At 66.7% G+C, this 55,651-nt stretch carries 55 protein-coding genes and 7 tRNA genes (2 of these 62 running past the window's edge); 23 read left to right on the top strand and 39 right to left on the bottom strand.

The window, feature by feature from the left end; translation table 11 throughout:
- The 10 genes from GN331_RS08240 to GN331_RS08195 all read right to left on the bottom strand — a co-directional run.
- Nucleotides 1–510, bottom strand: the beginning of a protein-coding gene (locus tag GN331_RS08240) for a SurA N-terminal domain-containing protein (protein WP_156641507.1). The gene continues 1,458 nt to the left of window position 1, outside the view; the window shows 510 of its 1,968 coding nt (coding positions 1–510); its start codon is at nt 508–510; its stop codon lies beyond the left edge, outside the window.
- A 129-nt stretch (nt 511–639) separates the two neighbouring features.
- Nucleotides 640–716, bottom strand: a tRNA-Asp gene (locus GN331_RS08235).
- Between the two features lie 79 nt (nt 717–795).
- Nucleotides 796–870: transfer RNA gene (locus tag GN331_RS08230), tRNA-Val, on the bottom strand.
- Between the two features lie 32 nt (nt 871–902).
- Nucleotides 903–1,298 carry an HU family DNA-binding protein gene (locus GN331_RS08225; protein WP_197427054.1) on the bottom strand — a complete coding sequence of 132 codons (396 nt, stop codon included), beginning with the start codon at nt 1,296–1,298 and terminating at the stop codon, nt 903–905.
- 144 nt (nt 1,299–1,442) lie between these two features.
- The gene (lon, locus tag GN331_RS08220) at nt 1,443–3,869 is read right to left on the bottom strand and encodes an endopeptidase La (RefSeq protein WP_156641505.1); all 2,427 of its coding nucleotides are present in this window, start codon (nt 3,867–3,869) and stop codon (nt 1,443–1,445) included.
- Between the two features lie 288 nt (nt 3,870–4,157).
- Nucleotides 4,158–5,444, bottom strand: a complete 1,287-nt coding sequence (gene clpX / locus GN331_RS08215; RefSeq protein WP_156641504.1) for an ATP-dependent Clp protease ATP-binding subunit ClpX — start codon at nt 5,442–5,444, stop codon at nt 4,158–4,160.
- Nucleotides 5,445–5,559: 115 nt separating this feature from the next.
- Nucleotides 5,560–6,186, bottom strand: a complete 627-nt coding sequence (gene clpP / locus GN331_RS08210) for an ATP-dependent Clp endopeptidase proteolytic subunit ClpP (RefSeq protein WP_156641503.1) — start codon at nt 6,184–6,186, stop codon at nt 5,560–5,562.
- Nucleotides 6,187–6,218: 32 nt separating this feature from the next.
- Complete coding sequence (gene tig / locus GN331_RS08205) at nt 6,219–7,514, bottom strand: trigger factor (protein ID WP_156641502.1); 1,296 nt, start codon at nt 7,512–7,514, stop codon at nt 6,219–6,221.
- 113 nt (nt 7,515–7,627) lie between these two features.
- Nucleotides 7,628–7,709: transfer RNA gene (locus tag GN331_RS08200), tRNA-Leu, on the bottom strand.
- A gap of 52 nt (nt 7,710–7,761) precedes the next feature.
- Complete coding sequence (locus GN331_RS08195; RefSeq protein ID WP_156641501.1) at nt 7,762–8,088, bottom strand: hypothetical protein; 327 nt, start codon at nt 8,086–8,088, stop codon at nt 7,762–7,764.
- 177 nt (nt 8,089–8,265) lie between these two features.
- On the opposite strand from GN331_RS08195, the gene GN331_RS08190 reads away from it, so the two are divergent.
- A complete protein-coding gene (locus tag GN331_RS08190; protein WP_156641500.1) occupies nt 8,266–8,562 on the top strand; it encodes a carboxypeptidase-like regulatory domain-containing protein in 297 nt (98 codons plus the stop codon).
- Between the two features lie 51 nt (nt 8,563–8,613).
- On the opposite strand, the gene GN331_RS08185 is transcribed toward GN331_RS08190, so the two are convergent.
- The 5 genes from GN331_RS08185 to GN331_RS08165 all read right to left on the bottom strand — a co-directional run bounded on the left by GN331_RS08185 (nt 8,614) and on the right by GN331_RS08165 (nt 9,403).
- Complete coding sequence (locus tag GN331_RS08185) at nt 8,614–8,766, bottom strand: hypothetical protein (RefSeq protein WP_156641499.1); 153 nt, start codon at nt 8,764–8,766, stop codon at nt 8,614–8,616.
- Nucleotides 8,767–8,805: 39 nt separating this feature from the next.
- Nucleotides 8,806–8,881, bottom strand: a tRNA-Lys gene (locus GN331_RS08180).
- A gap of 40 nt (nt 8,882–8,921) precedes the next feature.
- Nucleotides 8,922–8,998 (bottom strand) — tRNA-His (locus GN331_RS08175).
- Between the two features lie 244 nt (nt 8,999–9,242).
- Nucleotides 9,243–9,319: transfer RNA gene (locus tag GN331_RS08170), tRNA-Arg, on the bottom strand.
- A 7-nt stretch (nt 9,320–9,326) separates the two neighbouring features.
- Nucleotides 9,327–9,403, bottom strand: a tRNA-Pro gene (locus tag GN331_RS08165).
- 118 nt (nt 9,404–9,521) lie between these two features.
- On the opposite strand from GN331_RS08165, the gene GN331_RS08160 reads away from it, so the two are divergent.
- Entirely contained in the window at nt 9,522–10,280 is a 759-nt protein-coding gene (locus GN331_RS08160; protein WP_156641498.1) for a Bax inhibitor-1/YccA family protein, read from the top strand.
- A gap of 90 nt (nt 10,281–10,370) precedes the next feature.
- On the opposite strand, the gene GN331_RS08155 is transcribed toward GN331_RS08160, so the two are convergent.
- From GN331_RS08155 to grxC, 3 genes are all read right to left on the bottom strand, one after another.
- Nucleotides 10,371–11,393 carry an isocitrate dehydrogenase gene (locus GN331_RS08155; RefSeq protein WP_156641497.1) on the bottom strand — a complete coding sequence of 341 codons (1,023 nt, stop codon included), beginning with the start codon at nt 11,391–11,393 and terminating at the stop codon, nt 10,371–10,373.
- 103 nt (nt 11,394–11,496) lie between these two features.
- Nucleotides 11,497–11,889, bottom strand: a complete 393-nt coding sequence (locus tag GN331_RS08150; protein WP_156641496.1) for a carboxymuconolactone decarboxylase family protein — start codon at nt 11,887–11,889, stop codon at nt 11,497–11,499.
- Nucleotides 11,886–12,149: a glutaredoxin 3 gene (gene grxC, locus GN331_RS08145; protein ID WP_197427053.1), complete on the bottom strand. Its 264-nt coding sequence runs from the start codon at nt 12,147–12,149 to the stop codon at nt 11,886–11,888. The genes GN331_RS08150 and grxC overlap by 4 nt, the downstream gene beginning before the upstream one ends.
- 192 nt (nt 12,150–12,341) lie before the next feature.
- Here grxC and GN331_RS08140 point away from each other — a divergent pair, with 192 nt between their 5' ends.
- The 5 genes from GN331_RS08140 (at nt 12,342) to GN331_RS08120 (ending at nt 19,786) form a co-directional block, all read left to right on the top strand.
- Nucleotides 12,342–13,922: a M48 family metalloprotease gene (locus GN331_RS08140; RefSeq protein WP_231734457.1), complete on the top strand. Its 1,581-nt coding sequence runs from the start codon at nt 12,342–12,344 to the stop codon at nt 13,920–13,922.
- A 168-nt stretch (nt 13,923–14,090) separates the two neighbouring features.
- Nucleotides 14,091–14,780, top strand: coding sequence for a phosphate regulon transcriptional regulator PhoB (gene phoB, locus GN331_RS08135; RefSeq protein ID WP_156641493.1), 690 nt, complete (start codon nt 14,091–14,093; stop codon nt 14,778–14,780).
- 10 nt (nt 14,781–14,790) lie between these two features.
- Entirely contained in the window at nt 14,791–16,170 is a 1,380-nt protein-coding gene (gene phoR / locus GN331_RS08130) for a phosphate regulon sensor histidine kinase PhoR (RefSeq protein ID WP_156641492.1), read from the top strand.
- Nucleotides 16,167–18,251: a polyphosphate kinase 1 gene (ppk1, locus tag GN331_RS08125; protein ID WP_156641491.1), complete on the top strand. Its 2,085-nt coding sequence runs from the start codon at nt 16,167–16,169 to the stop codon at nt 18,249–18,251. Before phoR ends, ppk1 begins: the two co-directional genes overlap by 4 nt.
- Nucleotides 18,252–18,343: 92 nt before the next feature.
- Complete coding sequence (locus GN331_RS08120; protein ID WP_156642017.1) at nt 18,344–19,786, top strand: Ppx/GppA phosphatase family protein; 1,443 nt, start codon at nt 18,344–18,346, stop codon at nt 19,784–19,786.
- Here the strand turns inward: GN331_RS08120 and GN331_RS16540 are convergent, their stop codons facing one another.
- The 4 genes from GN331_RS16540 to GN331_RS08105 are packed head-to-tail and all read right to left on the bottom strand — an operon-like array spanning nt 19,787 to nt 25,066.
- Nucleotides 19,787–21,856 (bottom strand): S9 family peptidase, encoded by a 2,070-nt coding sequence (locus GN331_RS16540; RefSeq protein WP_197427052.1) that lies wholly within the window; start codon nt 21,854–21,856, stop codon nt 19,787–19,789.
- A 14-nt stretch (nt 21,857–21,870) separates the two neighbouring features.
- Nucleotides 21,871–23,691 (bottom strand): hypothetical protein, encoded by a 1,821-nt coding sequence (locus tag GN331_RS16535; RefSeq protein WP_197427051.1) that lies wholly within the window; start codon nt 23,689–23,691, stop codon nt 21,871–21,873.
- Nucleotides 23,692–23,710: 19 nt separating this feature from the next.
- A complete protein-coding gene (locus tag GN331_RS08110; protein ID WP_156641490.1) occupies nt 23,711–24,628 on the bottom strand; it encodes an ABC transporter ATP-binding protein in 918 nt (305 codons plus the stop codon).
- Nucleotides 24,629–24,655: 27 nt separating this feature from the next.
- Nucleotides 24,656–25,066, bottom strand: coding sequence for a GntR family transcriptional regulator (locus GN331_RS08105; protein ID WP_197427050.1), 411 nt, complete (start codon nt 25,064–25,066; stop codon nt 24,656–24,658).
- 200 nt (nt 25,067–25,266) lie between these two features.
- Between GN331_RS08105 and GN331_RS08100 the strand changes: the two genes are divergently transcribed.
- Entirely contained in the window at nt 25,267–26,418 is a 1,152-nt protein-coding gene (locus GN331_RS08100) for a glycosyltransferase family 4 protein (RefSeq protein ID WP_156641489.1), read from the top strand.
- On the top strand, nt 26,396–26,926 hold the full coding sequence (locus tag GN331_RS08095) for a phosphatase PAP2 family protein (RefSeq protein WP_156641488.1): 531 nt from the start codon (nt 26,396–26,398) through the stop codon (nt 26,924–26,926). The genes GN331_RS08100 and GN331_RS08095 overlap by 23 nt, the downstream gene beginning before the upstream one ends.
- Before the next feature lie 66 nt (nt 26,927–26,992).
- Here GN331_RS08095 and creD read toward each other — a convergent pair whose 3' ends face one another.
- The 3 genes from creD to creB form a co-directional block, all read right to left on the bottom strand.
- Nucleotides 26,993–28,330, bottom strand: a complete 1,338-nt coding sequence (creD, locus tag GN331_RS08090) for a cell envelope integrity protein CreD (RefSeq protein ID WP_156641487.1) — start codon at nt 28,328–28,330, stop codon at nt 26,993–26,995.
- Nucleotides 28,331–28,417: 87 nt separating this feature from the next.
- Entirely contained in the window at nt 28,418–29,833 is a 1,416-nt protein-coding gene (creC, locus tag GN331_RS08085; RefSeq protein ID WP_156641486.1) for a two-component system sensor histidine kinase CreC, read from the bottom strand.
- Nucleotides 29,834–29,839: 6 nt separating this feature from the next.
- Nucleotides 29,840–30,505, bottom strand: coding sequence for a two-component system response regulator CreB (gene creB / locus GN331_RS08080; RefSeq protein WP_156641485.1), 666 nt, complete (start codon nt 30,503–30,505; stop codon nt 29,840–29,842).
- A gap of 38 nt (nt 30,506–30,543) precedes the next feature.
- Between creB and GN331_RS08075 the strand changes: the two genes are divergently transcribed.
- Nucleotides 30,544–31,401, top strand: a complete 858-nt coding sequence (locus tag GN331_RS08075; protein WP_156641484.1) for a 23S rRNA (adenine(2030)-N(6))-methyltransferase RlmJ — start codon at nt 30,544–30,546, stop codon at nt 31,399–31,401.
- 3 nt (nt 31,402–31,404) lie between these two features.
- On the opposite strand, the gene GN331_RS08070 is transcribed toward GN331_RS08075, so the two are convergent.
- Nucleotides 31,405–32,355, bottom strand: a complete 951-nt coding sequence (locus tag GN331_RS08070) for a cation diffusion facilitator family transporter (protein ID WP_156642014.1) — start codon at nt 32,353–32,355, stop codon at nt 31,405–31,407.
- A 126-nt stretch (nt 32,356–32,481) separates the two neighbouring features.
- Between GN331_RS08070 and GN331_RS08065 the strand changes: the two genes are divergently transcribed.
- The 6 genes from GN331_RS08065 to GN331_RS08040 all read left to right on the top strand — a co-directional run bounded on the left by GN331_RS08065 (nt 32,482) and on the right by GN331_RS08040 (nt 39,726).
- A complete protein-coding gene (locus tag GN331_RS08065) occupies nt 32,482–33,060 on the top strand; it encodes a GNAT family N-acetyltransferase (RefSeq protein ID WP_156641483.1) in 579 nt (192 codons plus the stop codon).
- A gap of 95 nt (nt 33,061–33,155) precedes the next feature.
- Nucleotides 33,156–34,205, top strand: coding sequence for a class I SAM-dependent methyltransferase (locus GN331_RS08060; protein ID WP_156641482.1), 1,050 nt, complete (start codon nt 33,156–33,158; stop codon nt 34,203–34,205).
- A 76-nt stretch (nt 34,206–34,281) separates the two neighbouring features.
- Complete coding sequence (gene mfd, locus GN331_RS08055) at nt 34,282–37,788, top strand: transcription-repair coupling factor (RefSeq protein ID WP_156641481.1); 3,507 nt, start codon at nt 34,282–34,284, stop codon at nt 37,786–37,788.
- A gap of 19 nt (nt 37,789–37,807) precedes the next feature.
- Nucleotides 37,808–38,251, top strand: a complete 444-nt coding sequence (locus tag GN331_RS08050) for a DUF3592 domain-containing protein (protein WP_156641480.1) — start codon at nt 37,808–37,810, stop codon at nt 38,249–38,251.
- Between the two features lie 46 nt (nt 38,252–38,297).
- Nucleotides 38,298–38,981 (top strand): deoxyribonuclease V, encoded by a 684-nt coding sequence (gene nfi, locus GN331_RS08045; RefSeq protein ID WP_156641479.1) that lies wholly within the window; start codon nt 38,298–38,300, stop codon nt 38,979–38,981.
- Between the two features lie 175 nt (nt 38,982–39,156).
- A complete protein-coding gene (locus GN331_RS08040) occupies nt 39,157–39,726 on the top strand; it encodes a hypothetical protein (protein WP_156641478.1) in 570 nt (189 codons plus the stop codon).
- A 744-nt stretch (nt 39,727–40,470) separates the two neighbouring features.
- Here GN331_RS08040 and GN331_RS08035 read toward each other — a convergent pair.
- The 3 genes from GN331_RS08035 to GN331_RS08025 all read right to left on the bottom strand — a co-directional run bounded on the left by GN331_RS08035 (nt 40,471) and on the right by GN331_RS08025 (nt 42,759).
- A complete protein-coding gene (locus tag GN331_RS08035; RefSeq protein ID WP_156641477.1) occupies nt 40,471–41,331 on the bottom strand; it encodes a pirin family protein in 861 nt (286 codons plus the stop codon).
- A 23-nt stretch (nt 41,332–41,354) separates the two neighbouring features.
- The gene (locus tag GN331_RS08030; RefSeq protein ID WP_156641476.1) at nt 41,355–41,768 is read right to left on the bottom strand and encodes a hypothetical protein; all 414 of its coding nucleotides are present in this window, start codon (nt 41,766–41,768) and stop codon (nt 41,355–41,357) included.
- 133 nt (nt 41,769–41,901) lie between these two features.
- Entirely contained in the window at nt 41,902–42,759 is an 858-nt protein-coding gene (locus tag GN331_RS08025) for a pirin family protein (RefSeq protein WP_156641475.1), read from the bottom strand.
- Between the two features lie 120 nt (nt 42,760–42,879).
- Between GN331_RS08025 and GN331_RS08020 the strand changes: the two genes are divergently transcribed.
- Nucleotides 42,880–43,233, top strand: a complete 354-nt coding sequence (locus tag GN331_RS08020) for a hypothetical protein (RefSeq protein ID WP_156641474.1) — start codon at nt 42,880–42,882, stop codon at nt 43,231–43,233.
- Nucleotides 43,234–43,246: 13 nt separating this feature from the next.
- Here the strand turns inward: GN331_RS08020 and GN331_RS08015 are convergent, their stop codons facing one another.
- From GN331_RS08015 to GN331_RS07980, 8 genes are read right to left on the bottom strand one after another with little or no spacing between them, the layout of a single operon-like run.
- Nucleotides 43,247–43,678 (bottom strand): hypothetical protein, encoded by a 432-nt coding sequence (locus GN331_RS08015; RefSeq protein WP_156641473.1) that lies wholly within the window; start codon nt 43,676–43,678, stop codon nt 43,247–43,249.
- Nucleotides 43,679–43,734: 56 nt separating this feature from the next.
- Nucleotides 43,735–44,067: a hypothetical protein gene (locus GN331_RS08010; protein WP_331713449.1), complete on the bottom strand. Its 333-nt coding sequence runs from the start codon at nt 44,065–44,067 to the stop codon at nt 43,735–43,737.
- Nucleotides 44,057–44,458 carry an SRPBCC family protein gene (locus GN331_RS08005; RefSeq protein WP_156641472.1) on the bottom strand — a complete coding sequence of 134 codons (402 nt, stop codon included), beginning with the start codon at nt 44,456–44,458 and terminating at the stop codon, nt 44,057–44,059. Before GN331_RS08005 ends, GN331_RS08010 begins: the two co-directional genes overlap by 11 nt.
- Before the next feature lie 33 nt (nt 44,459–44,491).
- Nucleotides 44,492–44,863, bottom strand: a complete 372-nt coding sequence (locus tag GN331_RS08000; RefSeq protein ID WP_156641471.1) for a hypothetical protein — start codon at nt 44,861–44,863, stop codon at nt 44,492–44,494.
- Nucleotides 44,864–44,902: 39 nt separating this feature from the next.
- Nucleotides 44,903–45,499, bottom strand: coding sequence for a class I SAM-dependent methyltransferase (locus tag GN331_RS07995; RefSeq protein ID WP_156641470.1), 597 nt, complete (start codon nt 45,497–45,499; stop codon nt 44,903–44,905).
- Nucleotides 45,499–47,655 (bottom strand): bifunctional 23S rRNA (guanine(2069)-N(7))-methyltransferase RlmK/23S rRNA (guanine(2445)-N(2))-methyltransferase RlmL, encoded by a 2,157-nt coding sequence (rlmKL, locus tag GN331_RS07990; protein ID WP_156641469.1) that lies wholly within the window; start codon nt 47,653–47,655, stop codon nt 45,499–45,501. The genes GN331_RS07995 and rlmKL overlap by 1 nt, the downstream gene beginning before the upstream one ends.
- A gap of 1 nt (nt 47,656) precedes the next feature.
- On the bottom strand, nt 47,657–48,184 hold the full coding sequence (locus tag GN331_RS07985; protein WP_156641468.1) for an alpha/beta hydrolase: 528 nt from the start codon (nt 48,182–48,184) through the stop codon (nt 47,657–47,659).
- Complete coding sequence (locus tag GN331_RS07980) at nt 48,181–48,693, bottom strand: MOSC domain-containing protein (protein ID WP_156641467.1); 513 nt, start codon at nt 48,691–48,693, stop codon at nt 48,181–48,183. The genes GN331_RS07985 and GN331_RS07980 overlap by 4 nt, the downstream gene beginning before the upstream one ends.
- A gap of 54 nt (nt 48,694–48,747) precedes the next feature.
- Between GN331_RS07980 and GN331_RS07975 the strand changes: the two genes are divergently transcribed.
- The 5 genes from GN331_RS07975 (at nt 48,748) to GN331_RS07955 (ending at nt 53,084) form a co-directional block, all read left to right on the top strand.
- On the top strand, nt 48,748–49,317 hold the full coding sequence (locus GN331_RS07975; RefSeq protein WP_156642012.1) for an N-acetylmuramoyl-L-alanine amidase: 570 nt from the start codon (nt 48,748–48,750) through the stop codon (nt 49,315–49,317).
- Between the two features lie 28 nt (nt 49,318–49,345).
- Nucleotides 49,346–50,230, top strand: a complete 885-nt coding sequence (locus GN331_RS07970; RefSeq protein ID WP_156641466.1) for an acyl-CoA thioesterase — start codon at nt 49,346–49,348, stop codon at nt 50,228–50,230.
- Between the two features lies 1 nt (nt 50,231).
- Nucleotides 50,232–51,086: a hypothetical protein gene (locus tag GN331_RS07965; RefSeq protein WP_156641465.1), complete on the top strand. Its 855-nt coding sequence runs from the start codon at nt 50,232–50,234 to the stop codon at nt 51,084–51,086.
- A gap of 34 nt (nt 51,087–51,120) precedes the next feature.
- A complete protein-coding gene (locus GN331_RS16985) occupies nt 51,121–52,269 on the top strand; it encodes an RNA polymerase sigma factor (RefSeq protein ID WP_156641464.1) in 1,149 nt (382 codons plus the stop codon).
- Nucleotides 52,270–52,340: 71 nt separating this feature from the next.
- Nucleotides 52,341–53,084: an arginyltransferase gene (locus tag GN331_RS07955; RefSeq protein ID WP_156641463.1), complete on the top strand. Its 744-nt coding sequence runs from the start codon at nt 52,341–52,343 to the stop codon at nt 53,082–53,084.
- Nucleotides 53,085–53,388: 304 nt separating this feature from the next.
- Here GN331_RS07955 and GN331_RS07950 read toward each other — a convergent pair whose 3' ends face one another.
- Both GN331_RS07950 and purT read right to left on the bottom strand, forming a co-directional pair.
- Nucleotides 53,389–53,793 carry a hypothetical protein gene (locus GN331_RS07950; RefSeq protein WP_156641462.1) on the bottom strand — a complete coding sequence of 135 codons (405 nt, stop codon included), beginning with the start codon at nt 53,791–53,793 and terminating at the stop codon, nt 53,389–53,391.
- Between the two features lie 4 nt (nt 53,794–53,797).
- Nucleotides 53,798–54,991: a formate-dependent phosphoribosylglycinamide formyltransferase gene (gene purT, locus GN331_RS07945; protein WP_156641461.1), complete on the bottom strand. Its 1,194-nt coding sequence runs from the start codon at nt 54,989–54,991 to the stop codon at nt 53,798–53,800.
- 66 nt (nt 54,992–55,057) lie between these two features.
- Here purT and GN331_RS07940 point away from each other — a divergent pair, with 66 nt between their 5' ends.
- On the top strand, nt 55,058–55,651 hold the 5' portion of the coding sequence (locus GN331_RS07940; protein ID WP_156641460.1) for a hypothetical protein. It continues 303 nt past the right edge of the window; the window shows 594 of its 897 coding nt (coding positions 1–594); the start codon lies at nt 55,058–55,060; its stop codon lies beyond the right edge, outside the window.

Genomic DNA, 55,651 nt, shown 5'->3' with positions numbered 1-55,651 from the left:
CTCGAAGCCCTTCGCCGTGAGGTTCTGCGAGGCGAGCGCCATCTGGTAGCGCTCCTTGTTGAACTTGCCGTCGACCTGGAACACCGGCATCTCGAAGATCGCCTTGGTGACCTGCGCATCGCTCACCGCGACGCCGGCGCGGCCGGAAGCCATCTTCAGCACGCGCTGGTCGATCAGTTCCTCGAGGATCGCGCGCTTGTTCTCGACCGTGTCGAACACCTGCGGGTCGTAGTTGTCGCCCAGCTGCTGACGCTGCTCGTTGCGCGCGCGCTCGAGCTGCTGGCGCCAGTCGCGCGAGCTGATTTCTTCCTTCGTCCACAGATAGGAGACGGGCCAGAATTTCGGCGCGCCTTCCCACCACGTCGGCGGGGCTTCCACCTTCGCGACCCAGTCTTCGTTCTGCTGCTGCATGTATTGCTCGACGCCGAAGAAGGCGAAGGGAATCGTGAGCAGGCCGAGGATGACCGAAGCGATCCAGCCGGAGGTTTTCTCGCGGAGTTTCTGCAGCATTTGGCGGTGGTGGCGGAGACGGAAGCCGGGCAGTTTAGCCGCTTCGGCGCGCGTTCGGCGGCCCGCCCCCGAAATGCGCGCAAGGCCCAAAACAAAAGCGCCCTTTCGGGCGCTTTGGTCTGGATCTAATGGCGGAGTGGACGGGACTCGAACCCGCGACCTCCGGCGTGACAGGCCAGCATTCTAACCGACTGAACTACCACTCCGCTGAGCCCGAAATCATACAAGAGCAGAGTTCGCGCTTGCAACACTTCGATGAAACTTCATTGCAAATTCGGAATCGGGTGGTGGGTGCTGAGGGGATCGAACCCCCGACCCTCTCCGTGTAAAGGAGACGCTCTACCGCTGAGCTAAGCACCCGTCCCGCAATATTCCCGCAACCGCGATCGAACTCAGTTGACCGCGTCCTTCAGCGCCTTGCCGGCCTTGAACGCGGGGTTCATCGACGCGGCGACCTTGATCGTTTCGCCCGTGCGCGGATTGCGGCCTTCGCGAGCGGCGCGCTTGCGCACCGCGAACGTGCCGAAGCCCACGACGGTGACGGTGTCGCCCTTCTTCAGGGCCTTGGTGATCGCAGCGATGACGGCATCGACCGCGCGGCCGGCATCGGCCTTCGTCAGTTCTGCGCCTTCGGCGACGGCATCGATCAATTCGGCTTTGTTCATGCTTGGGAACTCCCGGATGGAAACCGCGGATGGGGACCGGGGCAGGCCGATGCGCGCGCGGGTTGCGCGGGCGCATCCTGGCTGGCGTTCCCCGGTCGACGAGCCGCAATGCGCTTCACGCATTGGCGGCGTACGCAGTCGTTATACCAGCGGGCGATGGTCCCCATCAACCGGAAAACCGCGCAACTGCGCGGTTTCCGGGATGGGGCGATTGTCAATGGCCGATTGGTGAGCCCGTGTTCAGGACCCGGGGCCAGTGGTCGCCTTTCAGTGCGTGATGTCGTGCTGCGCCGCCGGCGGCGCCGCGGGCGGCACCACCTCACCCTTCGCGCCGGCCGTGGTGCCCGGGACATTGGGCGACAGCGGCCGTTCCAGGGCGAGGTCGAGCACTTCGTCGATCCACTTCACCGGCACGATCTTCATGCCCGAGGTCACCGCCTTCGGGATGTCCGTGAGGTCCTTGCGGTTCTCCTCGGGGATGATCACGGTGCGGATGCCGCCGCGCATCGCGGCAAGCAGCTTTTCCTTCAGGCCGCCGATGCCCAGCACCTTGCCGCGCAGGGTGATTTCGCCGGTCATCGCGACATCCGCCTTGACCGGGATCTTCGTCAGCGTCGACACCAGCGCGGTCGCCATGGCGATGCCGGCGCTCGGCCCGTCCTTCGGCGTCGCGCCTTCGGGCACGTGCAGATGGACGTCGTACCTGGTGAGGAAGTCGAGGTCGATGCCGAACTTGTCGGTGCGCGCACGCACGACCGACAACGCGGCCGACGCCGATTCCTTCATCACGTCGCCGAGCTGGCCGGTGAGGATCAGCTGGCCCTTGCCCGGCACGAGCGTGGATTCGATCTGCAGCAAATCGCCGCCGACTTCCGTCCACGCCAGGCCCGTGACCAGGCCGATCTCGTTTTCCTGCTCCGCGCGGCCGTAATCGAAGCGGCGCACGCCGAGGTACTTGTCGAGGTTCTTCGACGTGACCGTGACCGTGCTCGCCTTCTTCTTCGGGCCGGCGAGCGCGATTTCCTTGACCACCTTGCGCGCGATCTTCGCCACTTCGCGTTCGAGGTTGCGCACGCCCGACTCGCGCGTGTAGTAGCGCACGATGTCGCGGATCGCGTTCTCGGAAATCTTCAGCTCATCGTCCTTCAGGCCGTTGGCCTTGAGCTGCTTGGTCACCAGGTAACGCAGCGCGATGTTGAGCTTCTCTTCCTCGGTGTAGCCGGGGATGCGGATCACTTCCATGCGATCGAGCAACGGACCCGGAATGTTGAGCGAGTTCGACGTGGCGACGAACATCACTTCCGACAGGTCGAGGTCGACTTCCAGGTAGTGGTCGTTGAACGCGCTGTTCTGTTCGGGATCGAGCACTTCGAGCAACGCCGACGAGGGATCGCCGCGGAAGTCCATCGACATCTTGTCGATTTCGTCGAGCACGAACAGCGGGTTCTTGCTGCCGACCTTGTTGAGGTTCTGCACGATGCGGCCCGGCATCGAACCGACGTACGTGCGGCGGTGGCCGCGGATTTCCGCTTCGTCGCGCACGCCGCCGAGCGACATGCGCACGAACTTGCGGTTGGTCGCCTTCGCGATCGACTGGCCGAGCGAGGTCTTGCCCACGCCGGGCGGGCCGACCAGGCACAGGATCGGGCCGCGCAACTTCTGCACGCGCGCCTGCACCGCGAGGTATTCCAGGATGCGTTCTTTCACGCGCTCCAGGCCGTAGTGGTCGGCGTCGAGCACTTCCTGCGCGACCTTGAGGTCCTTGCGCACCTTGGTCTTCTTCTTCCACGGCACGCCGAGCAGCCAATCCAGGTAATTGCGCACGACCGCGGCTTCGGCCGACATCGGCGACATCTGCTTGAGCTTGCCCAGTTCGGCGCGCGCCTTGGCTTCGACCGGCTTGGGCATGCCCGCTTCGGCGATCTTGCGCGCGAGTTCGTCCAGGTCGTTGGGCGCTTCGTCGATCTCGCCCAGTTCCTTCTGGATCGCCTTCATCTGTTCGTTGAGGTAGTACTCGCGCTGGCTCTTTTCCATCTGCGACTTCACGCGGCCGCGGATGCGCTTTTCGAGCTGCTGCACGTCGATCTCGCCTTCGACCAGGCCGACGAGCAATTCCAGGCGGCCGCCGATGTCCAGCGCTTCGAGCAGTTTCTGCTTGTCGGACATGCGCACGCCCAGGTGCGCGGCGATCGTGTCGCCCAGGCGGCTGGGATCGTCGATGCCGCTGAGGGTTTGCAGCAGTTCCGGCGGCAGCTTGCGATTGGTCTTGACGTACTGTTCGAACAACGACATCAGCGAGCGCGCGATCGCTTCCACTTCGCGCGTTTCACGCGCCGATTCGGAATCGACCACGGCGCCGGTGCCCTTCAGCGCACCGTCCACTTCTTCGACGTCGGTGACGCGCGCACGCGACAGGCCTTCGACCAGCACCTTGATCGTGCCGTCGGGCAGCTTCAGCAATTGCAGCACCTGCGCCAGCGTGCCGATCTCGTGCAGGTCCTTCGCACCCGGCGCATCGGTGTCGGCGGACTTCTGCGCGACGAGGAGGATGCGCTTGTCGGTTTCCATCGCCTGGTCGAGGGCGCGGATGGATTTGTCGCGACCGACGAACAGGGGAATGACCATGTGCGGAAACACCACGACATCGCGCAGCGGCAGCACCGGCAGGTCGAAGGTTTCGGCGGTCTGGGTCATGGGATCTCCGGCAGGAATTTCAGGGGTCGAAAAACGCTTTTGGCGAAATTTGGCGCGACCGTCCCCGGACGTTACCGGGGAGCGAGTCAAGGCGGCGCACACCGCGCGCCGTAGCCTCGGTTATGGGGCGCAAAAGACGGGGATGCAAGCGCCGGTGGGCGCTTTCGTGATCCTGTCCGAACCGGTTCACGCACGGTTGCGGACAAGCGGCCGCGGCGCCCACCAGAAGGGCGGGCGAACTCATGCGGCGGTGGGAAGGACCGGCGGGTTCCACGCCGGTCCGGGGTCTCATTCGGCGCCTGCGGCCTTGGGCGTGGCGGGCGGCGTCTGGTAGATCAGGTAGGGCTCGGACTTGTGCTCGATGACCGACTCGTCGACCACCACCTTGCTGACGTTCTCCAGCGAGGGCAGCTCGTACATCGTGTCGAGCAGCACCGATTCCACGATCGTGCGCAGGCCACGCGCGCCGGTCTTGCGCTTGAGCGCCTTGCGGGCGATCGCGTTGAGCGCGTCGGGACGGATTTCCAGTTCCACGCCTTCCATTTCGAAGAGCTTGCGGAACTGCTTGCTGATCGCGTTCTTCGGTTCGGTGAGGATCTTCACCAGCGCCGGCTCGTCGAGTTCCTCGAGCGTGGCGACCACCGGCAGTCGGCCGACGAACTCGGGGATCAGGCCGAACTTGATCAGGTCTTCGGGCTCGACTTCCGACAGGATCTTGCCCACGTCGGTCTTGCGCTCGGCGCTCTTGACCTTCGCGCCGAAGCCGATGCCGCCGGCTTCCGTCGAACGCTGCTGGATGATCTTGTCCAGGCCGGCGAACGCGCCGCCCACGACGAAGAGGATGTTGCGCGTGTCGACCTGCAGGAATTCCTGCTGCGGGTGCTTCCGGCCGCCCTGCGGCGGCACGCTGGCCACGGTGCCTTCGATGAGCTTCAGCAGCGCCTGCTGCACGCCCTCGCCCGACACGTCGCGCGTGATCGACGGGTTTTCGCTCTTGCGCGAGATCTTGTCGATCTCGTCGATGTACACGATGCCCTGCTGCGCCTTCTCGACGTCGTAGTCGCACTTCTGCAGGAGCTTCTGGATGATGTTCTCGACGTCCTCGCCGACATAGCCGGCTTCGGTCAGCGTCGTGGCATCGGCGATGGTGAACGGCACGTTGAGCAGGCGCGCCAGCGTTTCGGCCAGCAGCGTCTTGCCCGAACCGGTCGGACCGACCAGCAGGATGTTCGACTTCGCCAGTTCGACGTCGTCGTTCTTCTGCCGGCTTTCGATGCGCTTGTAGTGGTTGTACACGGCCACGGCCAGCGTCTTCTTGGCGCGCGACTGGCCGATGACGTACTGGTCCAGCACGTCGAGGATCTCGCGGGGCTTGGGCAGGTGGCTACGCGCCGACTGCGCCTTCTCCTCGAGTTCCTCGCGGATGATGTCGTTGCAGAGCTCGACGCATTCGTCGCAGATGAACACGCTCGGGCCCGCAATCAGCTTGCGGACCTCATGCTGGCTTTTCCCGCAGAACGAGCAATACAGGATCTTGTTGCTGTCGCCGGATCGGCCTTGACGGTCTTCGCTCATTCCCCACACCTGCTTCGGCCACACGAATGCGACCCGAGAATAGCATCCGGGGCCCGGTTGTCCACCGAGCCGCGGAGGCAGTGATTTGGTTCCACGATCAGGAGGCTGATGACGCTCAGGCCGCCTGGATCGAATCTTCGGGCCGGCGCTCGAGGACCGAGTCGACCAGTCCGTATTCACGCGCGGCTTCGGCGCTCTTGAAGTTGTCGCGCTCGGTGTCCCGGGCGATGGTCTCGAGGGCTTGGCCCGTGTGGCGGGACAGGATCTCGTTCAGGCGCTGGCGGAGGGTCAGGATTTCGCGGGCATGGATGTCGATGTCCGTGGCCTGGCCCTGGAAGCCGCCCAGCGGCTGGTGGATCATCACGCGGGAGTTCGGCAGCGCGTACCGCTTGCCCTTGGCACCCGAGGCCAGAAGCAGCGCGCCCATCGAGGCGGCCTGCCCGACGCAGATCGTGCTCACGTCCGGCTTGATGTACTGCATGGTGTCGTAGATCGCCATGCCCGCCGTGACGATGCCGCCCGGCGAGTTGATGTACAGGCTGATGTCCTTCTCGGGGTTTTCGGCCTCGAGGAAGAGCATCTGCGCGACGATCACGTTGGCGACGTGGTCGTCGATGCCGCCCACGAGGAAGATCACCCGCTCCTTGAGCAACCGCGAATAGATGTCGTACGCGCGCTCGCCACGGCTGGTCTGTTCGACCACCATCGGCACGAGGTTCAGGGCTTTCGTTTCGAGGCTCATGGATTTTCGGTTCTCGTTGGCGGGGCCAACCGTTACTGGCGGATGGCGTCCTGGAAGGATAGCGCCTGCTCCGTATGCGTCGCGCGTTCGGCGATCCAATCGATCACCTGTTCTTCCATCACGCGGCTCTGCAGGCCAGCCATGAGCTGGGGGTCGTTGCGATACAACTCAATGACCTGTTCCGGATCTTCATACGTGGAGGCGATCAGGCGCATCGTCTCGTTCAGACGGCGCTGGTCCAGGCGGAGTTCGTTGCGGCGGGCGATCTCGCCGACCAGCAGCGCGACCAGCACGCGTTTGCGCGCCGGTTCCATGAACTGGGTCTGGTCGACGGCGACCTGCTGGCCCTGGCGGCGGGCCTGCTCGGCCATGCCGTTGGCCAGCGCGCGGGCTTCGTTCTCGACCAGGCGCGGCGGCATTTCGACCGACGCGTACTTGGCGGCGAGCTGCTCACCGACTTCCTTGCGCAGGCGCTGCATCAGCGCGCCCTTGAGCTCGCGCGCCAGGTTGCTGCGGATTTCGGCGCGGAACTGCTCGGGCTCGCCCGACTTCACGCCGAAGCTGCGGATGAAGGCCGCATCGACTTCCGGCAGCACCGGCTCGGAGACTTCGAGCACCTTGGCGGTGATCGACACGGTCTTGCCGGCGAACTCGGGGATGCGCCAATCGGCCGGGAAGTCGACCTGCACGGTCTTCTCTTCGCCCGGCGACATGCCGACGACCGCGGCTTCGATTTCCTTGAGCATCGCGCCGGAACCGACGACGGTGCTGCCCTTCTCGGCGCCTTCCGGCGGACGGCGCGTGCCGTCGACTTCGGAGAAGTTCTCCATCGTCACCAGATCGTTTTCCTTCGCTGCGCGTTCGACGCGGTTCCAGCCCTGGCGCTGCATGCGGAGGTTGTCGATCATGCGATCGATGTCGGCGTCTTCGACGTCGGAGGTGTGGCGCACGACTTCGAGGTTGGCGACATCGAGGTCGCCGAAGTCCGGAACGATTTCGAACGTGGCGACGAAGGCCAGCTCGCCCTCGCCCGCGGCGTCCGTGCTCGGCTCGATGCGCGGGGCACCGGCGAGGCGGAGTTCGTTCTCGCGGATGGCGCCGTCGAAGCTTTCGCGCAGCATGCCGTCGAGGATTTCCTGGCGGACCTGGTCGCCATAGCGCTGCTCGATGACCTTGGTCGGCACCTTGCCCGGGCGGAAGCCCTTGATGCGCGCGGTGCGCGCCATTTCTTTCAGGCGGCCACCGACCTGGGTGTCGATTCGCTCCGCCGGCAGGCGGAAGGTCATGCGGCGTTCGAGGTTGCCGAGGGTTTCGACCGAGACTTGCATTGCTGGGAGCTCTTCATGATGAGTGGCAGGCCCGGCGCGGGAGCGCGGCGGGCGGAACGGGGTAGTTTGGCCGAAAGCGGCCCGGGCCGCCACCCGGCAGCCCGCATGCGGCATGCGAAAGGCGGGACTCGAACCCGCACGCCTTGCGGCGCTGGAACCTAAATCCAGTGCGTCTACCAGTTCCGCCACTTTCGCGCGGGCGCATTGTGCCCGGCGGGGACCGCCCCGCGCCATGGCGCGCGCGCCGTCATTCGCGATGGACGGTCGCGTGCGTGGCGATTCCATCCCTGAAGTCGACCTCCAGCACGATCGGCGTGCCCGTTTCCTTGTCCAGCCCGACGTTCCACGTCGACACATCCCGGCCGAACGTGCGGCCCGGGCCGAGCATCTGATGGACTTCGCGCCAGCCCTTGCCGATCAGCAGGCGACGCCCGAGCAGGTCGCCCGTGAAGGCATGGCGCTGGAATTGATCCTCCTGTCGCCAGGCCTCCGGCGAGAAGCGGCGGCCGTCGGTGCAGCCGGAAAACAGGGCCGCGAGGAAAACCAGGGACAGGATCAGCAGGGGCCGGCGCATCGGTGGACTCCGGGCTCGAACGCGGGGGCGGTCCAAGGTCTTACGCAAGCTACCGATACCAGCGGTCTGATCCGTGTCGCGTGTCTCGGTGAGCAATGGTCACGGGTGACCTCCGGCACAGTTTCCGGACATCGGCCTGCCTCTACGCTCGACGCATCCCAAGCGGAGAGATCGTGCATGTCGAGCAAGCGCCTGGCCGCCACGCTGGCGGTGATGTTGTTCGGAGCAGTTTCCCTGGCCCAAGCCCAGAGTTCCTCGGGCAGCATCACGGGCACCGCGGTCGCCGGCGATGTCGTGAACATCCAGGGCGCCGTCACCGGTTTCCACCGCGAACTCAAGATCGAAAAGGACGGCAAGTACTCGGTGCGCGCCGTGCCGACCGGCAGCTACATCGTCACCGTGACGCATGCCGATGGCACGCAGACCGAGTCGGCGATTGAAGTCCGCGTGGGATCGTCCGCACGCGTGAAGTAACGGGAGTCGGCACCGCTCAGACGATCGGACGTTTGTCGTAAAACCGGTCGATCACTCGGCGATGAAGATCGCGCAGAGCGTGAGGATCGCCCCGGTGGGATGCGACCACTGCAGTCGCGCCGTTTCCGAATGGAAGTAGTAATACCTGGGATCGAGGCTGACGAACGTACTCAGGCCGATATCAGGACCGAGGAGCGCGGGCAATAAAAAAGGCACCTGGATGGCTCCAGATGCCTGTTTTATTGGTGGGCCGTCAAGGATTCGAACCTTGGACCTATTGATTAAGAGTCAACTGCTCTACCAACTGAGCTAACGGCCCGTGCGGCGCGCATTGTAAACGTGCGGGCTGCGAAACGGAATGGGGTGGCTGAGGGGACTCGAACCCCCGACATCTGGAATCACAATCCAGTACTCTAACCAACTGAGCTACAGCCACCACAGCGCTTGCGATCACCTGCGAGCGGCCGGCTATTCTTCAGGAGTCGGCGTGGGGATGCAAGCCGCCGGGTGAATTCAGCCCACTGCGAACGCAGTTCTCGACCCTTCAGTCCTCGTAGACGTCAAGGTTTCGAAGCAGCCCCTTTTAGTAAAAGGGGCGCGCGACAGCGCGGGTATTTGGCCTGCAAGCGGTAGCACGAACTTTGCTCCGCAAAGTTCGCGCGCCAAATTGCTGCGCAATTTGGCGCGCCCGGCAGGAATCGAACCTGCAACCGCCGGCTTAGAAGGCCGGTGCTCTATCCAGTTGAGCTACGGGCGCTTCGAGTTGGTCGGGGTAGAGGGATTCGAACCCCCGACATCCTGCTCCCAAAGCAGGCGCGCTACCAGACTGCGCTATACCCCGGTGTTTTTCCGGTTCCCGGCGTGCCGGGACGCGGGATTCTGGGAACCGCCGCCCCCGCCTGTCAACGCGGGCCTTCCACGCTATGCTCGGCGAAACGTTCACACAAGGGGAGAAACGCATGCTTCGCACCGGAAACCCGGCGCTCAAGGAATCCACGTTCCTCGATATCGGCAGTGGCGCGGTCGTCACGCGCGATGGCGAGTCGATGACGCTGAACGGAACGGTCAACAAGACCGCCCTCCTGCTCGTGCTGGCGGTCATCACCGGCGCCTACGCCTGGAACAGCGTCGCACCCACCGCGGCCGGCATTTCGCCGAACTATCCGATCTTCCTGATCGGCGGTGCGGTCGGCGGGCTGGTCTTCGCCTTGGCGACGATCTTCAAGCAGACCTGGGCGCCGGTCACCGCACCGTTGTATGCGCTGTTCGAAGGCCTGTTCCTCGGCGCGATCTCCGCGTTCTTCGAAATGCGCTACCCGGGCATCGTGATGCAGGCGGTGCTGCTGACGGCGGGCACGCTGTTCGCGCTGCTGATGGCGTACCGCTCGGGCCTGATCCGCGCGACGGAAAACTTCAAGCTCGGTGTCGTCGCGGCCACCGGTGGCATCGCGCTGATCTACCTGGCCACGATCGTGCTGCGCCTGTTCGGCACCGACATCCCGTACATCCACGAATCGGGCGTGATCGGCATCGGCTTCAGCCTGTTCGTCGTCGTGGTCGCCGCGCTGAACCTGGTGCTCGACTTCGACTTCATCGAATCGGGCGTCGAAGCCAACGCGCCGAAGTACATGGAGTGGTACGCCGCGTTCGGCCTGGTGCTCACGCTGGTGTGGCTGTACATCGAGTTCTTGCGCCTGTTGGCGAAGCTGCGCGACTGACGCGCACAAGCGTTCGCGGTGGCTTGACCCCACCCAAAAAGAAACCCGCCGATGGCGGGTTTCTTTTTGACCTCCCCTGGAGGGGAGGTATCAGACGCGCTTGGCGATCGCCTTGGCGAACGACATCGTGTTGCCCTCGCCGCCCAGATCCGGCGTCAGCGAATCCTTCGCTTCCAGCGTGGCGATGATCGCCGCGCGCAGCTTCTCGGCCTTGTCGATCATGCCGAGGTGGTCGAGCATCTGCGCCGCCGCGAGCAGCAGCGCGCACGGATTGGCGACGCCCTTGCCCGCGATGTCCGGCGCCGAGCCGTGCACCGCTTCGAAGATCGCCGCGTCGGTGCCGATGTTCGCGCCCGGCGCGAGGCCGAGGCCGCCGACGAGGCCGGCGCACAGGTCGGAGATGATGTCGCCGAACAGGTTGGTGGTCACGATGATGTCGAACTGCTCGGGCTTCATCACCAGCTGCATGCAGCAGTTGTCCACGATCATCTCGTTGCACTGGATGTCGGGATATTCGGCCGCCACGGCGCGCGCGGTCTTGAGGAACAGGCCCGAGGTGGACTTCAGGATGTTCGCCTTGTGCACCACCGTGACCTTCTTGCGGCCGGTGCGGCGCGCGAGTTCGAACGCGTAGCGCGCAATGCGCTCCGAACCGCGGCGCGTCACCTTCTGCGTGAGCACGGCGGTCTCGCCGTCTTCCGACAACATCTGGCCTTCGCCGATGTACGCGCCTTCGGTGTTCTCGCGCACGGTGATCAGGTCCACGCCCGAGGGGAAGCGCGACTTGGTGTTCGGGAAGCTCTTGGCCGGACGCACGTTGGCGTAGAGGTCGAAGCGCTTGCGCAGCTCGACGTTGATCGAGCTGAAGCCTTCGCCGACCGGCGTGGTCAGCGGGCTCTTGAGCGCGATGCGGTTCTTGCGGATCGAATCCATCGTCGCGGCGGGCAGCAGCTCGCCGACCTTTTCCAGCGCCGCCAGGCCCGCGTCGGCGTACTCGTACTGCAGGCCGAGGTCCATCGTGTCGAGGACGAACAGCGCGGCGTCCATGATCTCGGGGCCGATGCCATCGCCGCGAAGGACGGTGATCGTGTGCTGGGCGGGGGTCTGCGTCATTGAAGGCATCCGGACGTGCGGACGGCACGCGGGCGCGTGCCGTCGGGTGTGGGAGCCCGCAATTATGCCAGACCGGGGTGGTCAACCGTCCGGCGGCGTAGGGTCAGCCGTGGTCGTGCGGGGACGTCGCGGCGCCTTCGCCGGATTCGAGCTTGTCGAGGAAATCCACCGCGCGGCGCAGGTGCGGGATCACGATCGAGCCGCCGACCACCAGCCCGACCGAGAAGGCTTCGAACATCTCGTCGCGGTTCACGCCCGCCTCGCGGCATTGCGCCACGTGGTAGCTGATGCAGTCGTCGCAACGCAGGACCAGCGAGGCGGTCAGGCCGAGCAGTTCCTTGGTTTTCACGTCGAGCGCGCCGGCCTGGTAGGTCTGCGTGTCGAGCGCGAAGAAGCGGCGGACGACCTGGTTGGGCTCGGCCAGGATGCGTTCGTTCATCCGCTTGCGGAAGTCGGTGAACTCCCGGACGCGATCAGCCTCGTCGCCGCCGCTCATGCGGCCGCGACCAAGGGTTCGAACTTGCCCGCGCGATGCAGCGCCATCAGGTCGTCGTAGCCGCCCACGTGCGTGTCGCCGACGAAGATCTGCGGCACCGAGGTGCGGCGCGTAAGCGCCACCATCTTGTCGCGCTCGCCCGGCGCGGTGTCGATGCGGACCTCGTTCCACGCCAGGCCCTTGCTCTTCAGGAAGTTCTTGGCGGCGACGCAGTACGGGCAGATCGCGGTGCTGTAGATGGTGATGATCGGGTGGGTCATGGCGGCTCCGGAAACTTGTGGCGCTTTGCGATGGTCGGGAATATGGGACGCTCGGCCGTGCATTTCCACCCCTTCGGGGGAACACTGCGTACGCGGTTCTGGTTCCAAGCGTGCTTAGATGAATTAACCGGTGGTTCACCGGCCCCGTGCGAGGAAGCCTGCGTGCAAACCACCCTTCGATCCCTCCGACGCCTGGCCCCGCTCGCCCTCGCCGCGCTGGCCACCCTCGCCCTGGCCGCGCCCTTGCTGGCGCAAAACAACAACAACAAGTCGCGCCTGCCCGACATCGGCTCCTCGGCGGGCGAAGTGCTCGGCCCGTCGCAGCAGGCCGAATACGGCGCGATGACGCTCAGCCAGCTGCGCCACTACGGCTACATCCTCGACGATCCGCTTCTCGAGGATTGGCTGCAGTCGGTCGGCCACAAGCTGGCCGCCAACAGCGACAAGCCGCGCCAGTCCTTCACCTTCTTCCTGATGAAGGACCGGCAGATCAACGCCTTCGCCACGCTGGGCGGCTACGTCGGCACCAATGCCGGCCTGGTGCTCGCCGCCACGCGCGAAGACCAGGTGGCCAGCGTGCTCGCGCACGAAATCGCGCACGTCACGCAGGACCACGTGCTGCGCGGCGTCGAACGCGCGCAGCGCGACAGCGTGCCGATCCTGCTCGCGATGCTCGGCGCGATCCTCGTCGCGCAGCAGGCGGGCGGCAACTCCAGCGACGATGCGTCGATGGCCGCGCTCTCCGCCGGCCAGGCGCTGATGTACCAGCGCCAGATCGACTACACGCGCGACAACGAAGCCGAAGCCGACCGCGTCGGCATGTCGACGCTCTCGCGCAGCGGTTACGACCCCAAGGCGATGGCCGAATTCTTCACCACGCTGCAAGGCTGGGTGCGCGCCAACCAGGGCGGTTCGCGCGAACGCACGCCCGATTACCTGCAGACGCACCCGATCACCGTCACGCGCATCAGCGAAGCGAAAGAACGCGCCGCGACGATGAAGGCGACGAACAACTTCGCCGCGCCCACCACCGCCAACCCGATGCTGCCCGGCAACATCCGCCTGCCCGAAGCCTCGCTCGCCGCCGCGGGCACGGGCCAGTTCGCCTGGGCGAAGGAACGCATGCGCGTGCTGAGCGCCAACACGCCCGCCGAAGCCGTGCGCGAATACGAACAGATGCGCCTGAAGGCGCCGCTGGACGACGCGCAGCAGTACGGCCTCGCGCTCGCGCGCCTGCAGGGCAATCAACCCTCGGCCGCGATCTCCGATCTCGACGAGGTGTTGAAGAAGCACCCCAACGACACGTGGATCCAGTTGGCGATGGGCGAAGCCGAAGCCCGCGCCGGCAAGAAGGCCGAATCCGACGCGCGCTTCCAGCGCCTGGTCGACCGCATGCCGCGCAATCGCGCGGTGGTGCTGACCTACGCGCAGGTCCTGGGCGAACGCGGCGACGCGGCGTCGGGCAAGAAGGCGCAGGCGATCCTGCGTGGCCTGGCATCGACCTCGTCCGACGACCCGGTCTACCAGGAGACCTTCGCCCGGGCGAGCGACCTGGCCGGCGACCCCATCCGCGCCGGCGAAGCCCATGCCGAGGCCGAGTACCTGAACGGCCGGCCGGAGCGGGCTCTGGTCCAGTTGGAAAATCTCAAGAAGCGCAGCGACCTGGACTATTACGCCCGCGCCCGCATCGACGCCCGCATCGCGCAGATCACCCCGACCGTGCTCGAGCTGCACCGCCAGGGCGTGAAGGACGACAAGGTCGATAGAAACTAGCGCGCGAAGCGCGCACTGAATTCCCTCCCCCGCGGGGGAGGGCAAGGGTGGGGACCCTCAGGTCGCCAGGGACCTCGGTGACCATGTCACCCCACGGTCACAAAACCGTCGTCTACTGGCACCATGCCCGCACGACGCGGGCTCCATGGGCCCCCGACGCCAACCACCATGCTCAAACGCATCCTCATCGTCGACGACGAACCGGCCATCCGCGACATGGTGGCCTTCGCCCTGCGCAAGGCCGAGTTCGAACCGGTCCATGCCGGTGACGCCCGCGAAGCCCAGTCGGCCATCGCCGACAAGGTCCCCGACCTGATCCTGCTCGACTGGATGCTCCCCGGCACCAGCGGCCTGGAACTCGCCCGGCGCTGGCGCAAGGAACACCTCACGCGCGAGGTGCCGATCATCATGCTCACCGCGCGCGGCGAAGAGAACGACCGCGTCGGCGGCCTGGAAGCGGGCGTCGACGATTACGTCGTCAAACCCTTCTCGGCGCGCGAATTGCTGGCGCGCATCCGCGCCGTCATGCGCCGCTCGCGCGAAGACGACGAAGACGGCAGCGTCAAGGTCGGCGGATTGCGCATCGACGGCGCCGCGCATCGTGTGTTCGCCGAAGACGCCCCGGTGCAGATCGGCCCGACGGAATACCGCCTGCTGCACTTCTTCATGACCCACCCCGAGCGCGTGTACACCCGCTCGCAACTGCTCGACCACGTGTGGGGCGGCAGCGTGTACGTCGAGGAACGCACCGTCGACGTCCACATCCGCCGCCTGCGCAAGACGCTGGAACCGCACCAGCTCGACCCGATGGTCCAGACCGTGCGCGGCGCAGGCTACCGCTTCTCCGCCGCGGTCTAGACTGGCGGGCATGCCACCGCGCGCACGACAGACCTGGACCCGCACGCTCGGCCAGCTCGCCGCCATCCTGGGTGGCGCGGTGGTCGTCGGGCTGATCGTCGGCTATCCCTGGCCGGTGGTGACGCTCGCCGCACTCGGCATCGTCGCTTGGCATTACGCGCGCCTGCATGGCGTGCTTGCGCGCCTGTCCGCCGGTGGCCGCGTGCCGCCGCCCGAAGGCGACGGCGTGTGGAACGAACTCGACCGCCTCCTGCATCGCAGCCAATCCGACGTGCGCGCGCGCAAGCGCCGCCTGGTCGCGATGCTGCGCGCGTATCGCGCCGCCGCGATGGCCTTGCCCGACGCCGTCGTCGTGATCGAACGCAACAGCCAGCGCGTGCAATGGTTCAACCCCGCGGCGACGACGCTGCTCGGCCTGCGCTATCCGCGCGACACGGGCGCGCCGCTCGGCGAGCGCCTGCATTCGATGTCGCTCTCGCGCTGGCTCGCCGCCGGTCGCAACGCCGAACCGCTGCAGGACACGCCCTCGCCCGTCGATGCGACCACGCGCCTGAGCCTGCGCCTGATCCCGTATTCCGAAGAGTTGTGGCTGCTCGTCGCGCGCGATGTCACCAAGCTGATGCGCCTGGAACACATGCGCCGCGACTTCGTCGCCAACGTCTCGCACGAACTGCGCACGCCGCTCACCGTCGTGCACGGTTACCTCGACCTGCTCGATCCGGCCGACCAGCCCGAATGGGCGCCGATGCTCGCCGAGATGCAACGCCAATCGCAGCGCATGACGCAGCTGGTCGAAGACCTGCTGACGCTTTCGCGACTGGAAGCGCAGGAAGGCGTCGTCGATGATCCGGTGTCGATGGCATCGATGCTCGCCACGTTGCGTCGCGAAGCCGAAGCGTTGAGCCAGGGTCGCCATCGCATCGTCATCGACGATCGAACACTCGCAGCCGGCGCGCCGCTCGACCTGCGCGGTTCGACCAAGGAACTGCACAGCGCCTTCTCCAACCTCGTCAGCAACGCGGTGCGCTACACGCCGGCCGAGGGCACGATCACCGTGCGCTTCGCGCCCGAAGGCGACGGCGCCGTGCTCGCGGTGAACGACACCGGCTACGGCATCCCCGCCGCGCACCTGCCGCGCATCACCGAGCGCTTTTATCGCGTATCGACCAGCCGCTCGCGCGAAAGCGGCGGCACCGGGCTGGGCCTGGCCATCGTCAAACACGTCCTCAACCTGCATGGCGCGCGGCTGTCGATCGACAGCGAAGTCGGCCAGGGCAGCACCTTCGCGGGCCACTTTCCCGCCGATCGCGTCCTGCCGCGCGACGACCACGACCTCTTCCCTGCCCCGGCTGAGGCAGAATCGCTGGACGCCCCGCTGCCCAAGCCATGAACGCCGCCCTCGACACGCCCCAGGACGTCGACCCGCTCCGCGACCCCGCGATGTACTTCAATCGCGAGCTCTCGCAGCTCGACTTCAATTTCCGCGTCCTCGCCCAGGCGCGCGATCCGCAGGTGCCGCTACTCGAACGGCTGCGCTATCTGTGCATCTCCTGCACCAACCTCGACGAGTTCTTCGAGATCCGCGCGGCCACCGTGCGCCACGCGCAGGACTTCGGCGTGCCGCCCGGCCCCGACGGCATGGCGCCGGCGACGGTGCTGAAGGAAATCCACGCGCGCGCGCAGGACCTGGTCGACGCGCAATACCGTTGCTGGAACGAAGAACTGCGCCCGCAACTCAACGACGTCGGCGTGCGCATCCTGCCGCGCGATGCGTGGAGCGCCAGGCAAACGCGTTGGCTGCGCGATTACTTCCGCGACGAAATCCTGCCGGTGCTCTCGCCACTCGGTCTCGACCCCGCGCATCCGTTCCCGAAGATCCTCAACAAGTCGCTGAACATCGTCGTCGTGCTGAAAGGCAAGGACGCGTTCGGCCGCGCGGGACACCTGGCGATCGTGCGCGCGCCGCGCTCGTTGCCGCGCATCATCCAGATTCCGCCGGAAGTCTCCGGCGGCCCGACGGATTTCGTGTTCCTCTCCGCGGTGTTGTCGGGGTTCGTCGACGAGCTCTTCCCGGGCATGCAGGTGAAGGGCGCGTACCAGTTCCGCGTCACGCGCAACTCCGAATTGATCGTCGACGAGGAAGAAGTCGAAAACCTCGCGCTGGCCTTGCGCGACGAACTCGTCGGCCGCGGTTACCTGCGCGCGATGCGCCTGGAGATCGCCGAGCAGTGCCCGAACGAAATCGTGCGCACGCTGCTGGTGAACTTCGACCTGCCGGAGAACGCGGTCTATCGCATCAATGGCCCGGTCAACCTCAATCGCGTCATCCAGGTCTACGACCTGGTGCAGCGCCCCGACCTGAAATACAACTCCTTCCAGCCGCGCAACCTGCGCGACATGGATGCGATGTTCGAACGCGTGGCCGAAGGCGACGTGCTGCTGCACCATCCGTTCGATTCCTTCGGCCCCGTGCTCGAGTTGATCAAGCAGGCCGCCGAAGATCCCAACGTGCTCGCGATCAAGCAGACGTTGTATCGCGCGGGCAAGGATTCGCCGATCGTCGACCAGTTGGTGCAGGCCGCGCGCAACGGCAAGGACGTCACGGTCGTCGTCGAGTTGCGCGCGCGCTTCGACGAGGAAGCCAACCTGGGCCTGGCCGATCGCCTGCAGGACGCCGGCGTGCAGGTGGTCTACGGCGTGGTCGGTTACAAGACGCACGCCAAGATGCTGCTCATCGTGCGTCGCGAAGGCCGCAAGCTGCGCCGCTACGTGCACCTGGGCACGGGCAACTATCACTCGGGCACCGCGCGCGCTTACACCGACTTCGGTTTGATCACCGCCGATCCGGACATGGGCAACGATGTCGACCTGATCTTCCGCCAGCTGTCGGGTCTTGCGCCGGCGGTCAAGCTCAAGCGCCTGCTGCAATCGCCGTTCACGCTGCACGCGGGCGTGCTGCAACGCATCGATCGCGAAACGCGCCACGCGCGCGCCGGCAAGCCCGCGCGCATCGTCGCCAAGATGAACGCGCTCAACGAGCCGCAGGTCATCCGCGCGCTGTATGTCGCTTCGCAGGCGGGCGTGGACATCGACCTGATCGTGCGCGGCGCCTGCGCGCTGCGTCCGGGTGTTCCGGGCGTATCGGAAAACATCCGCGTGCGTTCGATCGTCGGGCGCTTCCTCGAACACCATCGCGTGTACTGGTTCGCCAACGACGGCGATCCGGAACTGTTCTGCTCCAGCGCCGACTGGCTCGAACGCAATCTGCTGCGCCGCATCGAAACCGGCTTCCCGGTACTCGCGCCGGACCTCGCCGAACGCGTGCGCGAAGAAGCGCTCGTCAATTACCTGGCCGACAACGTCAATGCCTGGGCGCTGGATGCCGACGGTCGTTATGAACGCGTGCGCCCGGTCGGCGACGAGATGCCACATTCCGCACAGGGCTGGTTGCTGGCGAAAATCTGCACGTGAACGAAATCCTCGCCCGCCCGCGCGCCACCGCATTGCCGTTGCAGGACGGCGACCTGCTGGCCGCGGTGGACCTGGGCTCCAACAGTTTCCACATGGTCGTGGCGCGTTACGTGCTCGGCCAGTTGCGCGTGGTGGATCGCATTCGCGACATGGTGCGGCTCGCCGAAGGCCTGGATTCGAAGGGCGGCCTGGATCCGGTCGTGTTGCGCCGCGCGCTCGCGAGCCTGGAGAAGTTCGGCCAACGTCTGCGCGACATCCCGCCGCAACGCGTGCGCGTGATCGCAACGAACACCGTGCGCCAACTTGCGATGCCGCAGGTGTTCCTGTTGCCGGCGGAAACCGCGCTCGGCCATGCGATCGAAGTCGTCTCCGGCCGCGAAGAAGCGCGCCTGGTCTATCTCGGTGTCGCGAACGCGCAGCCGCCGAATCCCGGCGAGTTGCGCCTGGTGATCGACATCGGCGGCGGTTCCACCGAATGCATCATCGGCAGCGGGCTGGAAGCGATCGAACGCGAAAGCCTGCAGGCCGGTTGCGTCGCCAGCACGCGCCGGTTCTTCCCCGACGGCAAGCTTTCGCGCAAGCGCTGGAACAAGGCGCTGACCGAAGTCGCCGCCGAATTCCAGCAATTCTCCAACACCTACCGTGCGTTGGGTTGGCAGGAAGCGCTCGGTTCGTCGGGCACCAACAAGGCGATCGGCGAAATCTGCGCGGCGATGAAACTCACCAAGGGCGCGGTCACGGCGCAAGCGCTGCCGCAGGTGCGCGATCGTTTGCTGCAAGCCGAAACGATCGACCAGATCGATCTGCCGGGCCTGTCGAACGAACGCAAGCCGATCATTGCCGGCGGCCTGCTCGTGCTCGAAGCGGCCTTCACCGTGCTCGGCCTCGAACGCATGGCGGTCAGCAAGGCGGCGCTGCGCGAAGGCGTGCTGTTCGACATGCTCGGTCGCGGTGGTGCGGACGATCCGCGCGATGCGTCGGTCGCGGCGCTGATGCAGCGTTACGGCATCGATCCTGCGCAGGCGGCGCGCGTGCGGAAGACCGCGATGAGCCTGTTCGACCAGGTCGCGCCCGAGTGGAACCTGCCGCAGGAAGCCCGCGCGATGCTGTGCCGCGCGGCCGAGTTGCACGAGTTGGGCCTGGCGATCGCGCACAGCCAGTACCACGTGCACGGCGCCTACGTGCTCGAACACTCCGACATCGCCGGCTTCTCGCAACAGGAACAGCGCGTGCTCGCATCACTGGTGCGGACGCATCGGCGCGGCATTCCGAAGTCGGCGTTCGACCAGATCCCCGATCGCCTGCTCGCGCGCACGAAGAAGGGCGCGGCCCTGCTTCGCCTCGCGGTGTTGCTGCATCGCTCGCACGAAGCCGACGAGATCCCGCGCGTGGAAGCCGTCGCCAACGGCGACAATCTGCTGATCACGCTCGACAAGCGCTGGGTGGACCAGCGCCCGTTGCTGCGCGAAGACATCAGCGGCGAACCGAAGGATGCCGCCGACCTGGGCATCACGCTGCGCATCGGCACGGACTGATCAGTCGCGGAAGTCGGTGCCTTTCAGGCGCATGTCCTTCGCGAGTGTCGCGCGCAATCCCGCATCCGGCGCCGCGGGCGCCGCGCCGCCCAATCGGCGATGCAGCATGCGTTCGATGACATAGAGATAAGCCTCCTTGGTCCGCGGGTCGGAGACCGAGTGGCGCGCGTCCGCATCCACCAGCAGGCTCACGTCCTTGCCGTGCGCCTGGAGCGCGGCGGCGTAATGCAGCACGCTGCGGATCGGCACGCGTTCGTCGTCGCCGCCGGCGAGCAACAGCACCGGTCGCGACAACGCGGACGCATGCGCGATGGGCGATTGCGCGCGCAGGCGCGCGGCGACCTTCGGGTCGGCGGGATCCATGTCGAGCAGACGCATGCTCGTCGACATCGGAATCCCCGGCGCCATCTGGTCGACCGTGCGCGAATACCAACGCAGCACCCATCCCAGGTCTGCCGGCGGCACGGCGGCCACGCCCACGCGGAACAACTCCGGCTGGAACGTCACGCCCAACAACGCGGAGTAACCACCGAACGACGCACCCACGATGCCGGCGCGCGACGCATCGCCGATGCCTTGCGAGGCGAGGAAGCGCACGCCGTCGACGATGTCCTGCTGCACGCGCCCGTTGCCGAAGTCGCCCTTGCCGGCCCGCATGTAGGCGCGCCCGAAGCCGGTCGAGCCGCGGAAGTTCGGCTCGAACACGACGTAGCCGCGATTGGCGAGCATCTGCGAAACGCTGGAGAACTCGGGCCCGAAGCGCGCGAACGGCCCGCCATGCACGTGCGCGATGAGCGGCGCGCGCGCGGGATCGATGCCATGCGGCACCAACACGTAGCCGTGGATCGGCATGCCATCGGACGCGCGGTACGCGAAAGGAATCTTGCGCGACAGCGCGCTTTCGGCGAGCGCGGGCGCGGGTTTGCCGCGCCACAGCGTGCCCGCATCGGTCAGAAGATCGCGGAACGTACCGGTCGCGGGATCGTAGACATGCAGGCGCTCGCCCTTGATCGTCGGGGCGCGCTCGTGCACCAGCCAGCGCGTGGCGCCGACATCGATGCGCAGGTTGCGTTGCGGCCAGCGGTCTTCGATGCGTGCGACGTGGCGCTGCGCGTCGGACGTGAGCCCGTAGTTCGCCGCCACCATCGTGCGATAGCCGGCGATGATCGGTTGCTGCGTGCGCGGATCGATCGCGACGTCCTGCAGGTCCGCCATTCCGCGCGGATCGATGTGCAAGGTCGTCAGCGTGTCGTCGGCCTCCAGGCGCGCGAGGCGGCGGAAGTTGGAACCGACATCCGTGAGCAACGTGGCCGTTCGGCCATCAGGCGATGCGGAGAGCAATGCGCAACGTTCGAGATCGACGCACTGCAGCGCGGGCTTCACCGTCGCGCCCCGCACGCGGAACACCGTGTAATGCGCGTCGGCCACGCGCGTGAAGAACGCCAGACGCCCGCGCGCGTCGAACGCGACATCGACGATCTGCCGCGCGTCCTCACGAATCAGCGTTTCCTTGCCGCTCGCGTCGATGCGGAACACGCGCCAACGCTTGGGCAGGCGCGAGACGATCGGCGGACTTTCGAGGACGAGGATTGCCGACGGCATGACGGGATCGGCACCGAGCGATGTACGCGGCCAACGACCGCCGAGTTTCGCGATCGCGCCCGAGCCCCCCTGCCCCGCCATCGCGAGCGCGAACACCTGGCGCTCGGATTGCAGGAACAACCAACGCCCGTCGCGGGACCACGCAAGGTCCCGCGCATCGGTATTCCCCAACGTGCGCACCGGCGCACCGCCTGCCGTCGACGCCACCCACAGTGCGCGATTGCGTCCTTCGTCGCGCAGCCATGCAACGCGACGACCATCGGGCGACAACCACCCGCCATCGAGGCTCGACGATGCGAGGAACGCGATACGCGGCGGTTGCGGCGCACGCGGCTGCGCACGTTCGGCGGCGACCGCGGCCTGCAGCGCGCGCACGTCGAGCGCGTCCTGCGCCATCGCTGCGCCACTCAGCAGCATCGCAAGGGCGAGCAGCGCCTGCCCGAACCCCTTCGGGAACCTGATCATCATGTTGTTCTCCGGATTCAGGCGATGGCGGGCTGCGCGGCGATCGCGACGTCGTCCACCGTCTCGCGCTTCGGATACAGCAACCACAACGCCATCAACGCAGGCAGGCTCACCAGGCCGCAGATGACGATCCACGCGATGCGCGCAGGTGTCGACAGCGCCGTCTGTCGCGTGCGCCACACCGCGCCGAGCAGCGAAACGAGCATCAGCAAGCCCGCAAGCACCTGCATCGACCTCGGAATCGGCGCGGCCTGCTTGGGCAGCGGCGCCATGCCGTCGGCGAAGGCGTTCTTCGCTGCCTTCTGCACCGCATACACCACGGGCGACGGGAACCAGTTCTGGTAACGCCACGTATCGAAGTAATCGCGATCGACATCGCGACGCGCGACGGACTGCACGCGGCCGCGGTCGTCCACGCGCACGATCTCCTGGAACGGCAGCGCTCCTTCCGCGTTGTACGACGAGCGCACGAAGGCGAAGGAGATCAGCCACCCGTCGAGCAGTTCCATCGCATCCACGCGCTGCAGGTCGCCGGCCGCTGCGGGCAACGGCACGCGTTGGCGCGGTGCGAGCACGCCGTCGTCGTTTTCCAGCTCGCGCGCATCGTAGAAGTACAGCGCGCGATCGCTGAGCAGCGCGACGTCGTCGCCCGCTTCGCCGAATCCCGCCAGGCGTTCGCCCTGCGGCAAGCGCGCTCGCGGCAACACGAGGCGCGCATCCTGATCGTATTGATAGACCGTCGAACGATCGAACAGCACGTTCTTCGGACCCGGCATCACGGGCGCGGGGAACGACGCATCGCCGGCGACGCCGAGCGCACCGACCGGACGCCGATCGACCAGGCTGTAGCCTTCGAAACGCATCGTGTCGTGGCTGAAGACCCAGCGGATGCGGCGTTCGGTATCGTCGAATTCCATCGGCGCCAAATTCATCAGTTGTCCGCGCGCGGGCACGGTGCGCAGGCTCGGGCCGACTTCGAAGATCTCCGAGATGCGCGCCTGCTCGCGCCACAGCGGGGCTTCGGGATTGTTGCTGTTCGCAAGGCCGAGGCGGAACACGTCCTTGCCTTCGGCATTCTCCAGTTCCTTCTCGCCACCCGCCTTCGGCACTTCGACGTTGTTGGGATGCGAGCCCTGCGCGATCCACACGAACTCCACGCCGAAGCCCACGAGCACGAGCGCGATCCACATCGCGACCTGCAAGGGCGCGCCGACGATCACCGTGCGCACCACGCCGCGCGGCGCCGCGCTGAGATCGGGCTTGAACGCGACGAACACCATCGCGGCCAACCACGCCAGGGCCAGGCCTTGAAGCAACAACGCGCCGAGGCCGGTCGCTTCGGTGGCGGCGAACAACGCGAGGAAGACGCCGGCGCAAAAACCCACGCGCCGATCGGACAGCATCACGAAGCAGCCGGCGAGATACGCGCAGGTCGCGATCAACCACGCAGAGACGATCAACAGGATGTGGCGCGTGTCGACGACGCGCGGCGTCATCCATTCCTGCCAGCCTGCGACGACGAGCGCCGGCAACAGGATGCCGATCGCAAGCAGCAACGCACCGGCACCCGTGAGCGCGAGTGCGATCTTCCACGGCGCGAGCGGACGATGCAGCAGATTGAGCCACGTGTTCGGACGGCGATATCCGCCCATCTGGTACAGGCCCAGCAACAGACCCAGCGCGCCGTACGCGATGGCGAAGACCTGGTAGGCCATGTCCGGTTGTTGCGCGAGATCCACCACGCGCGTGAGGAAGCCCAGCACGACGAGTTGGATGGCGACGCACCCGGCGGCCCACCAGCGGAAGCGGAGCAGTTCGGCTTTCAGAAGATCGATCATGGCATTGGTGTCCGGAGGCTCAGGCGTGCGCTTGCGTCGGCGCGGCGTGGTTCTTGGCGAGGAAGCCGTTGACGGCGCGGTCCAGGCTCACGGGCATGCTTTGCACCGAGCGCGCACCGCTGGCGCGCAGGAACTCGGCGAAGTCCTCGTCCTGGTCGAGTACCAGGTAGTGATGCAAGCCATCCAGCCGCTGCAGTTGCAGCAGGCCCGGCACGGACATCGGGTCCGGCCCCTTGAACGGAATGTCGGCCACCCAGTGCGTCACGCGCGCGCAGAAATCATCGGGCGCCGACATGTGCATCAACCGCCCGCGCTCGAGGATGATCAGGTTGTCGGCGACGCGCTCGATCTCCTCCATCTGGTGCGAGCAATAGATCACCGTGCATTCGTCGGTGGCGTTGCTGTACATCAGCGATTCGAGGAAGGCGCGCTTGGCCACGACGTCCAAACCGAGCGTCGGCTCGTCGAGCACCAGCAATTCCGGGCCCTGCGCAAGGGCGAGCGCGAGGTTGAAGCCCGCGCGTTCGCCGCGCGAGAGCTGCGAGACCTTCTGTTCCGGCAGCACGTGATAGTGGCCGAGCACATTCTGGAACGCCGCTTCGTTCCACCGACGATATTGGCGGCGATGCATCTCGATCACCGCGGCGATGCGCATCCAACCGGGCAGCGTGTGTTCTTCGTTGACGAAGCCGATGCGGCCGCGATCGTCGGGCGTGAGCTGTTGCGAATCACGACCGAGGATGCGCGCGGTGCCCGCCGTCGGCGGCAGAAAACCCAGCAGGATGCGGAAGAGCGTGGACTTGCCCGCGCCGTTCGCGCCGACCACGGCGTGGATGCGGCCGCGCGGCACGCGCAGGTCCAGGTGATCGAGCGCGAGCTTGCGCCCGTAGCGCTTGCTCAGCCCACTGGTTTCGATGACGTAGTCGTTCTGGATCATGTCGTTCGTTCTCAACTCGAAGATCGGTCAGGCGGACTTGCGGGGCGCAAGCGCGAGAAATTCGTGGACAAGGCGCGCCTGCACCTCGTCAGGCGCGAAGTCGAGCTGGATCACTTCGTGCAGGAAGCGCTGGATCGCTTCATCCAGGCGGCGGCTGCGTTCGGCATCGCTCAGGCGCTGGCGCGGCGGAGCGACGTACAAGCCCAGACCCTGCCGCGATTCCACCCAGCCTTCGGCGGTGAGTTCGGCGTAAGCCTTGGCCACCGTGTTCGGATTGACGGTCAGCTGCTGCGCCAGACCGCGCACGCTGGGCAGCTGGTCGCCGGGGGAGAGCTCCGCGGTCGCGATCTTCATGCGCACGGCGTCGACGATCTGCTTGCTGATCGGCCGGGGATCGCCGGTGGCGATCTGCAGCATCAAGGCCTGGGTGCGGGGCATCGAGGTGTCCTAGCTGTACTGTGGTGATTAGTACAGTACGAACACCCGCCCGGCGTCAAGCGCCTCCCCGACGAACGGTTCGAATGCGCCCCTCCCCTACGACCGCAGGGGAGGGCCGGGGTGGGGTGGCTTCGACTTCAGCACGCAACTGTCATCCCGAAGCAACCGCCCCGTCATCGCGCGCAGCGAGCCTGCGCCCCATGCGCTACGCCATCGTCACCGAAACCTGGCCGCCGGAAATCAACGGCGTCGCGCTGACCGTCGAAGGGTTGGCGCTGGGCCTGCGCGCGCGCGGCCATGCGATCGACCTCGTGCGCCCGCGCCAACCGGGCGACGCCGCCGTCGTCGACGACACCCTCCTCGTCAGGGGGTTCCCGCTGCCGCGTTATCCCGGTTTGCGTTTCGGTGCGCCCGCATTGCGGTCGCTCGCGCGCCGCTGGGGTGCGCGGCGGCCGGATGCCGTCTACATCGCCACCGAAGGCCCGCTCGGTTGGGCCGCGCGCCGCGTCGCGCGTCGACTCGGCGTGCCGGTCGCAACGGGTTTGCATACGCGCTTCGATCACTACATGCGCGATTACGGCTTCGGATTTCTCGAACCCATCGCGCTGCGCTGGATGCGCCGCTTCCACAACGCCGGCGACGCAACACTCGTCGCCACGCGCGAGTTGCAGGACTACCTCGCCGAACGTCGCTTCGCCAATCCGCTGCGCCTGGCGCGCGCGGTCGACGGCGCACTCTTTCATCCCGCGAAACGCGATGCACGATTGCGTGAATCGTGGGGCGCGGGCGACGGCACGCTCGTCGCGATCCACGTCGGCCGCATCGCGGCGGAAAAGAACCTCTCGCTGGCAATCACCGCGTTCCGCGCACTCCAGCGCGTGCGTCCGGAATCGCGCATGGTGTTCGTCGGCGACGGCCCGCTGCGCACCCCGCTTTCTGAAGCGAATCCCGACATCGTGTTCGCCGGCCTGCAACGCGGCGAAGATCTCGCGCGCCACTTCGCGAGCGGCGACGTGTTCCTGTTTCCGAGCCGCAGCGAAACATTCGGCAACGTCACGCTCGAAGCGATGGCCAGCGGCGTGCCGCCGATCGCCTTCGACTACGGCGCCGCGCGCGAACACCTGCGCCACGGTGAACACGGCCTGCGCGTCCCCGATGGCGACGCGGCCGCGTTCATTGCTGCCGCCGTGCGCCTGGCCGAAGACGACATCGGATTGCGCCGCATGCGCGTCGCCGCGCGCGCCGCCATCGAACACCTGCACCCTGACCAGGTCGCCGCCGAATTCGACGCCCTGCTCCAGATGCTCGCCGCACGCAGGAGGATCGCCGATGCCCAGCTTGCCCCGGATTGACTCGGCCTGGTGCCTCAAGGCCAATCATTGGTGCGAACACCGCGGTGTGCGCGCGTTGTTCGCTTTCGTCAGCCGACTCGGCGACGGCGCGGCCTGGTATGCGTTGATGGCCGCGATGGTGATCGTCGATGGCCGCGCTGGTTTGCTTGCCGCCGCGCATCTCGCGGTGACCGGCAGCATCGCCGTCGGCCTCTATGCGTTCCTGAAGCGTTGGACCAAACGCCCGCGCCCCTTCGCCTCCGATGCGCGCATCCACGCGTGGGTCGCACCGCTCGACGAGTTCAGTTTTCCGTCGGGCCATACCCTGCACGCAGTGGCGTTCACGCTCGTTGCGCTGGCGTATTACCCGGTGTTGGCGTGGGTGTTGGTGCCGTTCGCTTCCACCGTTGCGGTGTCGCGCGTGGTGCTTGGTTTGCACTATCCGAGCGATGTGTTGGCGGCGACTGCGATTGGAACCGGGATTGCATCGCTGTCGTTGTGGTGCGTGCCGGGTGTGACGTTGTTCTAGTTGCGCGGCCAATCACGCAACCCCTCCCCGGCCCTCCCCTGCCTTCGCAGGGGAGGGGGAAAGAACTCATCGCTGCAACGCGTACCAATCCACCTTGCGCGTCACCACCATGATCGTCGCCAGCACGACGAACAACAGGCCGGCACCCAGCACCAGCGCGTTGTCTTCCGACACGAGCACGCCGTACAGCGCCGCGTACAACAGCGCCAGCATCGCGGCAAAGCCCACGCCGCGCAGCACGCTTTGCAACACCGCGCTCAGATAGAACCCGAGCAACCCGATGCACGCCGCGGCCGACACCAGGTACGCCGATCCGAACGGGATGTGCTCGCTCAGGCTCACGAGCAGCAGGAAGAAGATCGCCAGCGCCAGGCCCACCAGGCCGTACTGGATCGGGTGGATCGGCAACTGCTTGATCAACTCGAACATGAAAAAGCCGACGAAGGTCAGCAACACGAACAGGATCCCGTACTTCGTCGCGCGATCGGCCAGCGTGTAACTATCGACCGCGTCGAACAGCGTCACGCCCACCGCATCGACGCCAGACACCGACGCATCCGACCCGCGCATCGGCGCCAGTTGCAGCAGGCTGGTTGGATCCTTGGTTTCGAGGAATCGCGTCTGCGCGCTGGTCGCCAGCGACGAGATCTCCCACTGCGCGCGAAAGCCCTTGGCATCCACCGTGCGCGTGCGCGGCAGGAAGCTGCCGCCGAAGATCGGATCGGGCCACGTCGACTTCAGCGCGAACCGGTTGTCCCGCGCGATCGGCACCAGCGCGAGCGCTTCAGTGCCGCCGATCACTGCGTCGAACGTCACGTCCAATGCGATCGCCTGCCCCGCCTGCGGTGCATCCATTCGCGCATGCACGCCGCCGATCGGCTGGCTTCCGAACCCGGCCGTCAGCGGCAGCGCCCTGCCGCCGACCTTCAACGTAGGCGTGCCGACGAACCCGCGCACATCCGAGGCACCCACGCTGAGGAACGGGCGCCCGATGCGACGAGGCCGCGCGCCATCCACCGGAATCTGCGCACGGATCGCCGCCACCGCGTGCATGTCGAGCTCATACACCGGCACGCGATACAGCCCGCGCTTGCGCGTGTCGGGCTTCATGGTGCCGTCGACGACGAGCGTATCGGGGAAGAAGGTCCACTTGCCCGCCTGTTCCTTCAGGACTTTGCGCACGCCCTGCGGCGTGACCTCATCCTGTTCGACGAGTTCGGTGTAAGGCACGACGAGCACCGGCCCCAACACGGCCTGTTTGCCGGCACTGGTGGCCGCGACGTTGGCGACCGCCTCGGCGCGGTAGACCTCGCGTTCCTGGATAGTGCCGCGGATCAGCAGCAACGGGATGAGCAAGCCGAGCGTGAGGAAGAAAACGACGACCGCTTTGAAGGCGAAGCGCATGGCAGGTCCTTTCCTGGCCTTGGGATGCGCGCAGCCTCGCGCCGGCGCGTGCGGCGCCGATGGCGGGTGTGTGTGGCGACGGTGAAGTCAGGCTTCGGGCAGTTCGAGCGTGGCGATGGCGCCGCCGAGGTGGAAGTTTTCAAGCGTCGCGCGGCCGCCATGCAACGCGGCGACCTCGGCCACGAAGCACAATCCCAGGCCACTGCTGCGGCTGCCGCCTTCCGGGCGCGGCAGCGAATAGAAGCGTTCGAAGACCCGCGGCATCGCGTAATCCGGAATGCCGGGGCCGGCATCGATCACGCGGACCTGGCACCGGCCCTCGTCGTCGGGAGAGACATCGACGTCGACATGACGGCCCTTCGGTGAAAACGACACGGCGTTGTCGAACAGGTTGACGATCGCCTGGCGCAGCAGGAACGGGTCGCCTTCTACGTAACACTCGCCACCGTTGTGGCAGATCTCGACGTCGCCTTTCGCGCAATGCGCGATGGCATCGACGACGACGGCATTCAAATCCAGGCGGTCGTGCACTTCCAGCGCCTGCTGGTGCTCCACCGCTGCCAGCGCCAGCAACTTGTCGATCATCTGCGCAAGCCGCTCGCTTTGCGCGCGAATCGCAGCTGCGAAACGCGCACGATCGGCTTCCGCCATCGGCCCTTCGAGCAATTCCGCGCTGCCACGAATCGCAGCCAGCGGGCTCTTCATCTCGTGCGTCAGCGTATGCACGTATTGCTCGACGTATTGCTTGCCTTCCAGCCGCGTGCGCATCGTTTCCAACGCTTGGCCGAGATCGCCGAATTCGCCGGCGGCCTTGGGCGGCGTCGCGCGCTCGCCCGCGGTCACCGCATGCGCATAACGCTGCAGCGCACCGAGCTGGCGCGCGAACCACCACGCTGTCGTCAAGCCGATCAACAACGCGACGCCCATCAACAGCCAGCCCCACTTCATCACTTTCGCTTGGCTGCGCGCGATGAACGGCGCGAGCGTCTGGTTCGGCTTGGCGACGGTGAGGACGCCGACGATGCGCCCGCTCGCATCGCGCAGCGGCGCGGCGACGTGCATGACGGTGGAATTCGGATCGTTGGGATCGCTGCGCGTCGAACGCGCGCCGTATTGCCCGCGCAGCGTGAGATACACGTCGTTCCAGCGCGCGTAATTCTTTCCGACATCGCGCCCCGCACTGTCGAAGACCACGATGCCGCGTGCGTCCGTGACATAGATGCGCGTGGTCACCGCGCGCTTCTGGAAGCCCCAGATCTGCGCGCCCGGGTCGCGCGATTGCACGTTCTTGACGCGCTGCGCGAAGCGGCCATCGGCGATGTGGCCTGCGAGGAAATCATCGGTCGCGATCTCCGCGAGCACGTTGGCCGTCTCCGCGAGCGTGTCCTCCATCGCCTGCCGCACGCCGGGCTTCACTTCGGCGACGAACACGCGCGCGAGCAGCAGCGCCGCGAGCGCGACGATCGCGAAGTACCCGAGGAATACGCGCAGCCCGATGCGCATGCGGCGTCAGGTGTCGATCGAATACCCGATGCCGCGGTGCGTGCGGATCGGATCGCAGGAAGGGTCGAATGCGTGCAGCTTCGCGCGCAGCGTCTTGACGTGCGTGTCCACGGTGCGATCGCCGCTTTCCAGCGCGTCACCCCACACACGGTCCATCAACTGCGCGCGCGTGAGCACGGCGCCGGGGCGCTGCAACAAGGCGGCGAGCAGGCCGTATTCGTAACGCGTGAGATCCAGCCACCGCCCGCGCCAGCGGATGCGGTGGCCCTCGGCGTCGTGCCCGAAGCCGTTGCCCGGCGCCGGCTCGGCATGCGAGGCGACACGCCGCAGCACCGCCCGCACGCGCGCCACCAGTTCGCGCGGCGAGAAGGGTTTGGTCACGTAATCGTCTGCGCCCAGTTCGAAGCCCAGCACGCGCTCGGCTTCGGCCGCATGCGCGGTGAGGAAGATCACGGGCAAATCGCCGGTGCGCCGCAGTTCGCGGCACAGCGCGAAACCGCCGAGGTCCGGCAGGCCGACATCGAGGATGGCCAGGTCGAAGCGCCCTTCCCCCGACGCGCGCAGGGCGTCGCCGGCGGTCAGGCAGTGGTGCACGTCGAAGCCGTCCTCGCGCAGGGCGTAGGCCACGGTGTCGGCGATGGCGGTCTCGTCTTCCACAAGCAGCAGGCGCATGCGCGGAGCATAGCCGCCCACCGCGTATCCTGCGCACCATGAACTATCGCCACGCCTTCCATGCCGGCAACCACGCCGACGTGCTCAAGCACGTCGCCCTGCTCGCGCTGTGCGACGCCCTGCGCGCCAAGCCTGCGGCTTGCTTCGCGCTCGACACCCACGCCGGGCGCGGCCTGTACTCCCTCGACGCAGTGGCCGCCAAGCGCACCGGCGAGGCCGAGGGTGGCGTCGCCAAACTCCGCGCCACGGGCGATACGCACATCGCGCGTTACCTGGCCGCCATCGAAGCCTGCCGCGCCGCGCATGGCCCGAAGGCCTATCCCGGTTCCCCGTGGCTGCTCGCGCATGCCCTGCGCGAACAGGACCGCATCGCCTGCTGCGAATTGCAGCCCGACGAAGCGTCGATCCTCAACATCGAGTTCCGCGACGACCCGCGCGTGGTCGTGCACCAACGCACCGACGGCTATGCGGCGATGAAAGCCCTGTTGCCGCCGCGTTCGGGGCAGACGCGGTTCGCGCGCGGCCTGGTGCTGATCGATCCGCCGTACGAAGCGCAGCTGGAAGAATTCGACCTGGCGATCGCGGCCCTGCGCGATGGCCTGCAGCGTTGGCCGCAGGGGATGTTCGCGCTGTGGTATCCGATCAAGTTGCGGCGTTCGCTGCCGCCGTTCTATCGGCGCGCCGCGACGATGGAGGCGAAGTCGGCGCTCGTCGTCGAGTTGCTGGTGCGCCCCGACGACTCACCGCTGCGCATGAACGGCAGCGGCTTGTTGATCCTCAATGCCCCGTATCAATTCGACAGGCAGTTCCGGCACACGCTCAATGCGCTGCGAAACGCGTTGCAGGAACCGGCCGGGGGCAACGCGCACATGGAGTGGCTGCGCGCGCCCGCGTGACACTCAGGAAACCGTGACCGGCCCGTAATCCTGGTCGGCCTTGCCGCCGCCCGGCAGTTCGGGTTCGAAGAAACTCCAGCGCACCTGCGGGTAGCGCGCCTTGAGTTCCTTCTCGATCCCGTTGATGCCGTCGATCAGCGCGCGCGACGTCTGCGTCTCGTGCATTTCCGCGTGCACCGACACCATCATCTCGTTGCCGAGCTGCAGCGTGATCAGGCTCAGCACGCGCGAGATCTCCGGGCGCGATTCCAGGAAGGTGCGAATGCCGGCCTGGACGTTGACGTCAACGCTCTGGCCGATCAGCATCGCCTTGACTTCGACGGCGACGAACACCGCCACGATGATCAGCAACGCACCGATCGCGACCGTGCCGATCGCATCCCACATCGGGTTGCCCGTGATCACGGCGAGCACGACGGCGAACAGCGCGAACACCAGGCCGAACAGGGCCGCCAGGTCCTCGCCGAAGATCACCACCAATTCGGCCTGGCGGCTTTCGCGGAACCAGCGCCACAGCGAACGATCGCCGCGCGCCTTGTTGACTTCCTGCATGCACGCACGCATCGACACGCTCTCGGCGATGATGCCGAAGATCAGCACGCCGACCGCCCACCACCACTGCTCGAGCGGTTCGGGGTTGTGCAATTTGTGGATGCCTTCGTAGAGGCTGAACATGCCGCCGACCGAGAAAAGCATCAGCGCGACCAGGAAGGACCAGAAATAGATGGCCTTGCCGTAGCCGAGCGGATAGTCGGGCGTCGGCGGCTTCTTGGCCTGCTTCAGGCCCAGCAACAGCAGCAGCTGGTTGCCGCAGTCGGCGAGCGAGTGGACCGTCTCGGCGATCATCGCGCTGGAATTGGTCATGTACGCCGCAAAGCCCTTGGCACAGGCGATGGCGAAATTGGCGCCGAGGGCGAAGAGAATCGCGCGGGTAGAGTCGCCGCTGCCGGCCATGGTGTTCCGATACATGAATGGGAGAGCGCGCAAGGATAACAATTGCCCGCGTTAAACCCGGTGTTCGTGGCCCGCTTAACACGCGTCTAGAGCTGGGCTTCACTTCCGCTCTGGCATTGTCGCTGAATGGCGGCCCGCAACCGACTTCCCCCGTGGCACGAACAGATCCGGCTCAGCAATGGGCGTGAGGTCCTCATCCGTCCGATCCGGCCGGCCGACGCCGATCCGTTGCGGCAGGGCTTCGCCCTGCTCGAGCCCGACGAAATCCGGCAACGCTTCCTGCACGCGGTGCGCGAGCTGACGCCGGAGATGGCGGACAAGCTCTCGCGGCCCGACGCCAAGCGCGAATTCGCGCTCGTCGCCGCCGAGCCGTTGCCACCGGGTGAAGCGCTCGTCGGCGCCGTGGCGCGCGCGGCGATCACCGATTCGGGCCGTGAAGCCGAATTCGCGATCCTCGTCAGCCACTACATCGCGGGCCTGGGCCTGGGCCGTCACCTGATGCGCCGCCTGGTGCGTTGGGCGAAAGGCCGGCGCCTGGAGCGCCTGTGGGGCGACGTGCTCGAACACAACCAGCCGATGCTCGCGCTCGCGACGTCGCTGGGATTCCGTCGCGAGCCGACGCAGCAGCCGGGTTTGGTCCGCGTGGTGCTCGAGCTGCAGCCCGCGCGTGGCACGCATACGCACGACGAACCGAAAGCGGCATAGGCCGTTGTTCCGATCGTCCTTCGTTGGGCTTCCTCGGGGAGCCTGCGGCGGGCTGCGTCGCGTTTCCCAAGGACGGGAACGATCGGATTCCCTGCATGGCCATCAACGAACAGCGTCTCAATGATTTCCTCGGCAAGGCGGTTGGCGACCTGGGCGCCGCCATTTCTTCCACGCTCATGCTGGTCGGCGACCAGCTGGGTTTCTACAAGGCGCTCGCCAAGGAAGCGCTGACCCCCACCGAACTCGCGCAACGCACCGGCACATACGAGCGTTACGTGCGCGAATGGCTCGGCAACCAGGCCGCGGGCGGCTACGTCGATTACGACGCCGGCACCGGCCGCTTTCGCCTCAACGACGAACAGGCCCTGTGCCTGGCCGATCCGAACGGACCGGTGGACCTTCCCGGCGCGTATTCGCTCGTCGAGGACAGCTTCCACATGCTCGATCGGACGATGGACAACTTCCGCACGGGCAAGGGCCTGGAGTGGGGCGAGCACCACAAGTGCCTGTTCAGCGGCGTCGAGCGCTTCTTCCGCGCCGGTTACCACGCGCATTTGCTGACCGAATGGATTCCCGCGCTCGACGGCGTGAAGGAGAAACTCGAACGCGGCGCGCGCGTCGCCGATGTCGGCTGCGGCCACGGCGCGAGCACCACGCTGATGGCGAAGGCATTCCCCAACTCGCAATTCGTCGGCATCGACTACCACGCGCCCTCGATCGACGTCGCGCGACAACGCGCGAAGGAGATGGGCGTGGGCAATGCAAGTTTCGAAGCCGCCGACGCGACGGGATACCGCGACGCGGACTTCGACCTGGTCTGCTTCTTCGATTGCCTGCACGACATGGGCGATCCCGTCGGCGCGGCGAAACATGCGCGCGAGGCGCTCAAGGACGACGGCCACGTGCTCCTGGTCGAACCATGGGCGACCGACAGCGTGCAAGGCAACCTCAACCCCGTCGGTCGCGTGTACTACGGCGCGTCGTCGCAAATCTGCGTCCCGGTCTCGCTGGCACGCAACGGACCAGCGCTGGGCGCACAGGCCGGCGAGGCACGCCTGGGCGAAGTGATGCGCGACGGCGGCTTCACGCGCTTCCGCCGTGCGACCGAAACCCCGTTCAACCTCGTGCTCGAAGCGCGGCCCTGACAGGGCCTTCCGTTAGAATTGCGCTTCCTCCGCTGGGCGCATCGCGCGCCCGGCGGTGCCGGCTATTTGCGAGCGCATGAACGACAACACGCACGACCCCCGCAGCGCCCCACCCCTCCCCCGCGCCGGCCAGTCGCGCGCGTGGTGGCGCGCACCCGCGTCCGCGTCCGCGCTCGCCTTCCACATCGCACGCGCGGCGCGCGCGCACGACGGCCCGGTCCTCGCCATCGCGAAGGACAACCACGGCGCGCACCAACTCGAATCCGATCTGCGCACGTTGCTCGGTGAAGACACCGCGCTGCCCGTGCTGCCCTTCCCCGATTGGGAAACGCTGGCCTACGATCAATTCAGCCCGCACGCCGACATCGTGTCGCAGCGTTTGTCCGCATTGCTGCGCCTGCCGACGCTCAAGCGCGGCATCGTCGTCGTGCCGGTGCAGACGCTGCTGCAGCGCGTCGCGCCGATGCGCTACGTGGTCGGCAATACCTTCGACGTGCGCGTGGGCCAGACGCTCGACCTGGATGCGGAAAAACGCCGCCTGGAAAGCGCCGGCTATCGCAACGTGCCGCAAGTGTTCGATCCCGGCGACTTCGCCGTGCGCGGCGGTTTGCTCGATGTGTATCCGATGGGCGCGCACGAGCCGTATCGCGTGGAGCTGTTCGACGACCAGATCGATTCGATCCGCGCGTTCGATCCCGAATCGCAGCGGTCGCTCGACAAGGTCGACGCCGTGCAGCTGCTGCCCGGCCGCGAAGTGCCGCTCGACGATGAATCGCGCAAGCGCGCGATGGATGCGCTGCGCGAGCGATTCGACATCGACACGCGCCGCAGTGCGCTGTTCCAGGATCTGAAGGGCGGCCTCGCACCCGCGGGCATCGAGTACTACCTGCCGCTGTTCTTCGAAACCACGCGCAACGAAGGCAGCACCGCGACGCTGTTCGATTACCTCGGCGATCGCATGCTGCCCGTCGTCACCGACGGCGCGCTCGCGTGCGCGGATGCGTTCTGGACGCAGACCGCCGAGCGCTACGAACAGCGCCGCCACGACATCGAACGCCCGCTCCTCCCGCCGACCGACCTGTATCTGACGCCCGACCAGTTGCGCGAAACGCTCAACGCGCGCCCGCGCATCGAGGTCGTCGGCGGTGAAGATGCGAAGGCGGCGAAAGCGCAAACGCTCGGCGACCAACCCGCGCCCGATTTGCCGATCGCCGCGCGCGAGGCCGGTGCCGGCGCGCTGCAATCCTTCCTGTCGACCTATCCCGGCCGCGTTCTCATCGCCGCCGATTCCGCCGGTCGTCGCGAAGCCTTGCTCGATGTGTTGCACGCGGCGGGCATGAAGCCCGAGGTCATCGCCGATTGGCATGCGTTCCTCGCGGGCCGTGAGCGCTTCGCCATCGCGGTCGCGCCGCTGGAAGATGGTTTCGCACTCGATGGCGAGCTCGTCGGCGGCACGCCGATCGCGCTGCTCACCGAACGCCAGCTCTTCCCCGAACGTGCTTCGCAACCGCGTCGTCGCAAGCGCGCGGGTCGAGAACCCGAGCAGATCATCCGCGACCTGGGCGAGCTCAGCGAAGGCGCGCCGATCGTGCACGAAGACCACGGTGTCGGGCGATACCGCGGCCTGGTCACGCTCGAAGCCGGCGGCACGCCCGCCGAATACCTCGAAATCGAATACGCGAAGGGCGACCGCCTGTATGTGCCGGTTGCGCAGCTCGATCGCATCTCGCGTTACTCCGGCGCCTCGCCGGAAACCGCGCCGCTGCACAACCTCGGCGGCGAGCAGTGGACCAAGGCCAAGCGCAAGGCCGCCGAAAAGGTGCGCGACGTCGCCGCCGAACTGCTCGAAATCCAGGCCAAGCGCCAGGCGCGCGCGGGCATCGCGCTCGATACCGATCGCGCGTTGTACGAGCCCTTCGCGGCGACGTTCCCGTTCGAAGAAACGCCCGACCAGCACGCGGCGATCGAAGCGGTGATCCGCGACCTCGCGTCTTCGCAACCGATGGACCGCGTGGTCTGCGGCGACGTGGGCTTCGGCAAGACCGAAGTCGCGGTGCGCGCCGCGTTCGTGGCCGCCACCGCGGGCAAGCAGGTCGCCGTACTGGTGCCGACGACGCTGCTCGCCGAACAGCACTACCGCAACTTCCGCGACCGATTCGCCGATTGGCCGCTGAAGGTCGAAGTGCTCTCGCGCTTCAAGAGCACGAAGGAAATCAAGGCCGAGTTGGAGAAGCTCGCCGAAGGCAAGATCGACGTCATCGTCGGCACGCATCGCCTGTTGCAGAACGATGTGCGCTTCAAGGACCTCGGCCTGGTGATCGTCGATGAAGAACAGCGCTTCGGCGTGCGCCAGAAGGAAGCGTTGAAGGCGCTGCGCGCGAACGTCCACCTGCTCACGCTCACCGCCACGCCGATCCCGCGCACACTCAACATGGCGATGGCGGGCCTGCGCGATCTGTCGATCATCGCCACGCCGCCCGCGCATCGCCTCGCGGTGCAGACCTTCGTCACGCCGTGGGATGGCGCCTTGCTGCGTGAAGCGCACCAGCGCGAACTTGCGCGCGGCGGCCAGGTGTACTTCCTGCACAACGACGTCGAAACGATCGGCCGCATGCAGCGCGACCTGCAGGAACTCGTGCCCGAGGCGCGCATCGGCATCGCGCACGGCCAGATGCCCGAACGCGAACTCGAACGCGTGATGTTCGACTTCCACAAGCAGCGCTTCAACGTGTTGCTGTGCACGACGATCATCGAGTCTGGCATCGACATTCCGAACGCGAACACGATCATCATGAATCGCGCCGACAAGCTCGGCCTGGCGCAGATGCACCAGTTACGCGGACGCGTGGGTCGATCGCATCACCGCGCATACGCCTACCTCGTCGCGCCCGACAACCGAAGCATCACCGCCGATGCGCGCAAGCGTCTGGAGGCCATCGCGTCGATGGACGAACTGGGCGCGGGCTTCACGCTCGCCACGCACGATCTCGAGATTCGCGGCGCGGGCGAATTGCTCGGCGAAGACCAGAGCGGCCAGATGGCGGAAGTCGGCTTCAGCCTGTACACCGAGTTGCTCGAACGCGCGGTGCGTTCGATCAAGCAGGGCAAGTTGCCGGACGAAGACCCGACGTTCGAACATCGCGGCGCCGAAGTCGTGCTCAACGTGCCGGCGCTGATCCCCGAGGATTACCTCCCCGACGTGCACGAGCGCCTGACGTTGTACAAGCGCATCAGCAGTGCGCGTTCGGCGGACGAGTTGCGGGACCTGCAGGTCGAGATGATCGATCGCTTCGGCCTGTTGCCGGACGCGACCAAGCATCTGTTCGCCATCGCCGAACTCAAGCTGCACGCCACGCGCATCGGCATCCGCAAGATCGACCTCGGACCGGCGGGCGGGCGCCTGCAGTTCGAAGCCAAGCCCGACGTGGATCCGCTGACGGTCATCCAGATGATCCAGAAGCAGCCGCAGCACTATGCGATGGACGGCCCCGACAAGCTGCGCCTGAAGCTGGACTTGCCCGATGCCGCCGCGCGGGTGCAGGCTGCGCGTGGGTTGCTGACCGCATTGCAGCGGGCGGCTTGATCGGCGCAAGGGGGACGTCGTGAACGCATGGATGCCGTGCATCATCCTGGGCTTGCTCGCGCTTGCGGCACGCGAGGCGTGGCACATCCGATTGGGGTTCGATTCGCTGCGCTGGACGCGGACCACCGGCACGCTGGAACGCATCTGGCAGGTGAGCAGCAGCAGCGAGTCGGCGACCGACGACGAGCATTCGGTGCATGCGCACTACACGTACAGCGTCAACGGCCGCACTTACAAGGGCCGCCGACTGAGCTACCGGACGATGTCGGACCTGCCGTTCGCCGAAGCCCTGGACCTGATGCACGGACTGCGCAAGGGCAGCGAGGTCGATGTGTATTACGACCCGGCGCGGCCCGAACGGGCCGTCATGATCCCGGGCAGCGGCACGGGCAACATCGTGGGCCTGACGACGCTGATCGTCCTTGCGGTCTTCCTCGGCCTGTCCTGGGCCCGTCTGGTGTGACGGCCGCTTGGCCGGCGCCTTCACACCGACCCGTATGCTCTGACGCATGGCGAATCTCGACCCCAACCCACTCGACCCCTGGGACGGCAGCGTCGCGCAGGCGCGCGCCATGCAGGACCTGATGGCGCGACGGGTGTTGTTGCGCGACGGGTTCCGGTCGCCGTTGCGGGCGGTCGCGGGGTTCGCGGTGGCGATGGAGGACGAGGGCGCACGCACGCGCGCGGTCGCGGTCCTGGTCGATGCGGAATCGTTGGACCTGATCGATGCGCAGGTCGCGCATGTGTCGGCGTCGACGAAATACGTGCCCGGGTTCCTGTCGTTCCAGGTGATGCCGGCGCTGCTGCGCGTGCTCGACATGTTGCCGCAGGCACCGGACCTGGTGTTGTTCGACGGCGATGGCGTGGCGCATCCGCAGCGCTTCGGGATCGCATCGCATTTCGGCGTGGTCTCCGGGTTGCCGACGATCGGGATCGGGAACAAGTTGTTGCTCGGCACCGCGGCGGACCTGCACCAGGTGCGCGGGGCGTACACGCCGTTGCGCGATTATGGTGAGCAGATCGGGTGGGTGTTGCGCAGCAAGCCCGACGTCGCGCCCATCATCGTGTCGCCCGGGCATCGCGTGGCGATGGCGTCGGCCGCGGACCTGGTGATGCGATTCACGGCGACCGAGCGCATGCCGGAGCCGGTGCAGATGGCGCAGCACCTGGGCGCGCGGGGGATGCGCGTCTAAACGCGGCGCGACGCGCGAACATCGCGCGATCTGCGTTATAAATGCCGGCAATCGACGGCGGTCCGCGTGGACCCGGGGGGCGTTGGTGAAATCATGGTGTGTTGCGCTTTTGGTAGCGCTCGTCTGCGTTGTATCGCGACCGGCCTGGGCCACCGCCCAGGAACCGGATTACATCGTGCTGGACGGCAAGCGCGTCGAGCTTGAAACCAATCCGCTCTCGCCGCTCATCAAGTCCGGTGCGATCAAGATTCCGAAAGCCGACGAGCAGTGGACGTCGAACTGGCGCGGCTACATCGCGACGTTCGAGGTGCGTGGCGATGCCTTCGTCCTGACCAGCATCACCGTCCTGCGCAAGGCGAAGGACGCGGGCGAAGACGACGACGCCGTCGCCGCCGAAGTGCTTCCGGAGGTCTTCGCGGGGCAAACCGAAGTTCCCGCGACGTGGTACAGCGGCGCGCTGATCATTCCCGGCGGGAAGATCGTCAACTACGTCCACATGGGATACGGATCGACCTACGAGCGATACACCGTGTTGAGCGTCGACGCGGGCAAGATCGTCGATCGCAAGGATCTCGACGCGAAGGAATACACGGCGCTCCGCAAGGCCAAGTTCGCGCAGTTCAAGAAGACACCCGCATACGCCGAGCACATCAAGGCGCTCAGCGCGGGCAAGGACGGGGGCGGGTTTTCGAACGACGAGTTCTTGTATGAGTACGCCACCGAGGAGTACATGGCGCTTCGATGAGCGCCGAGGTTACGCAGAAGCATCGATGGTTTTTGACGTGCGCCTCCACCAGAGGGGCGCATCGGCACGCCGCACTGGATGTCCTTTTGCTACACGAAGAGCGAGCCACGCTCCGCAAAAGGACATCCAGCACGACGCACCGCTGCGCGTAACGTCTGATCGTTTCGCGACAGCACTTGATGAATGTTTGTGTTGTGCGCTGATTGATTCGCGCCGACTGCCAGTCCACCCGACGGGCGGCACCTCGCCCGTCGAGGACATCGCGGCATACGTGGGTGCATGTCCTCGATAGCGCGATGTCCTCTCTCGGGCAAGGTGCCTTCGCAGCGATTTGATGGGCGAAGCGGAGCCCCTCTCCCTGCGGGAGAGGGGTTGGGGAGAGGGTCGGCCTTCAGCGCGAATGGTGAACAAGGTCCGCCCCGCTTCGCCCATCCGGTCGCCGCGAGGAACATCGCCTGCCAGAGGCGACGAAGTCACGACGGTGCGCGCGCCGAGGTGGGCGAGGTTCCGTCCGTCGGGTGTGCTGGCAGTAGGCGCGAATGGCCCACACCGCAACGCAAACACTCATCAAGGGCTGTCGCGAATCATTCAGCCCAGATGCGCAGCGGTCGCTGCGTTGAAGGCCACATTGCGGAGCGTGAGCTCTTGCGGAGCAATGTGGCCTTCAACGCGGCGTGCCGATGCGCCGCTCTGGTGGCGGCGAACCTCAACAACGACGAATGCTTCTGCGTACGTGCTGACGCCTCACCGATCAGGCAGCGGAATGAACTCCGTTTCGCCCTCGATCTTCCCGTACTTGTCGTCCAGCCAATCCTGCTTCGCCTGCTCGATGCGGTCCTTCGACGACGACACGAAGTTCCACCACATGTGGCGCGGCGCATCCAGGGGTTCGCCGCCCAGCAACATCGCCTTGACGCTGCCCAGCGCACGCACCTTGTGGCGAACGCCGCGATCCAAAACAACGAGATGCTGCTCGGGAATGTCGGCGCCGTCGAGTTGCACCTTCCCTTCGAGGATGTACAACGCACGCTCCACCGCGCGCGCGTCCACGTCGAACTCCGCATCCGGCGCCATGTCCACCGCGACGTTGAACGTATCGGTGAACACCGACACCGGCGACTCCTCACCGAACGCACGCCCCGCGATCACGCGCAACGTGACGCCCGGCTGCGCGATCAACGGCAACGCATCGGCTGCGTGGTGGAAGAACGCGGGCTCGGCTTCCTCGTGCGACTTCGGCAACGCCACCCACGTCTGCATCCCGTGCACGGGATGCGGCGCTTCACGCGTCCCGAGGGGCGTGCGCTCCGAATGCGCGATGCCGCGCCCGGCCGTCATCCAGTTGACGTCGCCCGGACGAATGTCCTGCACGCTGCCCAAGGTGTCGCGATGCGTGATCGTGCCCGCCCACAGGAACGTCACCGTCGCCAGGCCGATGTGCGGATGCGGCCGCACATCGATCCCGCGCCCCGGCTCGAACAAGGCCGGGCCCATGTGGTCGACGAAGACGAACGGCCCCACGCTGCGCGCCTGGATCGAAGGCACGGCACGGCGCACTTCGAAACCGCCGAGATCATGGACGCGGGGAGCAACGATCGTGGTCATGGCATTACCTGTTTGTTTGAATCCTACTGCGCGGCGTCCACGCGAATCGTGACAACCGGCTTTTCGGTGAATTCGAGGTCTTCGACGGTCAGGCGCCAGGCGCCCATGTTCTTCGACGGCGCTTCGGGCAGGTTCGCCTTCACCGTCGCCTGCGGGCCGCCGCTGATGGCGAACACGAACTCGATGTCGGCATCGCCGGCGCGGATGCAGCGCGCGTTCGGCGGGCAACGCGAATCCTGCGGGACCGACACGTATTGCAGCGTCGAACCATCGGGCAGTCGAACGGTTTCGGTCTGCGACAACTTTTCGGACGCACCGGCGGTGATCGAACGCATCGTGCTCTCCTGCGAAGACGTACCGCCGTTGCCCGACGCATTGCTGGCGCAGGCGGTCAGGGCGCAGGCCGCGACGAGCGCGGCGAGGGTCGTGCGAAGCATGGGCAACTCCTTTTGCGAGGGTGTGGCGGCAAGTCTAGGGAGGGATGCTGAACCGCGGCGTCACTCCCCACCCAAAAGCAGCCGGCCTGCGGCTGGCTGCTTTTGACCTCCCCTGGAAGGGGAGGTGGAGCGCTTAGAACTTGCCTTCCTGGAAGTCCACGAACGCCTGCATGATTTCTTCCTTCGTGTTCATCACGAACGGGCCGTAACGCGCCACCGGCTCGCGCAACGGGCGGCCGGCGACGAGGATGAAGCGCGCGCCCTGCCCGCCCGACGTCGCGACCATCGTTTCGCCGCCGCCGAGCACCGCGAGTTCCTGCGTCACCAACGCACGCGCATCCTCGCCTTCGCCGATCGACGCATCGCCTTCGAACATGTACGCGAACGCGTTGTGGCCTTCGGGCAAGGTGTACGACCACGTGGTCGACGGCGCGAGTTCGATGTCGAGGTAAACCGGCGACGTCGCGGGCTGCACGATCGGGCCGCGCACGTCGCCGACGCTACCGGCGATCACCTTCACCGACACGCCCGGCGCAGGCGTCGCCACCGGAATGCGATCGGGCGCGAACTCCTGGTACTGCGGCGCGTCCATCTTGTTGGCCTTGGGCAGGTTCACCCACAACTGGAAACCGCGCATGCGGCCCTCCTGCTGTTCGGGCATTTCGCTGTGCACCAGGCCGCGGCCGGCGGTCATCCACTGCACGCTGCCCGGCACCAGCAAACCTTCGTTGCCGTGGTTGTCCTTGTGGCGCATGCGGCCGTCGAGCATGTAGGTCACCGTCTCGAACCCGCGATGCGGATGCTCCGGGAAACCGGCGAGGTAATCCTCGGCCTTGTCGGTGCCGAACTCATCGAGCATCAGGAACGGGTCGAGCATGTCGAGCTGAGGCGTGCCGATGACGCGCGTGAGCTTCACGCCAGCGCCGTCGGACGTCGGCTGGCCGCGCAGCTTGCGGGCGACGCGGGCCTGGGACTGGGTCGTGGTGGACATGGGGACCTCCGATTTGCGAAGCCCAAACGATGGCGCCCGGCGCTGGGCGATGCCAGTGCCGTGGATGGAACGCAGGGTTCTCGGGTCTAATCGAGCGACGTTGCGAAGGCGGAAAGGACGATGCGCCGGAAATTGATCAGCCAGCCCGAGGGGCTCATCGACGTCCTGCTTGATCAGAGCGCCGAGGTGGGCGACCGCGACGACGCGGCGATGGACCTGGGCGCGTACGACGGAGAGGACGTGGAAGCGGCGCTTGCGCAGGTCGCGTGCGATCCCGCGACCGACGAGATGATTGCCGACTCCTGCGGACAGTCGCTCGCGGAGCTCTGGTGCCGGAAGGGCCGGGTGAACGACGCGATCCTCGTCCGCCTCACCCCGGCCAGCTTGCGAATTTCGCTCGCCCTCCTGGAGGCGCGCGCGCCGGATCTGGCAGCCGAAGCGGAACGCTTGTTGAACCCCGGCGCCACGCCGTGATCCGGCGCGCGCGTTACGGATACAACGCGCGATGGAAGTGCAACAACATCAGCCAGAGGAACGAAACAGCGCCGACGCAAAGCAACAGGATCTGCGCGTAGATCGTGTAGCGGCTGATGTCGGAGAAGCGTCGCGACTGCGTTTCCAGTCGGTCCAGGTCCGCCGCGGGAAGGCCCTCGCGGCGGGCCTGATCGATCAGCGAGATCACATCGTTGTTCCGAAGCCGGCAGAGGAAGAACACGATGCCGAAGGCGACCGAGAGGAACTGGAAGCCCACGTGCACCTGGAACGCCAGCGACGTCCAGAACCCGACGTAGACATTCGGGTTGATGATCGACGCACTGAACGCGACGGCGCCACCGCTGACGGCCATGCCCAGCGACGATGGCCCCTGCATCTCGTTCAACTGCGCGCCGTGCCATTGCGGCTTGTCGAGACGGCTCATCGATCACTGATGCTGGTGCGGCGGAGCCTCGTCAATCACCCGCTTGGGTAGACGACTCAGAACTCGACCACGGTTGCAGGTCCCTCGAACTCGTCCGACAACTGTTCTGCAAGAAACACCGCATCCGCGAGCGTCTCGTCGCCGTCATGCCAAGCCGTCACCATGAAGTAGGGATCGGCGCCATCACCGGTGCATATATCGTCGATCGCATCCTCGATACGCGAGGCATCCAAACCCACGACGCCAACGTACTTGACCCCCTCCCGCATCCAGCCCGCGACCAATACCTCGAGCTCGGGCCGATAGCCGTGTATCGAGTGCAGGACGATCTTGCGCGGTGTCGTCGCCGACTGCATGGCTTCCCCCTGGAGTAAGACGTCAGCCTGCACTTCGCTCAAGTGTTTGCTTCATGACGGCGAGCCCTTGCTCAATCATATCGCCAACCGTCGGCGCCAGTTCGTTCGGCAACAGGTCGGCGATCCAGACGATCCGCGTGCGCTCCGCGCCTTCGTCGAAAACTTGCACCGACGCGTTGTAGTGCTTGAATTGCCCGCCCTCCGCGGCCCATGCGACGCGGCGGTCGTCGTCGTTGATGTCCAGGATCGGCTCGCGAACGACCAGCCCGTTGCCGAATGTCACGATCCTGACATCGCCTTCGAGCCGACAGTCGGTGACGAAGCCGGGGACCAGGCGGGTGTGGATGTTGCCGACATCGCGCGCCGCGGCCCAGGCGTGTTGCGGGCGGGCTTCAACCAGGACTTCTCTTCGGATCGATGCCATTTGAGGATGCCTCGTTGATTCGTGCAGACGCGCTCACGAATTTCGCGATGCCAATAGAACGCCAGCCCCAATGAAGGTGAGTAACGTTCCGCCCAGATACATTGGAACGAGGATCGACGGCCTTCCCCGCGCCTCGCTGGAATCGCCACGTCCAGCGACGTAACGGCTGAGAAAATAGGCATTGACTGCAACCAATAAAACTATCGCGCCCATGAAGACCGGAAGGGTCAACAGCAGTCGATTCGGCGTCAAGGCCTGCCAAACCATGACGAGGGCCAGCAGGTTCAAGTACTGCGCCGCGGACGCGATCAAGCAAACGCGCAAGAGACTGGAATCCCCGTCCATGCTCAGACGCTGGCTCCAGAGCGCAAGTTGATTGAGGTACTGATAGTAGGAACGCAACATGCTTCGAGACTCGATTGACGAAAATGGACGAGCCCGCGCTCAACGCCGTTCGTAAACGTACACCGTCGCCGGCGGCACGTTGCGGAGCACGAAGCCGCCGCGACGCACCTTCAATCGCAATGCCTGCTGCACCGATTCCGACACCGGTGCCTGCGGGCCATACGTGAACTGGATGAAACGGCCGCCCGGGCGCAGGCACGCGAAGGCCGCGGCCATGATGCGGCCTTGCAGGTCTTCCGGCATCGCGAGCAACCCGAGGCTCGAGACGATCGCATCTGCTTGGCCACCGGCGAGGAATCCGCAGTGCGCGGCGATCGCGGGGAGGTCGCTCGCATCGCCCAGCGCGACGCGCACCGCGGGGAAGCGTTTGCGCAGATGCGCGTGGAGCGATTCGCTGAGCTCGATGACCAGCAGGTCGTCGCCGCGCAAGCCGTGCGCCAGCAATGCGCGCGTGACCGATCCCGTGCCGCCGCCCAGCTCGATCGCGCGACGCGTGTCGGCCGGCAATTCGTCGACCATCGCCTGCGCGAGGTCGCGGCCCGACGGCACGATCGACGCGGTCTGCAGTGGATTGCGCAACCACTGTCCGAACAGCGCCCACCAGCCCGCGCGTGCGGCTCTTGATGGGGATGTCATCAGCGTGCGTCCATGCCCAGGCGCCGCAGGCGCCAGCAGCGGTGGATGCGGGCGTCGCGCGCGAAGTCCGGCGGGATCGTCGAGGCCGTGACGTCTTCGATCGACGCGATGTCCGACAAGGCCGCTTCGTCGAGCTTGAAGCGGCGGAAATTGTTGGAGAAGTACAGCGAACCGCCCTGCGCCAGGCGCATGAGCGCGGCGCGGAGCATGCGCACGTGTTCGCGTTGCACGTCGAAGTCGTTTGCGCGCGCGGAATTGGAGAACGTCGGCGGGTCGCAGAAAATCAGGTCGTAGTCCCCGCGGTCGGCGAGCAACCATTGGATCGCGTCGGCCTGTACGAGGCGGTGACGGCCGCCGCCGATCCCGTTCTCGTTGAGGTTGTCGGACAACCATTGCAGGTAGGTGCCGCTGAGGTCGACGCTGGTCGTGCTCGCTGCCCCGCCCTGCGCGGCCTGCACGGTCGCAGCGCCCGTGTAGCAGAACAGGTTGAGGAAGCGTTTGTTGCGTGCGTCTTTCGCGAACTGCAGGCGCAGCGGGCGATGGTCGAGGAACACGCCGGTGTCGAGGTAATCGAACAGGTTCACGCGCAGGCGCGCGTCGCCTTCGCGCACGACGAGATATTCGCCGCGACGATCGAAACGGCCGTACTTGCTTCCGCCCTTGCCGATGCTGCGCGTCTTGAGCGCGATGCGTTCCTTCGGGATGCCGAACACGTCGCGCGCCGCAGCCAGGAGTTCGTTGAGCCGCTTGCGCGTCGTGGCTTCCGGAATTTCCGCGGGCGCCGCGTACTCCTGCACGTGCAGCCATTGTTCGCGCGAATCGGCGTCGGTGTAGACATCGATCGCGGCGGCGTATTCGGGCAGGTCCGCATCGTAGGCGCGGAAGTTGTCGACGCCTTCTTTCTCGCGCCAGGTCTTCAACTTCTTCAGATTCTTTCGCAGGCGGTTGGCGACCATCTGCGCGCCTTCCGACAAGGTCGGCGGCGGCGCATCGACGGCGCGCTGCGGCGGGGCGATCGGGTCGCACACGATCAACGTGCATTCGATTGCGCCGTTGAACACCTGGTAGCGCTTGTTCGCGCGCAGGCCGGTGGCGCGCGCGAGGTCGTCGTCGCCGCACAGCAGGCTCGCGCGCCATTCCGGCGCATTGCGGCGCAGCGCATCGCCGAGCGCGCGATACAGCGCGGGATCGGCGGCCAGGCGCGCGTCGTACGGCGGGTTGCAGACGACGAGACCTCGCGGGCCGAAATCGGTCGCGCGCGTGAGCGTTTCGATGGGCGTCGGGCGCAGGTCGAGCACGTGGCCGACACCCGCGGCCTGCGCGTTGCCGCGCGCGGCTTCGAGGATGCGTGCGTCGGCATCGCTGCCGAAGAACGCGGGGCGCAGCGCGAGCAGACCGATATCGCGGCGACGCTGCGCATCTTCCACGAGCGATTGCCACGCTGCGTTGTCGAAGCCACGCCAGCGCGTCGGCAACGCGGCACCATGACGCTGCAGGCCCGGCGCGACATCACCCGCCATCAACGCGCCTTCGATCAGCAGCGTGCCGCTGCCGCACATCGGATCGAGCAGCGACGCGCCGTCGCGATACAGCGCCGGCCATTGGCCGCGCATCAGCACCGCGGCCGCGAGGTTTTCCTTCAACGGTGCTTCGCCCTGCGCGCGCCGCCAGCCGCGGCGATGCAACGGGCCGCCGCCGAGATCGATCGACACGATCGCGCGGTTCTTGCGCACGACGAGGTTCAAGCGGACATCGGGCGATTCGATGTCGACATCGGGCCGCGCGCCGGTTTTTGCGCGCAGGACGTCGACGACGCCGTCCTTCACCCGTTGCGCCGCATAGCGCGCATGCGTCAGCGCTTCACCCGACACGTGCGCGTCGACGGCAAGCGTATGACCCGGGCCGAGGTGCGCTTCCCAATCGACGGCGGAGACACCCGCGTACAACGCGTGTTCGTCCGCGCAATCGAATTCGGTGATCGGCCACAACACGCGACTGGCCAGGCGCGACCACAACACCGCGCGCTGCGCGTCGATCAATTCGCCTTCGACATTCACGCCGGCCATCGTCGCCGTCGCGCGCGTGCAACCCAGCGCGAGCATCTCGTCGGCCAACAGATATTCGAGGCCCTTGCCGCAGCTGGCGAAGAACTTCATGTCAGAGCTTCGCAAGCAGGGCCGCGAACGCGTCGGCGCTGGCCTGCACGTGCGCGGAGAGGCGGTGGCTGTCGTCGACCATCAGGAGCGCGGCGCGACGCGACTGCGCCCACGCGATGACATCGGAGGCGGGAATGAGTTCGTCGTCCCAGCCGTGGATGATCGACGTCGGCACGCCCGCGGCATCGAAGGGATGCGCTTCGTGCAAGTTGATCGGCGGCGCCATCAGGAACAGACCGGCGACCGGCACATGCAGGGACACGTGGCCCGACACCCACGCGCCGAGACTCGAACCTGCGAGCACGATCGGCCCGTTCGCCGCGGCTTCGCTGGCGATGCGCAGCAAACGCTGCACGCGCGCGGCGACATCGCCGAGATCGCTGACTTCGCGCTTGGCATCCAGGTCGGTGAAGTCCGGCCGCTCGTGCGTCCAGCCGTAACGTTCGGCCACGTCGGCGAGCGCCGTGACCTTGGTGGCATCGGGTCCGCTTTCGAACCCGTGCGACAGAATGCAATGACCGCGCATCAACCGTCCTTGTCTTCGATCGCCGACACCGAGTCGCCGACGCGGAATGTCCCGCCTTCCACGATGCGCGCGCATAGGCCGCCCATGTGGCGCATCGCGTTGAATCCACCGGGGCCCAGGGCTTCTTCCATGCGCGAGCACGGATCGCAGCTGTCGGTGCCTTCGAGCACGACATCGCCGATGCGGAAGCGCCGCCCCTTCAACGCGATCAGCGGAATGCCGGAGACGACGACGTTGCGGCGGAGCAATGCGGGCGGAACCGATGCATGGCCCGACAGGGCCGCGATCGCCGGCAGGTGTTCGGCCTGGATGAGCGTGACACCGCGCTTGCCGCTGCCGCCGGTGTAACGGTCGCCGACCAGGCCCTTGCCGGTCTGCGCTTCGACCGCCTGCGTGGACGCCATCTCGACGTCGCGCTTGGGCCGCAGGCCGATCCATTCCACGCGGCCGGCACGCGGCAGCGTCGCCATGAGGCGGCCGAGCGCGGAATCGGGGGGCGGAATGGCGGGCATGTTCGACGTACGGGGGGGAAACGTTGCGATGCTAGCATCGTGGCCATGGTGCCCATGCCTCCGCCGGAGCTCCCGGTCGAAACCACACCGCTGCCCTACGAAGCCCGGCTCGACGCGCGCCCGCGTGCGCAGATCGACCTGGTGGTCATCCATTGCACGGAGCTGCCGGACCTGGCGACCGCCCGCGAATTCGGCGAGCGCGTGCTCTATGCCGATTCGGGCCAGGGCAACAGCGGGCACTACTACATCGATCGCGACGGCACGGTGCACCTGTGGGTGTCGCCCGAGCGCGTGGCCAACCACACGCGCGGCTACAACCCGCGTTCGATCGGCGTCGAACTGGTGAACACCGGGCGTTATCCGCGCTGGCTCGATGCGAACCACCAGGCGATGGACGAGCCTTACACCGAAGCGCAGATCGTGGCGTTGATCGCGCTGCTGCATGTCCTGGCGCAGGACTACCCGGCGCTGAAGTTCATCGCGGGGCACGAGCATCTCGACACCACGACCGTGGCGGCCGAAGACGATCCGACGAAGACCGTGCATCGCAAGCTCGACCCCGGCCCGTTGTTCCCCTGGGATCGTGTGCTGCGCGAGGTCCGCCTGAGGCGTTTCGAGCCTTGACGTCAGGGCGCCCGTCTATACTGCGGCCATGACCGCACAAGTCTCCGAACTGATCGAACTGCTGTCCCTCGAACGCCTCGAGGACAACCTGTTCCGCGGCCAGAGCCGCGACATCGGCACCAAGTATGTGTTCGGCGGCCAGGTGCTCGGGCAGGCGCTGTCTGCGGCGCAGGCGACGATGGATGCGGTGCAGGAACCGCGCAGCGCGCATTCGCTGCATGCGTATTTCCTGCGCGCCGGCGACATCGATGCACCGATCGTCTATCTCGTCGACCGCACGCGCGATGGCGGCAGCTTCTCCGTCCGCCGCGTCACCGCGGTCCAGCATGGGCAGCCGATCTTCTTCCTCGCCGCATCGTTCCAGCGCGCCGAAGACGGCCAGGCGCAGCATCAACTGTCGATGCCCGAAGTGCCCAAGCCCGACGACATCGCGCCGACGCCCGACCCTTCGCCCGAACAACTCGCGCGCTTGCCGTCGAAGGTGCAGCGCTGGTTGTCGCGCCAGGGGCCGTTCGAATTCCGCCACGTGTATCCGCGTGACGAATTGAATCCGCCCAAGCGCCCGCCCTTCCAGCAGGTCTGGTTCAAGTTGAGCCAGCGCGTGGGCGATGCGCCGGAATTGCATCGTGCGTTGCTCGCGTATGCCTCCGACTTCCATCTGCTCGGCACGGCGACGTTCCCGCACGGGATCAGTTATTACCAACCCAACGTGTTGATGGCCTCGCTGGATCACGCGCTGTGGTTCCACCGTCCGTTCCGCGCGGACGAATGGCTGCTGTATTCGATCGACAGCCCGAGTGCGCAGGACGGGCGCGGCCTTGCACGCGGCCAGGTGTTCGACCTCGGCGGCAAGCTGGTGGCGAGCACGGCGCAGGAAGGCCTGATCCGCGTGATCAACGAAGCGAAGGACTGACATGCGGCAGGTGTTTTCCAGTCCACGCCTTGCGAACGTCGAAGGCATCGCGAAGATGCTCACCGACGAAGGCATCGAAGTGCGCATCACGCACGGGCGCTCGTACAAGAGCGCGTGGAGCGGGCGGCGCACGTACAAGGACGACGAGGCGGGCGGTCCCTTGCCCGCGGTGTGGGTGGTGAAGTCGGAAGACCAGCCGCGCGCGCGGCAGATCCTGCGCGAAGCCGGCCTGCTCGATTCCACGCGCGGCGGCAGCGACAGCTTCCTGCCCGAATCGACGATCACCGGATCCTATGAATTGCGTCCCGCGGCCACGCCGACCAAGCGCGCGTTTCGCTACAAGATCGGATTGCTGATCGCAATCGTGGTGGCGGTCGGGCTTGCGTGGACGGCGGCGCATCGCGCGGGCACGAACACGCCGGTCGCGAAGGCGCCGGTGGCCGCGGCGCCCGTCGCTGCCGCGCCTGCGGCAGCACAAACCGCGCCTGCCGATCCGGTGCCCGGTGCGTATCCGGTCGAAACACCGCCTGCGCTGGCCTTGATGCTCGGCGGTGTCGAACTCAACACGGCCGCACCCGCGGTGGCCTGCCTGCGCATCGATGGCGTCCCCGTCGTTCCCGACGTGCTGGCCACGCTGCCCGCGGGAAAAACGCGCTTCGACTGCAGGGACACGACCGGCACGAAGTCGACGATCATCGACGTGCGCGATTACCGCACCGACGGATCGGGGACGGGCACCGTCGAGCTGGCGGTCACCGGCGCCGACGCCGGCGCGCCGACGACGCAGGTCCGCACGCTGCTGGTGCGCCGCGACGAAGCGACCTGGCGGGTCCTGCGGGTCCTCGCGGTCCGTTGAGTCACATCGGGCGCGCCGCGACGTCTGGATACGCATGGACACCCACGTCGACCAGCTGATCCGCCTCGAACTTCCCGCCGCGCGCGCCGGCGACCGCGATGCCTACGGGCGCATCGTCGTCGCGTGCCAGAACACGATCACCGCGATCGCGCTGGCGATCGTGCGCGACGTGCCGAGCAGCGAGGACATCGCGCAGGACGCGTTTCTCAATGCGTGGCAACACCTGCGCCGCCTGCAGAACGCCGACAGTTTCCTGCCGTGGCTGCGGCAGATCACGCGCAACCTGGCGCGCGATCATCTGCGCGCGAAGGTGCGCGGGCCGTATCCGGTCGATGACATGGAAGCCGCCATCGCGGCTGCGGCCGATCCCGCGCCCTCGCCGCCCGAAGCCCTGATCGACGAAGAACGCACGCGCGCGGCCGGCGAGCTGATCTCTGCGCTGCCCGAAGAAAGCCGCGAGACGCTGCTGCTGTTCTATCGCGAAGGCCAGAGTTCGCAGCAGGTTGCGCGCTTGCTCGGCATTTCGGATGCGGCGGTGCGTAAACGTTTGTCGCGCGCACGGCAGATGGTGCGCGCGGACCTGCTCGCGCGCTTCGGTGAATTCGCGCAGGGCTCCGCGCCGGCGGCGAGTTTCGCGGCCGTCGTGACCAGCGCGCTCGTCGTGGCCAGCCCGCCGGCGGCGGCCGCGGGCCTCCTCGGCGCGGGTGCGGGCGCGGTCGGTGCGAAGACCTTGCTGCAGATCGTCCTCGGCGCGGCCGCGAGCATCGGCATCGCGCTGGTGATCGTGTTCGCGAGCATCGGATTCGACCTGCGCCGCCAGTTGCGCAAGGCGATCGACGCCGAAGAACGGCAAGCGCTGACGCGATCGGCCGTCATCAACGCCGGCGCGTCGGTCGGGTTCATGATCGGCATCCTGTTCATCGCGCACTCGACGACCGGCTGGATCCTGCCGGTGCTGGCGACGCTGGTGTTCATGGGCACGGTGTTCTGGCAGTCGGCGGTCGTGCAGCCGCGCGCGATGGCGCGCCGTCACGCGCTGGAAGCCGCGCAGGATCCCGTCGCCGCCGCCAGGGCGCGCCGCCGCGAGCGCTGGAAATGCCGCATCGGCCTGGCCTTCGGTGCGCTCGGCGGTTTCGGCGGGCTGATCGCCGGTCTGGTGATGTCGGGCCGTCTGACGTTCTGACGCGGACGTCACCGCCGCGCGTGACGAAGGCGCGACAAAATCTTCGCATTCGTTGGCGTTATGCTCGGCCCATGGGCGCCAACAACACCCCGGACCAGGACGAGCTCCGCGTCTTCCACACCGGGGACCACGCGTGCGGTTACTGGCCTTCGCGCATCGCGCGCGATCTGGTCCTCGATCCGCGCGATCCGCGCATGCCCAATCTGTATCCGCTCGCGCTGGGCTGGGGCTTCCGCCGTTCCGGCGACATCGTGTATCGGCCGCATTGCCAGGGATGCCGCGCGTGTGTCGCGGTGCGCATTCCCGTCGCGCAATTCACGCCCAACCGCAGCCAGCGGCGTTGCCTGGCGCGCAACGTGGACATCGAAGCGCGCATCGTGCCGGCGGAGCGCACCGAAGAGCAATTGGCGTTGTATCAGCGCTACCTGCGTGCGCGGCATCGCGGTGGCGGGATGGACGAGCACGGCGGCATCGAGTTCGATCAGTTCCTGATCGGCAGTTGGTCGCACGGGCGTTTCATGGAATTGCGCGAGCGCAGCGTCGAGGGCAAGGGGCCGGGGCGGTTGTTGTCCGTCGCGATCACCGATGTCGTCGAGAACGCGTTGTCGGCGGTCTATACGTTCTTCGATCCGGAGTTCGCCGAACGCGGGCTGGGCACGTTGTCCTTGTTGCGCCAGATCGCGTGGGCGCAACGCGACAATCGCGCGCACCTTTATCTCGGGTACTGGATCGAAGGGCACGACAAGATGGATTACAAGCGGCGCTTCCGGCCTTTGGAAGCGTTCGATGGGCGTGCTTGGCAGGCGTTGGTGTAGCGCGACCACTAGCGCGCCTTCGGACGGGCGCAGCGGTGCGCCGCATTGGAGGCCACATTGCTACGCAAGAGCTCACGCTCCGCAATGTGACCTCCAACGCGACGACCACTGCGCACCCCACGTTTTGATGCGCGACTTCCGCTTTTGAATGGGGCGTCGGAGTTTGATGGGGCCGCGCCTACTGCCAGCACACCAGACGGACGGAACCTCGCCCACCTCGGCGCGCGCACCGTCGTGACTTCGTCGCCTCTGGCAGGCGAGGTTCCTCGCGGCGATCGGATGGGCGAAGCGATGCGCTCGACGATCAGCCTTCGGGCGGCAAGTTCGTCGCTTCGGCCTTCGGCGCTTCGCCTGTTTGCGGCACGGCTTGCGTCGGCGCGGTGGCCGGCGGTGCTTTCGCGGCAACCGGCGGCAGTGACGCCATCAACGCGGGCGCGACGCGCGGCGAGAAACCGAAGCTCGCTTCGCTGTGCGCGGAGACGACCATCTTCACCATCGACTGCGGGACCATCAATTCGAGTGCGACGGTGCGGCCGTCGTTGGCTTCCGCTTCGATCGTCATTTCGAGCAGGGCGCCCGCGGTGTCGATTTCGTGGCAGAGCACGTGTTCGCCGCCAGGTCCTTCGCGCAGGTAGGGTTTGATCGCATCGCCGAGGGCTTCGAGCGCTTGCGGGAAGAAGTAGACGACGTAGCCTTCGGATGCATTCATCGCGTCAGGGTTCCAGACGGATCGTGATGGCGGCGGCGGCGTCGCGCGCACGGGCGCGGGCGTCGTCGATGTCGGTGCCGCGCGCGAGCGTCACGCCGACGCGGCGGTGCCCTTCCACGCGGGGTTTGCCGAACAGGCGCAGCGCGGTGTCGGGTTCGCGCAGGGCGCCTTCGACGTTGTCGAAGACCGGCACGCCGTGGCCTTGCGCGAGCATCGCGCACGAAGCCGTGGGGCCGAGCTGGCGGATCACCGGAATCGGCAGGCCGAGGATCGCGCGCGCATGCAGCGCGAACTGCGGCAGGTCCTGCGACAACAGCGTCACCAGGCCGGTGTCGTGTGGGCGCGGCGAGACTTCGGAGAACCACACCTCGTCGCCCCGGATGAAGAGCTCGACGCCGAACACGCCCCAGCCGCCGAGATCGTCGGTCACGGCTTTCGCGATTTGCTGCGAGCGCTCGAGCGCCTTGGGCGACATCGGTTGCGGCTGCCAGCTTTCGCGATAGTCGCCGTCGCGCTGCAGGTGCCCGATGGGATCGCAGAAACTCGTGCCGCCGGCGTGGCGCACGGTGAGCAGCGTGATTTCGTAATCGAAGTCCACGAAGCCTTCGACGATGACGCGGCCCGCGCCGGCGCGACCACCGGTCTGCGCGTAGTCCCACGCCGCGTCGATGTCCGCTTGCGTGCGCACCAGACTCTGGCCTTTGCCGGAAGACGACATCACGGGCTTGACCACGCACGGCAGGCCGACGGCTTGCACGGCGTCGCGATAGTCGGCGAGCGTGTCGACGAAGCGATACGGCGACGTCGGCAGGCCGAGCGTTTCGGCGGCGAGGCGACGGATGCCTTCGCGATCCATCGTCAGGCGCGCGGCGCGCGCGGTGGGGATCACGCGCAGGCTGCCTTTCGCTTCGGTTTCGATCTCGATCAGCGTGGGCGTGCTGATCGCTTCGATTTCGGGCACGACGATGTGCGGGCGCTCGCGTTCGATCAGCGCGCGCACGGCGGCGCCGTCGAGCATGTCGAGTACGTGGCTGCGGTGCGCGACCTGCATCGCCGGTGCGTCGGCATAGCGGTCGGCGGCGATCACTTCCACGCCGAAGCGTTGCAGTTCCAGCGCCACTTCCTTGCCCAGTTCGCCGGAGCCGAGCAGGAGCACGCGCGTGGCGTGCGGCGAGAGGGGCGTACCGATCGTGGGCATCGGGCCGGGGTCGAATGACTTGGGGCGCGTAGTGTACCCGCGCCGGCCATGCCATCCTGCGCGCCCATGCGCCTGTCCCGTGCCCTGACCGCCCTCGCCTGCTGCGCGCTGCTCGCCGCGTGCGGTGGCGACCAACCGCAGCCGCGGCTGGCCGGCGTGATCCTCGACGGCACGATCGACGAAACCAGCGGGCTCGCCGCGTCCACGCGTCATCGCGACACGCTGTGGTTGCTCCAGGACGGCGGCAACGGCGCGATGCTGCATGCGATCTCGCGGCGCGGCTCGCGCATCGCGAGCGTGCGCGTGGCCGGCGTGCGCAACACCGATTGGGAAGACCTCGACGCGTTCCAGTGGCAGGGCCGCCACTGGCTGCTGATCGCCGACACCGGCGACAACGGCGGCTTGCGTCGCACGATGCAGTTGCACGTGGTGCCCGAGCCCGATCCGCTGGTCGATGGCGGTGCGTTGTCGCCCGCCTGGTCGATCGCGTTCCGCTGGCCCGATGGTCCGCGCGATTGCGAGGCCGTCGCGGTGGATGCGAAAGCCGGCGAAGTGTTGCTGATTTCGAAGAAGCGCAAACCGGCGCAGTTGTTCTCCGTTCCGCTGCGTCGGGCGCGGGGCGTGGTCATCGCGCGCCGGATCGGCACGCTCGCCGAAGCG

It is taken from the genome of Noviluteimonas gilva, assembly GCF_009740395.1.
Classification (GTDB): Bacteria; Pseudomonadota; Gammaproteobacteria; order Xanthomonadales; family Xanthomonadaceae; genus Noviluteimonas; species Noviluteimonas gilva.
This window is presented reverse-complemented; position numbering and strand designations above follow the sequence as displayed.

Excerpts from the sequence above, each read along its gene's own strand:
- phoR (WP_156641492.1), top strand. The coding sequence starts at position 14,791 with ATGCCACCGCGCGCACGACAGACCTGGACCCGCACGCTCGGCCAGCTC.
- mfd (WP_156641481.1), top strand. The coding sequence starts at position 34,282 with ATGAACGACAACACGCACGACCCCCGCAGCGCCCCACCCCTCCCCCGC.
- GN331_RS07955 (WP_156641463.1), top strand. The coding sequence starts at position 52,341 with ATGGGCGCCAACAACACCCCGGACCAGGACGAGCTCCGCGTCTTCCAC.
- GN331_RS08065 (WP_156641483.1), top strand. The coding sequence starts at position 32,482 with ATGGCGGCCCGCAACCGACTTCCCCCGTGGCACGAACAGATCCGGCTC.
- creD (WP_156641487.1), bottom strand. The coding sequence starts at position 28,330 with ATGCGCTTCGCCTTCAAAGCGGTCGTCGTTTTCTTCCTCACGCTCGGC.
- GN331_RS08110 (WP_156641490.1), bottom strand. The coding sequence starts at position 24,628 with ATGATCCAGAACGACTACGTCATCGAAACCAGTGGGCTGAGCAAGCGC.
- GN331_RS08150 (WP_156641496.1), bottom strand. The coding sequence starts at position 11,889 with ATGAGCGGCGGCGACGAGGCTGATCGCGTCCGGGAGTTCACCGACTTC.
- GN331_RS07980 (WP_156641467.1), bottom strand. The coding sequence starts at position 48,693 with ATGCCCGCCATTCCGCCCCCCGATTCCGCGCTCGGCCGCCTCATGGCG.
- lon (WP_156641505.1), bottom strand. The coding sequence starts at position 3,869 with ATGACCCAGACCGCCGAAACCTTCGACCTGCCGGTGCTGCCGCTGCGC.
- GN331_RS07965 (WP_156641465.1), top strand. The coding sequence starts at position 50,232 with ATGCGGCAGGTGTTTTCCAGTCCACGCCTTGCGAACGTCGAAGGCATC.
- GN331_RS08225 (WP_197427054.1), bottom strand. The coding sequence starts at position 1,298 with ATGCGTGAAGCGCATTGCGGCTCGTCGACCGGGGAACGCCAGCCAGGA.
- GN331_RS08030 (WP_156641476.1), bottom strand. The coding sequence starts at position 41,768 with ATGCTTCGCACGACCCTCGCCGCGCTCGTCGCGGCCTGCGCCCTGACC.
- GN331_RS08025 (WP_156641475.1), bottom strand. The coding sequence starts at position 42,759 with ATGTCCACCACGACCCAGTCCCAGGCCCGCGTCGCCCGCAAGCTGCGC.
- GN331_RS08015 (WP_156641473.1), bottom strand. The coding sequence starts at position 43,678 with ATGAGCCGTCTCGACAAGCCGCAATGGCACGGCGCGCAGTTGAACGAG.
- GN331_RS08000 (WP_156641471.1), bottom strand. The coding sequence starts at position 44,863 with ATGTTGCGTTCCTACTATCAGTACCTCAATCAACTTGCGCTCTGGAGC.
- ppk1 (WP_156641491.1), top strand. The coding sequence starts at position 16,167 with ATGAACGCCGCCCTCGACACGCCCCAGGACGTCGACCCGCTCCGCGAC.
- grxC (WP_197427053.1), bottom strand. The coding sequence starts at position 12,149 with ATGACCCACCCGATCATCACCATCTACAGCACCGCGATCTGCCCGTAC.
- rlmKL (WP_156641469.1), bottom strand. The coding sequence starts at position 47,655 with ATGAAGTTCTTCGCCAGCTGCGGCAAGGGCCTCGAATATCTGTTGGCC.
- GN331_RS08020 (WP_156641474.1), top strand. The coding sequence starts at position 42,880 with ATGCGCCGGAAATTGATCAGCCAGCCCGAGGGGCTCATCGACGTCCTG.
- GN331_RS08095 (WP_156641488.1), top strand. The coding sequence starts at position 26,396 with ATGCCCAGCTTGCCCCGGATTGACTCGGCCTGGTGCCTCAAGGCCAAT.
- clpP (WP_156641503.1), bottom strand. The coding sequence starts at position 6,186 with ATGAGCCTCGAAACGAAAGCCCTGAACCTCGTGCCGATGGTGGTCGAA.
- tig (WP_156641502.1), bottom strand. The coding sequence starts at position 7,514 with ATGCAAGTCTCGGTCGAAACCCTCGGCAACCTCGAACGCCGCATGACC.
- purT (WP_156641461.1), bottom strand. The coding sequence starts at position 54,991 with ATGCCCACGATCGGTACGCCCCTCTCGCCGCACGCCACGCGCGTGCTC.
- phoB (WP_156641493.1), top strand. The coding sequence starts at position 14,091 with ATGCTCAAACGCATCCTCATCGTCGACGACGAACCGGCCATCCGCGAC.
- GN331_RS16985 (WP_156641464.1), top strand. The coding sequence starts at position 51,121 with ATGGACACCCACGTCGACCAGCTGATCCGCCTCGAACTTCCCGCCGCG.
- GN331_RS08155 (WP_156641497.1), bottom strand. The coding sequence starts at position 11,393 with ATGACGCAGACCCCCGCCCAGCACACGATCACCGTCCTTCGCGGCGAT.
- GN331_RS08070 (WP_156642014.1), bottom strand. The coding sequence starts at position 32,355 with ATGGCCGGCAGCGGCGACTCTACCCGCGCGATTCTCTTCGCCCTCGGC.
- GN331_RS08035 (WP_156641477.1), bottom strand. The coding sequence starts at position 41,331 with ATGACCACGATCGTTGCTCCCCGCGTCCATGATCTCGGCGGTTTCGAA.
- clpX (WP_156641504.1), bottom strand. The coding sequence starts at position 5,444 with ATGAGCGAAGACCGTCAAGGCCGATCCGGCGACAGCAACAAGATCCTG.
- GN331_RS08195 (WP_156641501.1), bottom strand. The coding sequence starts at position 8,088 with ATGCGCCGGCCCCTGCTGATCCTGTCCCTGGTTTTCCTCGCGGCCCTG.
- GN331_RS07995 (WP_156641470.1), bottom strand. The coding sequence starts at position 45,499 with ATGACATCCCCATCAAGAGCCGCACGCGCGGGCTGGTGGGCGCTGTTC.
- GN331_RS08075 (WP_156641484.1), top strand. The coding sequence starts at position 30,544 with ATGAACTATCGCCACGCCTTCCATGCCGGCAACCACGCCGACGTGCTC.
- GN331_RS08120 (WP_156642017.1), top strand. The coding sequence starts at position 18,344 with ATGGTCGTGGCGCGTTACGTGCTCGGCCAGTTGCGCGTGGTGGATCGC.
- creC (WP_156641486.1), bottom strand. The coding sequence starts at position 29,833 with ATGCGCATCGGGCTGCGCGTATTCCTCGGGTACTTCGCGATCGTCGCG.
- GN331_RS08160 (WP_156641498.1), top strand. The coding sequence starts at position 9,522 with ATGCTTCGCACCGGAAACCCGGCGCTCAAGGAATCCACGTTCCTCGAT.
- GN331_RS16540 (WP_197427052.1), bottom strand. The coding sequence starts at position 21,856 with ATGATGATCAGGTTCCCGAAGGGGTTCGGGCAGGCGCTGCTCGCCCTT.
- GN331_RS07975 (WP_156642012.1), top strand. The coding sequence starts at position 48,748 with ATGCCTCCGCCGGAGCTCCCGGTCGAAACCACACCGCTGCCCTACGAA.
- GN331_RS08100 (WP_156641489.1), top strand. The coding sequence starts at position 25,267 with ATGCGCTACGCCATCGTCACCGAAACCTGGCCGCCGGAAATCAACGGC.
- GN331_RS08005 (WP_156641472.1), bottom strand. The coding sequence starts at position 44,458 with ATGGCATCGATCCGAAGAGAAGTCCTGGTTGAAGCCCGCCCGCAACAC.
- nfi (WP_156641479.1), top strand. The coding sequence starts at position 38,298 with ATGGCGAATCTCGACCCCAACCCACTCGACCCCTGGGACGGCAGCGTC.
- creB (WP_156641485.1), bottom strand. The coding sequence starts at position 30,505 with ATGCGCCTGCTGCTTGTGGAAGACGAGACCGCCATCGCCGACACCGTG.
- GN331_RS08060 (WP_156641482.1), top strand. The coding sequence starts at position 33,156 with ATGGCCATCAACGAACAGCGTCTCAATGATTTCCTCGGCAAGGCGGTT.
- GN331_RS08190 (WP_156641500.1), top strand. The coding sequence starts at position 8,266 with ATGTCGAGCAAGCGCCTGGCCGCCACGCTGGCGGTGATGTTGTTCGGA.
- GN331_RS07950 (WP_156641462.1), bottom strand. The coding sequence starts at position 53,793 with ATGAATGCATCCGAAGGCTACGTCGTCTACTTCTTCCCGCAAGCGCTC.
- GN331_RS16535 (WP_197427051.1), bottom strand. The coding sequence starts at position 23,691 with ATGATCGATCTTCTGAAAGCCGAACTGCTCCGCTTCCGCTGGTGGGCC.
- GN331_RS07970 (WP_156641466.1), top strand. The coding sequence starts at position 49,346 with ATGACCGCACAAGTCTCCGAACTGATCGAACTGCTGTCCCTCGAACGC.
- GN331_RS08105 (WP_197427050.1), bottom strand. The coding sequence starts at position 25,066 with ATGCCCCGCACCCAGGCCTTGATGCTGCAGATCGCCACCGGCGATCCC.